This window comes from Rahnella laticis, assembly GCF_015644585.1.
Classification (GTDB): Bacteria; Pseudomonadota; Gammaproteobacteria; order Enterobacterales; family Enterobacteriaceae; genus Rahnella; species Rahnella laticis.
The window spans coordinates 344,278-401,948 of sequence record NZ_JADOBI010000002.1 but is presented as its reverse complement, the minus strand read 5'-3'; the positions used below and the strand labels follow the sequence as shown (position 1 = coordinate 401,948).

At 54.9% G+C, this 57,671-nt stretch carries 39 protein-coding genes and 1 pseudogene (2 of these 40 only partly in view); 6 read left to right on the top strand and 34 right to left on the bottom strand.

Going from position 1 to position 57,671, the window contains the following annotated elements:
- On the top strand, window positions 1–493 hold the 3' portion of the coding sequence (locus IV433_RS05095; RefSeq protein WP_195813292.1) for an SIS domain-containing protein. The gene continues 395 nt to the left of window position 1, outside the view; the window shows 493 of its 888 coding nt (coding positions 396–888); its start codon lies off the left edge, out of view; its stop codon occupies window positions 491–493.
- Between the two features lie 92 nt (window positions 494–585).
- On the opposite strand, the pseudogene IV433_RS05090 reads toward IV433_RS05095, so the two are convergent.
- The 5 genes and pseudogenes from IV433_RS05090 to IV433_RS05070 all read right to left on the bottom strand — a co-directional run.
- Window positions 586–762: pseudogene (locus tag IV433_RS05090) on the bottom strand (VOC family protein); the annotation flags it as partial.
- A 146-nt stretch (window positions 763–908) separates the two neighbouring features.
- Window positions 909–1,220 (bottom strand): AzlD domain-containing protein, encoded by a 312-nt coding sequence (locus IV433_RS05085; RefSeq protein WP_195813291.1) that lies wholly within the window; start codon window positions 1,218–1,220, stop codon window positions 909–911.
- Complete coding sequence (locus IV433_RS05080; RefSeq protein ID WP_229893219.1) at window positions 1,217–1,927, bottom strand: AzlC family ABC transporter permease; 711 nt, start codon at window positions 1,925–1,927, stop codon at window positions 1,217–1,219. Before IV433_RS05080 ends, IV433_RS05085 begins: the two co-directional genes overlap by 4 nt.
- Before the next feature lie 77 nt (window positions 1,928–2,004).
- Window positions 2,005–2,778: an AraC family transcriptional regulator gene (locus tag IV433_RS05075; RefSeq protein ID WP_195813524.1), complete on the bottom strand. Its 774-nt coding sequence runs from the start codon at window positions 2,776–2,778 to the stop codon at window positions 2,005–2,007.
- Window positions 2,779–2,949: 171 nt separating this feature from the next.
- Complete coding sequence (locus tag IV433_RS05070) at window positions 2,950–3,621, bottom strand: Rossmann-fold NAD(P)-binding domain-containing protein (protein WP_195813290.1); 672 nt, start codon at window positions 3,619–3,621, stop codon at window positions 2,950–2,952.
- 426 nt (window positions 3,622–4,047) lie between these two features.
- Between IV433_RS05070 and IV433_RS05065 the strand changes: the two genes are divergently transcribed.
- Both IV433_RS05065 and IV433_RS26275 read left to right on the top strand, forming a co-directional pair.
- Window positions 4,048–4,341, top strand: coding sequence for a hypothetical protein (locus IV433_RS05065; RefSeq protein WP_195813289.1), 294 nt, complete (start codon window positions 4,048–4,050; stop codon window positions 4,339–4,341).
- 22 nt (window positions 4,342–4,363) lie between these two features.
- Window positions 4,364–4,495, top strand: coding sequence for a hypothetical protein (locus IV433_RS26275; protein ID WP_255533964.1), 132 nt, complete (start codon window positions 4,364–4,366; stop codon window positions 4,493–4,495).
- A 110-nt stretch (window positions 4,496–4,605) separates the two neighbouring features.
- Here IV433_RS26275 and IV433_RS05060 read toward each other — a convergent pair whose 3' ends face one another.
- The 7 genes from IV433_RS05060 to IV433_RS05030 form a co-directional block, all read right to left on the bottom strand.
- The gene (locus IV433_RS05060; protein ID WP_195813288.1) at window positions 4,606–6,078 is read right to left on the bottom strand and encodes a pyridoxal phosphate-dependent decarboxylase family protein; all 1,473 of its coding nucleotides are present in this window, start codon (window positions 6,076–6,078) and stop codon (window positions 4,606–4,608) included.
- An 18-nt stretch (window positions 6,079–6,096) separates the two neighbouring features.
- Window positions 6,097–7,482 carry a diaminobutyrate--2-oxoglutarate transaminase gene (locus tag IV433_RS05055; protein ID WP_152323797.1) on the bottom strand — a complete coding sequence of 462 codons (1,386 nt, stop codon included), beginning with the start codon at window positions 7,480–7,482 and terminating at the stop codon, window positions 6,097–6,099.
- Between the two features lie 566 nt (window positions 7,483–8,048).
- Window positions 8,049–8,462, bottom strand: coding sequence for a hypothetical protein (locus tag IV433_RS05050; RefSeq protein WP_229893218.1), 414 nt, complete (start codon window positions 8,460–8,462; stop codon window positions 8,049–8,051).
- Window positions 8,463–8,567: 105 nt separating this feature from the next.
- Window positions 8,568–9,971 (bottom strand): heavy metal sensor histidine kinase, encoded by a 1,404-nt coding sequence (locus tag IV433_RS05045; protein WP_195813287.1) that lies wholly within the window; start codon window positions 9,969–9,971, stop codon window positions 8,568–8,570.
- Window positions 9,968–10,660 carry a heavy metal response regulator transcription factor gene (locus tag IV433_RS05040; protein WP_195813286.1) on the bottom strand — a complete coding sequence of 231 codons (693 nt, stop codon included), beginning with the start codon at window positions 10,658–10,660 and terminating at the stop codon, window positions 9,968–9,970. Before IV433_RS05040 ends, IV433_RS05045 begins: the two co-directional genes overlap by 4 nt.
- Window positions 10,657–13,737, bottom strand: coding sequence for an efflux RND transporter permease subunit (locus tag IV433_RS05035; protein ID WP_195813285.1), 3,081 nt, complete (start codon window positions 13,735–13,737; stop codon window positions 10,657–10,659). The genes IV433_RS05040 and IV433_RS05035 overlap by 4 nt, the downstream gene beginning before the upstream one ends.
- Window positions 13,734–14,864 (bottom strand): efflux RND transporter periplasmic adaptor subunit, encoded by a 1,131-nt coding sequence (locus IV433_RS05030; RefSeq protein WP_195813284.1) that lies wholly within the window; start codon window positions 14,862–14,864, stop codon window positions 13,734–13,736. Before IV433_RS05030 ends, IV433_RS05035 begins: the two co-directional genes overlap by 4 nt.
- A 316-nt stretch (window positions 14,865–15,180) precedes the next feature.
- On the opposite strand from IV433_RS05030, the gene IV433_RS05025 reads away from it, so the two are divergent.
- Window positions 15,181–16,170, top strand: coding sequence for an aldo/keto reductase (locus tag IV433_RS05025; protein WP_195813283.1), 990 nt, complete (start codon window positions 15,181–15,183; stop codon window positions 16,168–16,170).
- A 29-nt stretch (window positions 16,171–16,199) separates the two neighbouring features.
- Here the strand turns inward: IV433_RS05025 and IV433_RS05020 are convergent, their stop codons facing one another.
- The 7 genes from IV433_RS05020 to IV433_RS04990 all read right to left on the bottom strand — a co-directional run bounded on the left by IV433_RS05020 (window position 16,200) and on the right by IV433_RS04990 (window position 24,697).
- Window positions 16,200–16,565: a hypothetical protein gene (locus IV433_RS05020; protein WP_195813282.1), complete on the bottom strand. Its 366-nt coding sequence runs from the start codon at window positions 16,563–16,565 to the stop codon at window positions 16,200–16,202.
- A gap of 169 nt (window positions 16,566–16,734) precedes the next feature.
- On the bottom strand, window positions 16,735–18,399 hold the full coding sequence (locus tag IV433_RS05015) for a methyl-accepting chemotaxis protein (protein WP_195813281.1): 1,665 nt from the start codon (window positions 18,397–18,399) through the stop codon (window positions 16,735–16,737).
- 311 nt (window positions 18,400–18,710) lie between these two features.
- Window positions 18,711–20,303, bottom strand: coding sequence for an ABC transporter ATP-binding protein (locus IV433_RS05010; protein WP_195813280.1), 1,593 nt, complete (start codon window positions 20,301–20,303; stop codon window positions 18,711–18,713).
- Window positions 20,300–21,115: an ABC transporter permease gene (locus tag IV433_RS05005; RefSeq protein ID WP_195813279.1), complete on the bottom strand. Its 816-nt coding sequence runs from the start codon at window positions 21,113–21,115 to the stop codon at window positions 20,300–20,302. Before IV433_RS05005 ends, IV433_RS05010 begins: the two co-directional genes overlap by 4 nt.
- 18 nt (window positions 21,116–21,133) lie before the next feature.
- The gene (locus IV433_RS05000) at window positions 21,134–22,072 is read right to left on the bottom strand and encodes an ABC transporter permease (protein WP_195813522.1); all 939 of its coding nucleotides are present in this window, start codon (window positions 22,070–22,072) and stop codon (window positions 21,134–21,136) included.
- A 106-nt stretch (window positions 22,073–22,178) separates the two neighbouring features.
- Entirely contained in the window at window positions 22,179–23,720 is a 1,542-nt protein-coding gene (locus IV433_RS04995; RefSeq protein ID WP_195813521.1) for an ABC transporter substrate-binding protein, read from the bottom strand.
- 74 nt (window positions 23,721–23,794) lie between these two features.
- Window positions 23,795–24,697, bottom strand: coding sequence for a homocysteine S-methyltransferase family protein (locus IV433_RS04990; RefSeq protein WP_195813278.1), 903 nt, complete (start codon window positions 24,695–24,697; stop codon window positions 23,795–23,797).
- Window positions 24,698–25,026: 329 nt separating this feature from the next.
- On the opposite strand from IV433_RS04990, the gene fhuE reads away from it, so the two are divergent.
- Window positions 25,027–27,243 carry a ferric-rhodotorulic acid/ferric-coprogen receptor FhuE gene (gene fhuE / locus IV433_RS04985; protein ID WP_229893216.1) on the top strand — a complete coding sequence of 739 codons (2,217 nt, stop codon included), beginning with the start codon at window positions 25,027–25,029 and terminating at the stop codon, window positions 27,241–27,243.
- A gap of 984 nt (window positions 27,244–28,227) precedes the next feature.
- Here the strand turns inward: fhuE and IV433_RS04980 are convergent.
- The 13 genes from IV433_RS04980 to fecI form a co-directional block, all read right to left on the bottom strand.
- Window positions 28,228–28,479, bottom strand: a complete 252-nt coding sequence (locus tag IV433_RS04980; RefSeq protein ID WP_195813277.1) for a hypothetical protein — start codon at window positions 28,477–28,479, stop codon at window positions 28,228–28,230.
- A 179-nt stretch (window positions 28,480–28,658) separates the two neighbouring features.
- Window positions 28,659–29,009, bottom strand: a complete 351-nt coding sequence (locus IV433_RS04975; RefSeq protein ID WP_195813276.1) for a hypothetical protein — start codon at window positions 29,007–29,009, stop codon at window positions 28,659–28,661.
- A gap of 8 nt (window positions 29,010–29,017) precedes the next feature.
- Window positions 29,018–41,641 carry a hemagglutinin repeat-containing protein gene (locus IV433_RS04970; RefSeq protein WP_195813275.1) on the bottom strand — a complete coding sequence of 4,208 codons (12,624 nt, stop codon included), beginning with the start codon at window positions 41,639–41,641 and terminating at the stop codon, window positions 29,018–29,020.
- A 20-nt stretch (window positions 41,642–41,661) separates the two neighbouring features.
- Window positions 41,662–43,362 (bottom strand): ShlB/FhaC/HecB family hemolysin secretion/activation protein, encoded by a 1,701-nt coding sequence (locus tag IV433_RS04965; RefSeq protein WP_195813274.1) that lies wholly within the window; start codon window positions 43,360–43,362, stop codon window positions 41,662–41,664.
- Between the two features lie 283 nt (window positions 43,363–43,645).
- Entirely contained in the window at window positions 43,646–44,485 is an 840-nt protein-coding gene (locus tag IV433_RS04960; RefSeq protein ID WP_195813273.1) for a MetQ/NlpA family ABC transporter substrate-binding protein, read from the bottom strand.
- A 223-nt stretch (window positions 44,486–44,708) separates the two neighbouring features.
- On the bottom strand, window positions 44,709–45,857 hold the full coding sequence (lldD, locus tag IV433_RS04955) for an FMN-dependent L-lactate dehydrogenase LldD (RefSeq protein WP_195813272.1): 1,149 nt from the start codon (window positions 45,855–45,857) through the stop codon (window positions 44,709–44,711).
- 109 nt (window positions 45,858–45,966) lie between these two features.
- Window positions 45,967–46,734 carry a Fe(3+) dicitrate ABC transporter ATP-binding protein FecE gene (gene fecE / locus IV433_RS04950; protein WP_195813271.1) on the bottom strand — a complete coding sequence of 256 codons (768 nt, stop codon included), beginning with the start codon at window positions 46,732–46,734 and terminating at the stop codon, window positions 45,967–45,969.
- Between the two features lie 2 nt (window positions 46,735–46,736).
- A complete protein-coding gene (gene fecD / locus IV433_RS04945) occupies window positions 46,737–47,699 on the bottom strand; it encodes a Fe(3+) dicitrate ABC transporter permease subunit FecD (RefSeq protein ID WP_195813270.1) in 963 nt (320 codons plus the stop codon).
- Window positions 47,696–48,700 carry an iron-dicitrate ABC transporter permease FecC gene (gene fecC / locus IV433_RS04940; protein WP_195813269.1) on the bottom strand — a complete coding sequence of 335 codons (1,005 nt, stop codon included), beginning with the start codon at window positions 48,698–48,700 and terminating at the stop codon, window positions 47,696–47,698. Before fecC ends, fecD begins: the two co-directional genes overlap by 4 nt.
- The gene (locus IV433_RS04935) at window positions 48,697–49,602 is read right to left on the bottom strand and encodes a Fe(3+) dicitrate ABC transporter substrate-binding protein FecB (RefSeq protein WP_195813268.1); all 906 of its coding nucleotides are present in this window, start codon (window positions 49,600–49,602) and stop codon (window positions 48,697–48,699) included. Before IV433_RS04935 ends, fecC begins: the two co-directional genes overlap by 4 nt.
- Before the next feature lie 68 nt (window positions 49,603–49,670).
- Window positions 49,671–52,031, bottom strand: coding sequence for a TonB-dependent Fe(3+) dicitrate receptor FecA (fecA, locus tag IV433_RS04930; protein WP_195813267.1), 2,361 nt, complete (start codon window positions 52,029–52,031; stop codon window positions 49,671–49,673).
- A 146-nt stretch (window positions 52,032–52,177) separates the two neighbouring features.
- Entirely contained in the window at window positions 52,178–53,149 is a 972-nt protein-coding gene (gene fecR / locus IV433_RS04925) for a ferric citrate uptake sigma factor regulator FecR (RefSeq protein ID WP_195813266.1), read from the bottom strand.
- Between the two features lie 5 nt (window positions 53,150–53,154).
- On the bottom strand, window positions 53,155–53,673 hold the full coding sequence (gene fecI, locus IV433_RS04920) for a ferric citrate uptake sigma factor FecI (RefSeq protein WP_195813265.1): 519 nt from the start codon (window positions 53,671–53,673) through the stop codon (window positions 53,155–53,157).
- A gap of 173 nt (window positions 53,674–53,846) precedes the next feature.
- Between fecI and IV433_RS04915 the strand changes: the two genes are divergently transcribed.
- On the top strand, window positions 53,847–54,551 hold the full coding sequence (locus IV433_RS04915; protein ID WP_195813264.1) for an SDR family oxidoreductase: 705 nt from the start codon (window positions 53,847–53,849) through the stop codon (window positions 54,549–54,551).
- Window positions 54,552–54,683: 132 nt separating this feature from the next.
- Here the strand turns inward: IV433_RS04915 and IV433_RS04910 are convergent, their stop codons facing one another.
- Together IV433_RS04910 and IV433_RS04905 are read right to left on the bottom strand one after the other, a co-directional pair.
- Window positions 54,684–55,256, bottom strand: a complete 573-nt coding sequence (locus tag IV433_RS04910) for a helix-turn-helix domain-containing protein (protein WP_195813263.1) — start codon at window positions 55,254–55,256, stop codon at window positions 54,684–54,686.
- Between the two features lie 170 nt (window positions 55,257–55,426).
- A protein-coding gene (locus IV433_RS04905) for an autotransporter outer membrane beta-barrel domain-containing protein (protein WP_195813262.1) crosses the window boundary here: on the bottom strand, window positions 55,427–57,671 show its 3' portion. 413 nt of this gene lie beyond the right edge of the window; the window shows 2,245 of its 2,658 coding nt (coding positions 414–2,658); its start codon lies beyond the right edge, outside the window; it ends in the stop codon at window positions 55,427–55,429.

Genomic DNA, 57,671 nt, shown 5'->3' with positions numbered 1-57,671 from the left:
CGGCAAAGCCGCGCGGCTTATTTTTCAGGCGCGACGGGTGATCATTTTTGGTGTCGGCGGTTCGGCCTCCGTTGGCATGGACTTCGAGCATAAATTGCTGCGCATCGGGATCATCAGCCACGCCTACAGTGATTTCCACCTGATGCTGATGGCCGCCAGCCAGCTTGACGAAAAAGATGTGGTCATCGCCATCTCACAGTCCGGCGAAACGCGTGAAATGCTCAATGCCGCGAATACCGCCATCGCGAACAAAGCAAAACTCATCTGTATCACCAATGACAACGGTTCCCCGCTTTCTCAATGTTCTGATTTATCTATTTTCAGCCCGGCAATGAGTGGCCCGCTACTGGGGCAAAATGCGGTGGCGAGGATCGTACAACTGAACCTGCTGGACAGCCTCTTTATCGCCATTCTTCTGGAAGATTATCAGGGCAATAAAGAAAAACTGTCGCGCGGAATCGACGTGGTCAGCCCGTTACATACGGCGAGGTGAATGGGGTTTAACGCGTAAATCGCGGCACGGCAGATTTTTAGATCGGATCACTGTCCGGGAGCAAAACACTCCCGGACAGGTCTCACAGAAGACTAGATAGACTGCCTCAAGATCTGGCCGACATCAATCCGGTTACCATCGGGGTCGGCAAAAACAAACGCCCGGATACCATAATCTTTGTCCTGCAACCCTTTAATAATTTTCGCACCAAGACTTTGACAAATCGTCAATAACGCACTGGCATCATCGACAAGAAGATGTGCGACAGGGAAATGCGTGGCTAAGGTGCTTAGGGGAGAAACCGGACGGTGCCAGAAGAACGGCTAGAATATCTGATAAAAATAGCCGCTCAATGAAAAAGACTCGACGATGTTTTCAGCAAAATATGTCACATCTGCTCGTCATTTTGATCATGCTAAAGCACTGAACCCACCAGATAAAACATCACCATACTCAGTATCACAACGGTGACGGTATTTCGGATGAACAGAGCAAACAGCACGCTGAATACCGTTCCCCAGAAATACGGATTATCGGGAAATACGCGCAGAACACCGTCCTGCGCCACAATAATGGGCCCGCAGATCGCCGTCAGTAAACAAGGCGCGGCGTATTTCAGCGCCTGATGGACAAAAAGCGGCAGGCGCACGGGCAGACGGGGTTCGAGGAATACATAACGGTTAAAAAAAACGATGCCCGCGAGGCTCAGTAACAGTAACCAGCTCATTCTTTTTCTCCGCATAATCTGGCGACCAGCAGCGCGACTGCCATCCCCGAAAGCCCGGCAACAATGATTGCGCCAGAGAAATGCCATGCGGCAAACAACATCGATAATCCTAACGAACAGCAAACGCCCGCCAGCACCGCAGGCCGGTTTATCATCGGGACTACCAGCGAGGCAAACGTCGCAATGATGGAGAAATCCAGATGAAAACGCCCCAGTTCCGGGACTGAAGAGGCCATCAGTATTCCCGCCAGACTGCACAGTACCCAGCATAAATAAAAGGTCAGCCCTGCCCCCAGCATAAACCCTGGCGTCAGCGCATTGCATTCTCTGCGGGCGGTGCTGAGCGCAAAAAGTTCGTCGGTCAGCAAAAAACCTACCGGAATACGCAGGCGTGCGGAAAATACAGAAACCTGCTGCCTCAGCGTCAGGCCATACAGAAAATGTTGCGCCGTCAGAAAGAATACTGAAATCGCGATAACCCACGCATTCGCCCCTGTCAGCAGCATCCCCAGTGTCACCAGTTGAGCGGCTCCGGCATAAATAATCGCTGACATTCCAAGGCTTTGGGAAAACGTCAGACCGGACTGAATCGCCATTGATCCTGCCAGAATGCCCCACGGGATCACGGATAAACACAGGGGCAGCATCGCGACCGCGCCGTGCATAAACCCGTTATGGCGGGCTGAAATTTGCGAAGGAATTGTCATAAAAGTGAGCCTTAATAGAGTGAAAGGTCACTTTAGGTCAGTGCAGGGAACCGGTCTTGAACGCGATTGCTCGCCGGTCAGAGAGTTTTATGGGCTTTAACGAACTGACCGGGCGTGACCCCGATGGCGCGTTTGAAATGGCGGTTAAGATGGCTTTGATCGGCAAATCCGGCCAGCAATGCCGATTCACCAATCGGCACGCCGCCCAACAGGCAGGCTTTGGCTTTTCGCAGACGCGCCTGAATCAGCCAGGAGTGCGGCGACAGTCCAACCACTTTCTTAAACTGGCGCAGGAAATGCCAGGTGCTCAGCCCTGCGGCTTCCGCCAGTTCCGTCAACCCGAAATCCGCTTCAGGACAATCATTAAGCAGGTCTCTAATCCGCAATATCTGCGATTCGGCATTGCTCAGCGGGCGGGGTGTTTTTGGGGAAGAACAATGCCGCATCACCAGCCGGGTCATTGTCGACATCAGCAGGCTTTCTTTAAACAGTTTGTCTCCGGGCTGTAACAGCACATCAAAGGTCAGTTGCAGTTGCTGCGCAAGGCCGGGGTCATAAACCACCGGCAAAGGAAACCAGGGGATCTCGCCATTAATACTCAGCAAATCGCGGGACAGCGATTTCATCAGCGATGGATGCGGATAGATGGCCCGGTACGACCAGCCGAATGCAGATTCAGCCTGTCCGGTATGCACTTCATCCGGATTCACCAGCACAATGTGCCCCTGCGGCGCGCAGTGCTCACCGCCGCTGCGGTAGAACCGTTGCGTACCCTTTTCGATCAGCGAAATACAAAACGTCTCGTGAACGTGGCGTGAAAAACACTGTTCACGGTAAATCGCATTCAGCATCTCCAGCCCGTTAAATTCAGCCAGATGATAAAAGTTTGTCTGTTCCTGAAGAGTTGCCACAGTGTCGTCACGTCATTTTGCGCAAAAGAAATGTATACCAATCCGGTTTCTGAAAATCTTGAACAAAGTTGCTGTAAAGACTTTAACAGCCATCGGATGACTTGCCGCCCGCTACCGCGAAAATTTCGCCATTCTGCCGATATCTTCCGTTTCCAGAATGGCTTTTTGATTGCCATAACGAACCAGATTTAACATTGCTTTCCCGATGTCTTCCGTCGTCAGAATGGCGCGAGGAAACAGACGTTTCAGCAACGGTAAAACCGGCGATAAGATCTGATAAAGAACCCTGTAACTGGTCGTTTTGGAACGCGCGCCGTTCAGCGGCCGGATCATGCCCGGACGGAACATCCACGCCGAAGCAAAGCCTTTTGCCAGAAGGGCATTTTCGGTTTTCCCTTTCACCCGCGCCCACATGCTTTTACCCTGCTCCGAGCTGTCCGTTCCGGCACCGGAAACATAGATAAACGCCATCGCCGGATTCACCCGGTACAACCGGGAAGCCACGTCCAGCGTCAGATCATACGTAAGTTTGCTGTACTGCGCTTCGGTCATGCCCGCCGAACTGACACCGAGACAAAAAAAGCACGCCGCATACTGGCTCATCTCATTCGTCGTGAAAGGGCTGAGGAGATCGGTGGTAACAATCTGCCTGAGCTTCGGGTGACTTTCCGCCAGCGGGGAACGCACAACCACCGTCACCGATTTCACATCATCCGCCCTGAGGCATTCAAGCAAAACGCCCTGCCCGACCATGCCTGTCGCGCCATAAATCAGGATATCCATTGAATGCCTCATCGCTTGAAAATTCGTGCAGTGAATAGATTATAGAGGGGAACGCCCGACTTTCAGGTGGTTTTTCGTGTCGCGGGAGCGGAGTATCAGCAGAAATCACTTCGCTAATATAATTACCTACACGTTTCTCTAAATAATTTAGCCCATCATTACCGCGCATCTCATTAACACATTCGTGTATTTCCCGCACCACTCTTAATTAATTTCAAACAGCAACTAATGATCGTGGCAAATAATTCCGTCCTGAAGTTAAGTTTAACGAATTTATTGGCACGTCATTTGTTTTTTTAAATAGACTCATAGCCATTTTAGCGATATAAATAACTCACTAAAGCTAGTTCATAATTCATCATTAACATCCAAAGACCAGCTTATTTATAATTCCAATACGATACCCGTTATAAAAAGGAATTTGTAATGAATAAAATGCTTTCGATCTTAACCATCTTGATTACGCTTTCATCAGCACCAGCATTTGCTAACATCGAAGACGCCGCTGATGCCGCACAGGCAATGGCTGACGCGCAACAGGAAGCCGCAGATCAGGCACAACAGTCAGCAGATGAAGCTGATTATGATGCGATTAATAACATCGGTAATAATTCATTTTGGAATAAGTCCGAACAAGCAGAGAATCAGCAAGCTATTGCAGACTCATTACAGGAATCAGCGGATGCTGCTCAAAATATGGCTGATGCGCTGTCAGAGTAGTTAAATTCAAAAAGGAGATTACGTGAAAAAAGTTATTACTATAATGCTTATCGCATTGCTGGGATCCATTTCTGTTTCAGCCTTTGCTTGTCCAAAAGGGGAGCATCCGCACGGTGGAACAGGTTCTCATCATAAAGGGGGTTATTGTTCATAAATACCCCCCTAAGTCATGAATTAATATTGAAAGTATAAAGTACACATAAAAAAGCCGGTAACACCTGAAAGTGTTACCGGCTTTTTACTGCGTTCTTTACAGAACCAGACTTACTGGTTCAGCAGTTGCTGTGCGGTTTTCTCAACCAGCGCCAGCAGGACTTTGACATCCTCCAGCGTTACGGTCGGGTTCAGCAACGTCAGTTTCAGGCAGGTCACGCCGTTATGCTCGGTCACGCCCACGTTGGCACGGCCCGATTCCAGCAGCGCATCACCGATTTTCTGGTTCAGCAGCGCGATAGCCGCGTCGCTGGCAGTCGCCAGCTGCTGTGGACGATAACGGAACAGAACGCTCGCCAGCTGAGGCTTCATCACCAGTTCCAGCGCGGCTTCTGACGTCACGAACTGCGCCACGTCCTGTGCCAGCGTCACACCGTGATCGATGATTTCGGCGTACTGTTTCTGACCCAACGCTTCCAGACCCATCCACAGTTTCAGTGCATCGAAACGGCGGGTGGTTTGCAGCGATTTAGACACCAGATTTGGCACGCCAGCCGCTTCGTCGAACTCAGAGTTCAGGTAAGCCGCCTGATAGCGCATCAGCTCGTAGTGACGCTCTTCTTTAAGCAGGAACGCGCCGCAGCTGATGGTCTGGAAGAACTGTTTGTGGAAGTCCAGCGTAATGGAATCCACCAGCTCAATACCGTCCAGGTAATGACGATATTTTTCAGACAGCAGCAAGGCACCGCCCCACGCCGCATCAACGTGCACCCAAATCTGGTGCTCCGCGGCCAGTTCAGCAATTTTACGCAGCGGGTCGATAGCACCGGCGTCGGTGGTACCGGCTGTTGCGACGATCGCCAGGATCTGCTCGCCGTTGGCCTGAGCCTGTGCCACTTTCTCGCGTAAATCGTTGAAATCCATACGGGCGAATTCATCGGTTTTGACGAGTGTTACAGACTGATAGCCGAGGCCCAGCAGTGCCATGTTCTTCTGCACGGAGAAGTGCGCGTTTTCAGAACATAACACTTTAATTTTACGCAGATTACCGGTCAGACCATCCTGCTGGATGGAGTGTCCCTGACGGGCGAAGAACGCGTCACGCGCCAGCATCAGCCCCATCAGATTGCTCTGGGTGCCGCCGCTGGTGAACACGCCCGCATCGCCAGCCTGGTAACCGACCTGAGTACGCAGCCATTCAATCAGCTTCATCTCGATGATGGTCGCTGACGGGCTTTGGTCCCAGGAGTCCATGCTCTGGTTAGTGGCGTTAATCAGCACTTCCGCGGCCTGGCTGATCACCAGACTCGGGCAATGCAGATGCGCCACGCACTGCGGGTGATGCACCGACAGGCTGTCTTTCAGGAAATATTCAATCGCACGTTCAATCGCAACCTGGTTGCCCAGGCCCTGAGGATTGAAATCAAGCCGAATACGCTCACGCAGTTGTGCAACGGTTTTCCCCTGATACATCTCAGGTTGTTGCAGCCACTGCACAACAGCTTCACTGCTCTGTGCAATGGCCTGCTGGTAGGCTTCAGTGCTTTGCGCTGAGCCTGCCAGAATCGGGTTTAACTCGGACATCAGAATCTCTTACTCCGCTCAGACAGGTTTGATGCCAGCCGCCAGCAGCGCCTGCTCAAACTTATCGAGGAAAATACCCAGCTCATCGTTAGTGATCAGCAGGGATGGCAACAGGCGCAGCACGCAGCCATTACGGCCACCGCGTTCCAGGATCAGGCCAGCACCGAAGCATTTTTTCTGCAACAGCGCAGACAAATCGCCATCAGCCGGGTAGCAACCCATGTGATCCTGCGCTTCGTTGGGTTTAACGATCTCGATACCGATCATCAGGCCCAGACCACGCACATTACCGATCACCGGATAACGTTTTTGCAGGTCAGCCAGTTTGCCTTTCAGCCATTCACCCTGCGCGGCGACTTTTTCTGCAATCTTTTCTTCTTTCAAGATTTTCAGCGTCGTCAGGCCGGTGGCCATTGCCAGTTGGTTACCACGGAAAGTACCGGTGTGGTGACCCGGTGCCCAGGCGTCGAACTGTTTTTTGATACCCAGAACTGCCAGTGGCAAGCCGCCGCCGACCGCTTTAGACATCACAATGATGTCCGGCTCGATGCCCGCGTGTTCGAAGGCGAACTGTTTGCCGGTACGGCAGAAGCCAGCCTGAACTTCGTCGAGGATCAGCAGAATGCCGTGTTCCTGAGTCACTTTACGGATGCGCTGCAACCACTCAGCCGGAGCCGGGTTCACGCCGCCTTCGCCCTGAACGGCTTCCAGAATCACGGCCGCAGGTTTGCGAACGCCGCTTTCCACGTCGTTGATCAGGTTTTCGAAGTAATAGGTTAATGCTTTAACGCCTGCTTCACCGCCAATGCCCAGCGGGCAGCGGTACTGGTGCGGGTAAGGCATGAACTGCACTTCCGGCATCATGCCGTTTACCGCTTCTTTCGGAGACAGGTTACCGGTCACCGCCAGCGTGGCGTGTGTCATACCGTGATAACCGCCGGAGAAGCTGATGATGCCAGAGCGACCGGTGACTTTTTTAGCCAGTTTCATGGCCGCTTCTACCGCATCCGCACCGGACGGGCCGGTGAACTGCAGGCAATACTCTTTGCCTTGTTGCGGCAGTAAAGAAAGCAGATATTCTGAGAACTGATCTTTCAACGGGGTTGTCAGATCCAGTGTATGTAACGGCAAGCCGCTGGTAATGACATTTTGGATGCTTTGCAGCACGTCCGGATGATTATGTCCAAGAGCCAGCGTACCGGCACCAGCAAGGCAATCAAGATATTGATTATTCTCAACATCGGTGATCCACACGCCATTGGCCTTCGCAATTGCTAACGGCAACTTGCGCGGGTAGCTCCTGACATTCGATTCAAATTCAGCTTGTCTCGCCAAATAGGTTTCATTGTTTCCGTTTAATGAATTCGCACCTAAACTGTCAATACGGACTTTATCCGTCATCATATCTCTCCTACAACCGCAGGTTATGGAAACGCTGCAATTGAATAAATGTATTTAAAAGGTAAGTACCATGAGAAAAACGCGGCCAATATATGGCTTTTTACTCTGTACCTCAATAATTTATTTTGTATAGAATTGTTTATTCTTTTTTAGCGGAATCAATATGTTGCTGATTTAGTGAACGATCGTGCTGACTTAACTCCGTTACACGGTCATTAATAAAGCACTAAAAAGCACTTCCTGTCAGGTAAACAACGGGTAAACGCGTGATACCACGGGAACAAAATTGCCCTTAAGTGACATCGCATCGCCCCGCGCTGGCCGTGACTACTCACCGGCGCAGAGGCCGGATAGCAGATCCCAAAAAGAACATTGTTATTATAGCCTGCCGGATGTGGGGCGGCCGAAGATAATAACCTTGCGGGCAGTAAATGGCTGAATATTAGCCGAATATAAATTTTGAAATATATTACACCGATATAACGGCGGGTTATTAATGAAGTAATTCGGACTTTTATTATATCGGCGAATAACGGAAACGCGATTTCCTAAACGCATCCGCAATATTGCTAGCTATTCTTCGCCTTATCTTTCCCTTTGCGATAAAGGTCATACAGCGCGGCGTAATCCTGAAAAACCTGTACCAGAAAGGCATCCGCTTCGTGGCCGAGCGTACTGTTGGTCTGCATCTGATAGCGCGCTTTTACCGCATCAATCCACAGTTTCTCCGCCGCCGGGCCGGGTTCCTGCACCAGATGCGCCAGCCAGTAGACGGTGTTACGCCTGACTGTCACCACCGGATCGGGACAACGGCAACACCACCAGACCGGTTCGAGTATTTTAGAGAACATCACCGAACTGATCCCCCGCCAGGCCTGCACGGTATAAGGAAGCGGCGTCCACGCACTTTGCCAGTGAACCGCCTGCCCCGTCAGCAACGACATCATCAGCGCCTGCGCCGAGGGCGATAAAATTTTGGTCATGTGCTCCCTTTATCTTTCTGGCTAATCATCTAAAAACCTTAAGAAAGATAGCCTGTCTCATCGGGAACGCTGAATTTTTTTTATCGGGAGTTCAGCGCAGAATGATTATTTCGGCAGAACCAGTGTAAAACGGCTGCCTTTGCCCGGTTCGCTTTCAACGACAATGCGCCCGCCGTGCAATTCCGCGATGGTTTTCACAATCGCCAGCCCGAGGCCGGTGTTTTCAGTCAGGCTGCGCGAGGCGTCGATCCGGTAGAAACGGTCAAAAATCAGCGGCAGATGTTCCGCAGAGATTCCCTCGCCCGTATCTTCGATACTCAGCCAGACAAACTGCGCGTCATCCCGGGCGCTCAGGGAAATCAGCCCGTTTTCGCCGGTATGGCGGATAGCGTTAGACAAAATATTCGACAGCGCACGCTGGATCAGCAGCGGATCGCCCTGCAACGCGATATCGCCTTCGCTGACCAGCCGGATGTTTTTTTCTTCCGCCAGTACGTCGTAGAAATTGATCAGCTTTTCAAATTCGTGACGGCTGCTCATCCACTCTTTCGCCAGAGATTCGCGGCTGTTGTCTGCCCGGGCGAGAAACAGCATGGAGGAAATCATACGGGACAAACGTTCACCTTCTTCAACAATGGCGGCAAGAGTTTCCTGATATTCCCGGCTGCTGCGGTCTTTCGACTGCGTCACGCTGGCGGCGGAAATCAGGTTATTGATCGGCGCACGTAATTCGTGGGCGATGTCGGAGGAAAAACGGTTGAGCTGCTTAAACGAGGCTTCAAGCCGCATCATCATCCGGTCAAAAGACGCGGCCAGCGCGTTCAGCTCCGTCGGCCAGCGTTGCGTGGAAATACGGGTATGCAGGTCTTCGGCGTGGATTTTCTCGATATCCGCGATGATCAGCCGCAGCGGCGATAATCCCCGGCGCGCCAGCCAGAAACCCAGAGCGGCAAACAGGATGATCGCCAGCGCGGCAATCACCTGCATCATCTGATAATAATTTTCGATGATTTCATTATTTTTGGACACGTTCAGCGCCGCCTGCACCAGCCATTGCTGGTTGTCGCGGAGGGTGAAATGCGTCGAGGTGATCAGGTATTTTTCGCGGTGTTCTTCATCGCCGTAGCGCCACGAGCGGTAACTGAAGTTTTGCGTCGGCGGTGAGAAGTCAGACTGCGGCACGCGCATATTCGCCGACTGGGAATAGATTTTTCCGTCCGGGCTGATGATGCGCAACGAAAGACGCTCCTGCTTTGCCACGAATTCAAACAGTTCCTTTTGCCACTGCGCTTCCGTGCCCTGCCGCTCGCTGATGGCGATCGCCATTTCCTGCTGAAACTGCATTGAGCTGCGCAGTTCCTGTTCATCTTTCTGATTGAGCTGCGAACGCATGGTGGAATACAACAGGCCGGACACGCTGTACAAAACAATCGCCATCGTCAGCGAAAAATAGAGCGTCAACCGGAAGGTAATCGGCATATTTCGCAGTGCGCGAATAAGGGATTTCATGAAGCGCGCAGTTCCAGCACATACCCTGCGCCGCGCAGCGTATGCAGCAGTTTGTCCTCGAAATTGTCATCAATTTTGTTGCGCAGACGACGGTTCGCCACGTCGATGACGTTAGTTTCCGGGTCGAAATTCATGTCCCACACCTGCTCGGCCAGCACCGTGCGGGAAAGCACTTCGCCGGAGCGGCGCATCAGCAAACTCAGCAACAGAAACTCTTTTTGGGTGAGTTCGATGCGCACGCCGCCCCGTGTCACTCTGTGCTTAAGCAAATCGAGGGTCAGATCCGCCACCTGTAACTGATTTTCTTCTGCTGCGGGTGAAAGCTGCGCCGTCTGCCGCCGCAGGATCACCCGCGCGCGGGCGAGCAGTTCGCTGAACGAAAACGGCTTAATCAGATAATCTTCCGCGCCCAATTCCAGCCCGCGCACGCGGTCTTCGACGTCGTCACGCGCGGTCAGAAACATAATCGGTGTTTGTTTACCGGCCTGACGCGCCATTTCAATCACTTTCCAGCCGTCAATGCCCGGCAACATAACGTCCAGAATGGCCAGGTCATATTCATTGGTCAGCAGAAAATGCAGCCCGTCGACGCCGTTTTGTGCGACATCCACGACGAAATTATTCTCCGTCAGCCCCTTGGCGATATATTCAGACGCCATTTTCTGGTCTTCCACCAACAGTAACCTCATGCCAGCTCCTTCACCTCAGGGTTTGCGGCCTTGCTGCCTTTGCCATCAAACAGTAAGAACAATACCGGGGTAATAAACAGGGTAATAAATTGCGAGAACAGCAGCCCGCCGACAATCGCCACGCCCATTGGCTGACGCAGCTCCGCCCCGGCTCCCAGCCCCAGCGCGATGGGCAATGCACCCATGATCGCGCAGAGCGTGGTCATCATGATCGGCCTGAATCGCTGTAAACAGGCTTGAACAATGGCGTTGTGCGGGCTCATGCCGTGCTCGCGTTGTGCGGCTAACGCGAAGTCTATCATCATGATAGCGTTCTTTTTCACAATGCCGATCAGCAGCAGAATGCCGATCATGGCGATAAACGTCAGATCGAGATTAAACAACCGCAGCGCCAGCAAAGCGCCCACCGCCGCCGACGGCAGCCCGAGCAAAATGGTCAGCGGGTGGATCCAGCTTTCGTACAACACGCCGAGAATGACGTAAATCACCGCCAGCGCCAGCAGGATCAGCCAGATCTGGCTGCTCTGCGATTGCTGATAGAGCGCCGCCTGCCCGGCATAGGTGCCGAAAACCGAAGGCGGCATTTTCAGCGTTTGCTGCGCCTGCGAAATGGCCTGTGTGGCGTCCGATAAGGATTTGCCCGGCGCGAGGTCAAACGACAGTGTGATCGCCGGTAACTGCCCCTGATGGTTCACCGCCGTCACACCCGCCGCACGGGAAATATGGGTAAACGTCGTGACCGGCAGCAGGGAATTATCGGAAGCGCGGACATAGATTTTCGACAAGTCACTTTCGTTTTGCCGGAACGGTGCCTGCACTTCAATGATGACTTCGTAGCTGTCTTCCGGCGCGTAAATGGTCGAGACCTGATACGTCCCGAACGCGTCGTAAAGATTTTTACGGATCTGCTGAACGTCCACGCCCATCAGCGATGCCTTATTGCGGTCAATCACCAGCTGCGCCTGCAAACCGTTCAGCTGTGCATCGCTGTTCAGCCCGACAAACACTCCACTCTTTTGCATCTCGCCCATGAGTTTGTTCGCCCAGTCATTCAGGCTGGTGCCGCCACCGCTGCTCACCGATTGCAGCGTGTACTGATAGCTGCTTTTCGAGCTGCGTCCGCCGACTCTCAGGTTCTGCACCGCGCTGTAAAACACATTAATGCCCGGCAGATAGCGTGTTTCTGAACGCATCTGTTTCAGCACGTCGGCCATTGCCGGGCGCAGGCTGGCGTCTTTAAGCGTGAGCGAGAGCTGAGTCGTATCGTGGTCAACTTTGGTCACAACGTCCGCCACGCTCGGATCCTGCAACAGGGTTTTGCCCAGCTGATCGGCCACGCTGAGACGGCCTTCATAAGACATGTCCTGCGGCGCGTCGATATTGGCGGTCACCTGCCCGATATCTTCCTGCGGGAAGAACCCTTTCGGCGAGACCCAGTATAAACCGGCGGTCAGAATCACCGTGCTCAGCGCCACGCTCAGCGTAATCAGCCGGTGACGGATTGCCCATTCCAGCCCGTGCGCATAATGCTGGCGCAGCCCTTCGAACGCCGCCTCGAACGCCCGGCTCCAGCGCGGTGCCGGTTTATCTTCAGCCGTATGCGGCATAATCAGCATCGGCACCAGCAGCGGAATAATCGTCAGGGACGCCGCCGCCGACACCAGAATCGCCAGCGACACCACATAAGCAAATTCATGGAACAGCAGCCCCAGCGTGCCCGGCATAAAGAAGATCGGGATGAAGACTGCAATCAGCGACAGCGAGATCGACACCACGGTAAACCCCACTTCGCGCACGCCTTTCAGCGCGGCCTGGAACGGTTTTTCCCCCTGCTCGATATAACGCATGATGTTTTCGAGCACCACAATGGCGTCATCCACCACCAGCCCGACGGCAATCGTCAGCCCCATCAGGGAAATATTATCGAGGCTCAGGCCAAACGCATACATCAGCGCAAACGTCCCCAGCAGCGAAATAGGTAAACTCAGCGCCGGGATCAGCGTCGCGCGGGCGTGACGCAGGAACAGCAGGATCACCATGATGACCAGACCGATGGTCAGCACCAGCGTCATCGTGACGTCATGAATCGCATTGCGGATGGAAACCGAGCGGTCATTGAGGATTTTGACGTTCACGGACGCGGGCATCTGCGCCTGGATTTTTGGCAGCAGCTGGCGGATGGAGTCGAGCGTCGCCACAATATTCGCACCCGGCTGACGCTGTACGCTGAGCACAATCGCATGATGGCCGTTGACCGCACTGTAGCTCAGCGTGTTTTCGATGCTGTCTTCGACGGACGCCACATCAGAAAGCCGCACCGGCTGGCCGTTGCGGGTGGCAATCACCACATTCGCAAAGTCTGCCGCATTCATCAGGTCACCACGGGTCTGCAACATCACCATCTGGCGTTTGCCGTCCAGCTCACCGATCGGCGAACTGGCGTTGGCGGCGCTCAGCGCGCTGTTCACCTCTTCCAAAGTGAGATCGGTGGCCGCCAGTTTGTCCGGGTTGATTTCCACCCGCACCGCATAGCGTTTCTGGCCGATCACCGACACCTGCGCCACGCCGGTCAGCGTAGAGAGCGCAGGAGAAATCAGGTCATCCGAATACCGGTTGAGATCGGAAAGCGGCATCGACGGCGAATCCAGCCCGATCTGCACAATCGGCGCATCCGCCGGGTTAATTTTGCGAAACGACGGCGGCGTGGTCATTTCCGACGGCAGCTGTTTCATCGCCTGATACAGCGCCGACTGCACGTCTACCGATGCCGAATCGATATTTCGCGACGGATCAAACTCCATCACGATGGTGGTCGCGCCCTGCAAACTGTTGGACGTCAGCGTCACTACGCCCGGAATGGTGGAAAGTTTTTTCTCCAGCGGCGTCGCCACGGAAGACGCCATGGTTTCCGGGCTGGCGCCGGACAGCGACGCATTGACCTGAATCGTGGGCGTATCGTAATTGGGCAAGGCGGCAATCGGCAATTTGAACCAGCACAGCAAACCGGCGGCCATCACGGCCAGCCACAGCAACATCACGGCAATCGGGCGTTTCAGACACAGTTCGGACAAACTCATAACGCCTGCCCCGCATGCTGGGTCGCCACCGTGACCGGCATACCCGGACGCAGCATTCGCGCACCTTCAGACACCACCTGCATGCCTGCCGACACACCTTCCACCACCGCCATTTGTTGCTGAATTCGCAGCAACGTCACCGGCATCGTCGCCGCATGATTTTGCTTATCGATGACATAGACAAAATGCCCGTCCGGCCCATCCTGCACAGCCTGCGGAGGCAGCACCACCGCGCCGGGCGTGGTGCCCGCATCCACGGTGATATTCTGATAAAGCCCCGGCCACAGCAGGTTGCTGGCGTTGGTGAACGTCGCTTTGAAGCTGACCGTCCCGCTGGTGGTGCTCACGCTGTTATCGATAAAATTCAGCGTACCGGCGATACGTTTGCCGTTGGCATCATTCACCCAGACTTTCACCGGCTGATGCTGCTGCGCGACAATCACCGCATTCAGGTTCTGTTCCGGCAGCGTAAATTCTGCGCCAATCGGGTCGAACTGGTTGATGCTGACCAGAGGCAGCGTGCTGGTCGGCTGCGCCAGACTGCCGGGATGCACATTCAGCGCACCGGTTTTACCGCTGACCGGCGCAACAATTCGGGTATACGCCAGCTGCGCCTGCGCGGTGCGGATATCGTCCTGCGCGGAAAGGTACTGCGCGGCATATTGCTGCGAGGCGCTGACCAGCGTGTCCCAGTCGGATGACGAAATGTAGTTCTGTTTCACCAGCGATTTACCGCGATTCAGATCGCTGACGGCTTTATCGCGCTGGGCTTTCATCACCGCCAGCTGCGCTACCGCATGATGCAGCGCGGCCTGCTGTTCGGCGTCATCAAGCACAAATAACAGCTGCCCTTTTTTGACGAAATCGCCTTCGTGGAACGCCACCTGCGCCACGGAACTGGTGATTTGCGCGCGGACATCCACCTGATTAAGCGAAACCAGATGCCCCTGCGTGCTGAGCGTCAGAGGCAAATCTTTGGTTTGCGCCGCCACCAGCGTGACCAGTGGCGCAGAGGCCGCCGGTTTTTCAGCCGCTGGCGAACTGCGCAACGAATAGCCCCAGAAAGAGGCTCCGCAAACCAGCACTAACGTGATTACAGCAAGGCGCTTTGGCCTGGAAATGTTCATACAACGGGTCTTCCCGGCAATAAGATATTGCGCCGAGTCTACGCTGCGCGCCCCTACAGAAAGCCGCCAGAAAAATGACAACTTTGTCATGTTCCCGCAGGCTCTCTCCGATTAATGAACTCAGCTCATAAAGGTATGCGGATTGCCCCCTCTAATCCGATGAACCTTCAGCGACTATGATTCAGTCCACGTTAAGCTTTCGTTGTTATTCATCCTGAAATCACAGGATTCCGGGATTACAGGATAAATCTCCTCGCAACGGATCGCAGATCCCACGGACACTGAACGTATCACGTCAATACTGAGGAAAAATCACATGCAAAAACGCTTACTGGGCAAGTCTGGCCTCGAAGTTTCGTCTCTCGGTTTAGGCTGCATGGGGCTGAGCTTTGGTTACGGCGCCGCAACGGAACCCCGTCAGGCCATTGAACTTATCCGCGCCGCGGTAGAACGCGGCGTAACCTTCTTTGACACCGCCGAAGTTTACGGCCCGTACCTCAACGAAGAAGTGGTCGGCGAAGCGCTGGCACCGGTGCGCGATAAAGTGGTGATCGCCACGAAATTTGGTTTCACCTTTGGCGACGATAACAAACAGCAAAACCTCAACAGCCGCCCTGAACACATTCGCGTCGCGGTGGAAGGCTCGCTGAAACGCCTGAAAACCGACGTCATCGACCTGCTTTATCAGCACCGCGTAGACCCGGAAGTACCGATTGAAGACGTCGCCGGCGCAGTAAAAGATCTGATTGCCGAGGGTAAAGTGAAGCACTTCGGGCTGTCCGAAGCGGGCGCACAAACTATCCGCCGCGCGCACGCCGTACAACCGGTTACCGCGCTGCAAAGCGAATATTCCATGTGGTGGCGCGAGCCGGAGCAGGAAATCATTCCGACGCTGGAAGAGCTGGGTATTGGTTTTGTGCCCTTCAGCCCGCTGGGGAAAGGCTTCCTGACCGGCGCATTTGATGCGAATGCCACCTTTGGAAGCGACGATTTCCGCAGCAAAGTGCCGCGTTTCTCGCCGGAAGCGCTGGCGGCAAACCAGAGCCTGCTGGCGGTGATTCATAACATCGCGCAGGAAAAACGCGTTACACCGGCACAGATTGCGCTGGCCTGGTTACTGGCACAAAAACCGTGGATTGTACCGATTCCGGGCACCACCAAACTGCACCGTCTGGAAGAAAACTTAGGCGCAACGGACGTCACGCTGAGCGACAGCGAATTACGCAATCTCGCCAGCGCGCTGGCCGCCGTCGAAGTTCACGGCGACCGCTATCCGGCCGCATTGCAGGCACGCGTCGGGCGCTGAAACTCAAAAGCGACGAAACCGGAGCGGGCTCAGTTCCGCTCCGGATCTCCGGCTTCATCACGCATTTTTTGCGCCCGCGCCAGTCTGTCCATTTCATCCTGTTTATTGCGCTCGACCGCTTCCTTATGGATGCGGTCAGTCTCGGCATTCTGCTGTTTAACACGTTCCTCAACCTGCCTGGCATAGTCGCGGGAACTCTTCTCAAACTCTTCCTGTTGTTTTCGTTGCTGTTGCAGAACCTGTTCATACTGCTGACGGTTCTTCTCGGCGGCCTGATCAAGAAACTGCTGACGCGATTGCACATCTGCGTTCGACACAAAACTGAAAAGCAAAGCCGCTGTACCCGCGACAATCCCCGGAAGTGCATTATTTTTAGCTGTCAGAAAACCGGCCATATGAAAACTCCCTTTCAAAAAATGAGTGTGTTTTACAGGAAAACAATAACAAAGAGGGGAAGTACGGCAGTTAGGGGAAGTGTCTTAAAAGTCTGAAAACGGCGGAAAAGTAAAAAACCCGATACTCAGTACCGGGTTTGGAGAATTAACGCAGAAAATAATCAGAAAATCAGAAGGTTTCCCACGAGCCTTCATCGGCGGCAGGCACCGCGCGACGGTTTGGCAATAGCGCCGGGGATTTAGCCTGCGTCGCTTTGCGCACGGCGGAGGTTGCCGTCGCCGCGCTGACTTTAAAGATGCTGATGGCCTGCGACAGGCGCTCCGCCTGCTCATTCAGGGAATACGCCGCCGAAGAGGCTTCCTGAACCAGCGCGGCGTTCTGCTGCGTGACTTCATCCATCTGGTTGATGGCTTTGTTGATCTCTTCGATGCCGGTGCTTTGCTCGTTGCTGGCAATCGCAATTTCGCCCACGATATCGGTCACGTTCTTCACGCTGGACACCACTTCGGCCATGGTTGCGCCCGCTTTGGCGACCAGCTGCGTTCCGTTATCGACTTTCAGAACAGAATCGTCGATCAGCGATTTAATCTCTTTCGCCGCCGAAGCAGAACGCTGCGCCAGATTGCGCACTTCCGAGGCCACCACGGCAAAACCGCGACCCTGTTCACCGGCACGCGCGGCTTCCACGGCGGCGTTCAGCGCCAGAATGTTGGTCTGGAACGCAATGCCGTCGATGACCGCGATGATATCGACAATTTTACGGGAAGACGCGTTGATGCCTTCCATCGTATTAACGACCTCGCCCACCACTTCGCCGCCCTGCACTGCCACGCGGGAAGCCTGCGCCGCCAGCTGATTAGCCTGACGCGCATTATCAGCATTCTGTTTCACCGTGGCGGTCATCTGTTCCATCGCCGAGGCAGTTTCTTCCAGAGAGCTGGCCTGCTGTTCGGTACGGGAAGATAAATCCAGGTTCCCGGCGGCAATTTCGCTAGACGCGCTGTTAATCGCATTGGTTCCGGCGCGGACTTCAGTCACGATCTTGAGCAGATTTTCGTTCATGTTTTTCAGGCCCTGCATCAGCTGGCCCGTTTCGTCGTGGGAATTCACCTGAATTTGCGTGGTCAGGTCGCCTGCCGCCACGTTTTCTGCCACTTTCACCGCGTTAAGCAGCGGACGGGTGATAGAACGGGTCAGGAAATAGCCCATTGCCGCTGCGACAAGGATCGCCAGCGCGGAGAAAATCAGCGTCAGTTCAATGGCGGTATGCCCGTCTGCCACGGCTTTTTTGCCTTCGGCCTGCAACTGCTGATCCTGCGAATTGGCAAAAGCGGTCGCCAGATCCAGATACGCGTTCTGCGACGTGGTCAGTTTACGCAGAACATATTCGGTTGCGCCGTCCATATCACCGGAGCGGGCCAGTGCGATCAGCGCTTCTTTGCCGCTTTCAAACGCATCGCTGGCATCCTGCAAGGCTTTGATTTTTTGCTTGCCGGTCACCGTTGTCTGGATGGCCGCAATTTTGCTCATCGCCAGATTGGTTTGTTTAATGGTGTCATCCAGCTGTAAATAACGTTTTTGGTTTTGCTCAGGATTTTTGGTATCGATAACAATTCCGCGCAAAAATTTAATCTGGTCATTTACGCCGTCGCGGACATCAAATGCCAGACGAACTTTCACATAACGATCGTTGACTATTTGCTCAATACTGGCGTTGATTCCGCTTATTTTGGTTACTGCCGTCACGCTGACGATGATTAATAGCAGAATTACCAGGCTGAATGCGGCCCCCAAACGGGCACCCACCCGCATATTGTTGATCATCTTAAACATTCTCACTCCCTTATTTCCTGGCCAATAAAATGAATACAACGCGAAACAATTCAAATTGCTGATGATTGCATAGCGAAATCACTGTTTATTTTCTTTTAAATAATCCGGAAACCCTTATCTCAAATTAATTTTTTGACGCGGGAATAAAACCCTTAGAAATATTTAACGTTCAGGAAGGTTATCGGTACAAATAAAGAGATCTTTAGTGAATGAATTATTAGGGAAGTGTAAAGAGAAATGAATCAGAAAGGTTTGTTACTGTACAACAATGGAATTGCGATTTACGCCTCCCCTTTTCAGGGGAGGCCGCTTTACTCGCAGACGAACATTTCTGCCAGCCAGCCGGTGCGCATTTCCGGTACGGAATGCAGCAACTCGCGGGTGTAATCGTCCAGCGGTTCGCTCAGTGCGGATTCCACCGGCCCCTGCCGTACAATCACGCCTTGTCTGAGCACCGCCACTTCATCAGCAATCTCGCGCACCACCTGCAAATCATGCGTGATAAACAGGTACGCGATGCCGGTGTCGTGCTGAATTTTACGCAGCAGCGCCAGCACGTCGCGCGCCACCAGCGGATCTAACGCGGACGTCGGTTCGTCGCACACAATCAGTTTCGGCTCCGCCGCCAGCGCCCGTGCAATGCATACGCGCTGTTTCTGACCGCCGGAAAGTGCCGCAGGGTAACGCTCCGCGAGTTCCGCATGCAGCCCGACCTGTGCCAGCAGTTCGCTGACTTTGGCCTGCCGTTCGCTGCGGTTAAGCGAAGTAAAACATTCCAGCACGCGGGAAATCTGCCCGCCAATGCGCTCTTTCGGGTTCAGCGCGGTATCGGGGATCTGATGAATCAGCTGCACATCGCGCAACTGCGGGCGGCTGCGCTGACGCAAACCCGCTGGCAGCGTTTGCTGTTCCAGTGTCACTTCCCCCGTTTCCGGGCTGAGCAACCCGCAAATCACTTTGCCGAGCGTTGATTTACCCGAACCGGATTCGCCGATCACCGCCAGCGTCCGGCCACGCGGCAAATTCAGGGAAATATCCTGCAAGACCGGCTGCGCCTGATAACGCGCGCTGATATTGCGCAGACTCAGCGCCACGGGTGCCTCGCCGGTTTGCGGCGTTTTAGTTTCGCCCTGCGCATTCAGCAGACGCCGGGTGTATTCCTGTTGCGGCTGCGCCAGCAGTTGCGCGGCCGGTGCCTGTTCCACCGTTTTGCCGTGCTGCAACACCATAATCTTGTCGCTGATTTGCGCGACAACGGCCAGATCGTGGCTGATGTAAATCGCCGCCACGCCGGAAATGCGGATCACATCGGCTATGGCTTTCAGCACGCCAAGCTGCGTAGTGACATCCAGCGCCGTCGTCGGCTCATCGAAAATCAGCAGTTCGGGACTGGCACACAGCGCCATCGCAATCATCGCCCGCTGCAACTGACCGCCGGAAACCTGATGCGGATAACGCTGATAAAACGCCTGTGGCTGCGGCAAACCGAGCTGTTCAAACAGTTCAATGGCGCGCGCCTGTGCCTGCTGGCGGTCAAAGATTTTGTGTTTCAGTACCGCTTCAATCACCTGTTCACCCAGGGTCATCGCCGGGTTAAACGCCGCACCGGCGGACTGCGCCACATACGCAATATGGCGGCCACGGATCTGGCGTAAACGCCGGTCAGACAACGCCGTGAGATCCTGCCCGTTAAAGACAATGCTGCCGGAATGAATACGCATTCCCTGACGACAATGGCCGAGAATTGCCAGCCCAATGGTGGATTTCCCCGCGCCGGATTCGCCAATCAGCCCCAGCACTTCGCCGCGTTTGACGGTAAAAGACACGTCATCCACCAGCGTCCGCGGATTTTTACCGGCGGTCACCACGCGCAAATTTTCTGTCTTGAGTAAAACGTCGTTCATGCTTTTTTCCCCCAGACGCGGGTCGAACCGCTCATCAGCCAGTCGGCGACGGCATTGACCGCCAGCGCCAGCACCGCAATCGCCCCGCCGGGGATCAGCGCCGCCCAGACGCCAAACAGAATGCCGTCTTTATTATCCCGCGCCAGCCCGCCCCAGTCGGCGGTGGGTGGCTGAACGCCAAGACCAAGGAACGACAGCGCCGAGAGGAACAGTAAAATGAAAATAAAGCGCAGGCCAAATTCGGCAATCAGCGTCTGTAAGGCGTTAGGCAAAATCACCCGCCGGAGGATCCAGCCGAGGCTTTCTCCGCGCAGGCGCGCCACATCGACAAACTCCATCACGCCGATATCCGTCGCCAGAGAACGCGCCACACGCAGCACGCGGGTGGATTCGAGCAGCCCGAGAACCAGCGTCAGGGTCAGCAAGGTTTTCGGCAAGACGGCCAGCACGATCAGCGCCAGAATCAGCGTCGGGATCGCCATCACGATGTCGTTGCAGCGGGAAATCACCTGATCCACCCAGCCGCCGCGTAATCCGGCGATAAAGCCCAGCGTGCAGCCGACCGAAAAGGCCACCAGCGCCGCCAGCGCGGTAACGCCCAGCGAAACCCGGGTACCCCAGATGAGGCGCGAAAGCAGGTCACGCCCGAGATTGTCGGTGCCGAGCAGCGCATTGGGCCCCGGCAGATCCCACGACATGCCCAGTGTCTGATCCGGTGCGTGCGGCGCCAGCCACGGCGCAAAAATCGCGATAAGAACAAAGAGACTCAGCACCAGCAGGCCAAGAATCGAGGCAGGTTTTAAGGCAGGCATTGCAGCAATTCCTAAAATTTAGCGGTTATGGCGTAAACGCGGATTGGCGACCAGCGCCATCACGTCTGCCAGCAAATTCAGCAGGATATAAATCCCGGCCAGCAACAGCGCGCAATCCTGCATCACCGGAATGTCGCGTTTGCTGATGCTGTCGACCATGTATTGCCCCAGCCCCGGATACACAAAGACGTTCTCGACAATCACCACACCGACCATCAGATACGCCAGATTGATCGCCACGACGTTGATAATCGGGCCGATGGCGTTGGGCAGAACGTGACGCCACAAAATGCGCGACGGCGACAGCCCTTTCAGCAGCGCGGTATCCACATAGGCGGAGCTTTGCGCGGCAATCAGCGCGGCGCGGGTCATGTTGCTCATGTGCCCGAGGATCGCCAGCACCAGCGTGGCGCACGGCAGTGAGATTGCAGAAAGTTTGGCGCCCAGCGGCATGTCCGGCGAAATACTGCTGTTGCTCGGTGCCCATGCCAGCGTGATGGCGAAAATCAGGATCAGCAGATAACCGGAGAAAAATTCCGGCAGCGCAACGGTGGCGCGGGTGATGGCATTGAGGAAAGTATCAATAACGCTGCCATGATAACGCACGGAAATAAACCCGATGATTAGCGCCAGCGGAACCGCGATGGCGGCGGTGCATCCCGCCAGAAACAGCGTATTACCAAGCCGCGTAAACAGCGGGCCGCTGATGGCTTCTCGGGTGGAAAAACTGGTACCGAAATCGCCGTGCAGTACGCCGAACAGCCAGCTCAGATAGCGGCTCGCCGCCGGTTTATCCAGCCCGAGTTGCAAGTTAAGCTCGCGGATGGCGTCCGGCGTCGTGCTCTGGCCGAGAATGGCGGTGGCCGCGTTGCCCGGCAGCAATTGCACACCGGCAAAAATCAGCACGGAAACCGCCAGCACCACCAGCACGCCATAAAACAAACGCACCAGCACCATGCGCAAAAGCGAGCCGTTTTGTGAAACACGGTTCAGCGAAAAACGGCCCGCAGGCCGTTGTGTTGTTTTTACAGAAGGAAGCTCTGACATTATTCTTTTACCCGGCTCAGCTTTCGATCCAGATTTTCTCTGCCGCGCGGTTACCGCTCAGCGGCATTCCCGGCACGGAGGTGAATCCTTTGATTTTGGATGAGCAGCCATCAAGCGCGTCGGCGTAAAGCGGAATGACTTCGCTACCCTGATCGACCAGCATCACCTGAATATCGTGGTAAATCTGCTTACGGCGCGCTTCATCCGGCTCACCGCGCGCGGCTTTCACCATCGCATCGAAGGCCGGAACGTGCCAGGCCGATTCATTCCACGACGACTGGCTGGTAAACACCAGAGATAGCAGCGCATCGGCGGTCGGACGGTTCGCCCAGTTAGACGACACAAACGCTTTTTTCTGCCAGATATCATTCCAGAACGCGTCATCCGGCACACGCACCACGTTGAGGTTGATCCCGGCTTTCGCCGCAGACTGCTGATAAAGCTGACCGGCATCGACCGCGCCCGGGAAACCGGCGTCGGCCACGTTAAGCGTCAGCGGGCCGCTGAACCCGGATTTCTTCCAGTGGAACTGCGCTTTTTCCGGGTCATACGGACGCTGCGGAATGTCTTTCGCAAAGTAACGGTTCGACGGGAAAATGGGATTATCGTTGGCAACGGTGCCGTATCCGCCCAAAACGGTGTCGATAATCTGCTGACGGTCGATGGCGTATTTCAGCGCCAGACGGCCATCGACGTTATCAAACGGCGCCAGATTCGACAGCCCCGGGAAGGTGTAAATCATGCTGTCTTTCGCACGCACCAGTTTCAGGTTCGGCATACGCTCGATACGGCTGACAATGCGCGGATTCACGCGGTTAATCAGGTGCGCAGAGCCGCTGACCAGCGCCGCCACGCGCGCCGTGGAATCGTTCATCGCCAGCGTTTCGACGGAGTCAACATGCCCGCGTTCGCTGTTCCAGTAATTCGGATTGCGTTTGGTCAGCGTGGTAACGCCCGGCTGGAATTTCTCCAGAATGAACGCGCCTGTGCCGATGCCTTTGTCGAAGTTTTCATTTTCGGCGGTGATAGCAAAATGCACCGCGCTCAGCAGCCAGACAAATTCCACATCGGCGGCGGTCAGTTTGATCGTCACTTCGTGTTCACCGGTCGCTTCAATGGAACTGACGGTGTCCAGATAACCTTTTACCGGCGACGTGGATTTCTCGCCGCGGTGGTGATTGAGGGAATACACCACGTCTTTCGCGCCCAGCGAACGGCCATCGTGGAACTGCACGCCCTGACGGATTTTCAGCACCCAGGTTTTACTGCCATCGGCAGATGACCAGGATTCCGCCAGCGAGGGCGCAAGTCCGGCGCTTTCGTCGATTTCCACCAGGTTATTGAAGACCTGAGAGCCGACGAAATACATGTAGGTTTCGAACCAGAATGCCGGATCCAGACGGTCGGTGCTGGACGCGTTATCCACGCCCACCACCAGATGCCCGCCTTTTTTCGGCTTCTCCGCATCGGCGGCAAATGCCTTGCCCAGCCACAATGAATGCGTGGCGGCTGCGATGGAAAGTGCCCCCGCACTTTTAATAAACGAACGACGATCAATCATGTTTTTCCCCTGTCACTGAGGCGATCACGCCCCAAAATTCAGTCCGCCGTGCGGCTGAAATGTTTTTGATTTTATTGGCTGAATGCGTTTTTCAATGCCGCGATATGTTCCGGCCCGATACCGCAGCAGCCGCCAACCATCGTTGCGCCCTGCGCTACCCAGTCTTCGGCAAATTGCAGATATCCGGCAGGATCGGTGTCCTGACGCATTTTGCTTAACCCTTCGTTCGCGCCGCGTTTGTTATCCGCCGGCTCAAAAGCGTTGGCATAAACGCCGATATCAAGAGAGGTGCTTGCGGCGCGTGCCGCACGAACGGCGGCGGCCATCACTTCCGGACGGCTACAGTTGAACAAAATCGCGCTGGCGGATAAACGCTGCGCGGCGTCAACCGCCTGTTCAATGGATTCACCGGAGCGCAACAGCGCGTGGCCGTCATCGTTGAGCTGATCCTGCAAGGTGAACGAGAACCACAGCGGACGCGGGTCATCGCCCAGCACGTCTGTCAGCACTTCGCGCACCGCTTCGACCTCGGCGACTGAACTTTGCGTTTCGGCCAGCCAGTAATCCACGGTGTCTTTGAGATTTTCCACCAGCACTGTCAGCAGTTTTTTCGCCGCAACCGGTTCGAAGAGATCCGGGCGATAAGAGCCCAGAACCGGCGGCAGGGAACCCGCCACTTTCACCGGCGTTTTTGCCGCATCAGCGGCTTCGCGCGCCAGTTTTCCGGACAGCGCAATCAGCGCCGCGCCCTGCTCCGCAAAGACGGTTTCGCCCACATGGAAAGGGACGACGGCGTAGCTGTTGGTGGTGATCACGTCGGAACCGGCTGCAATAAAAGCGTCATGCGCTTTACGCACAAACTCCGGTGCCTGGATCAGCGCCAGCGCCGACCATTCCGGCTGACGGAACGGCGCGCCCATCCGGGCCAGTTCACGGCCCATTCCGCCATCGAGAATTTTAATGTTACTGATCATTGTGTCGTCGCCTCGAAATTTTCTAACTGAATCAAGCAGTAATTCAGCAGGTGAATGACACTCTACAAAACGAACGTTTAGATGTCTAGATTTCTTAATGGCTAAAAAAGAGAAAAGAAAACTCACTATTACAGAATGGTAATATTTATTTACACCGCCAAACCCAATGCGTATTATTCTCATTCGCTTTATTAACTGAGTTAGCACTCCACCATTCCGGCCCTCTTTTTCGGGGGATCCCGGCGGGTCTTGTTCACCCTTTTAAAGCGTTATAAATATCTAAAAGTTGTGGCTAATAAAATATAAAATAATATTTCGGAGATTAATAAATGGTATCCGTTTCAGGGAAAAAGTCAGTTAAATCAATCCGTGGCAGGAATAATAATTTAGGACAGAAACTTTCACTTTCTGTTATTGCTGTTTTTATTTCGTCTTCTATACATTCTGCTAATGCTGCCGAAACTGCGGCGAATAAAACCGACGATACGGTCGTCGTGACCGGCCAGAATAACGTCGCGGCTACCGACACTGCCGCCACCGATTACAGCGTACCGGTCACCACCGCGGGTACCAAAATGGCGCTGACCACGCGCGACATTCCGCAGTCCGTCAGCATCATCAGCAAACAACGTATGCAGGATCAGCAGCTGCAAACGCTGGGTGATGTCCTGAAAAACACCACCGGCATTCAGGAAAGCGTCTCGGATCTTGACCGTCGCACCTATTACGCACGTGGCTTTTTAATCGATAACTACATGGTCGATGGCATTCCGACCACCTTCGACCCGCGCTGGGATCTGGGCGATTCCCAATCCGACACCGCACTGTTCGAACGCATCGAAGTGGTGCGCGGCGCAACCGGCCTGATGACCGGTCCGGGCAACCCGTCCGCCTCCGTCAATCAGGTACGTAAACACGCCGACAGCAAAGAATTCACCGGCAATGTTTCCGCAACTTACGGCAGCTGGAACAAACAGCGTTACGTGGCAGATTTATCCACCCCGCTGAACGAATCCGGCAGCGTACGTGGCCGCCTGATCACCGGATATCAGGATCAGAACAGCTACGTTGAGCGTTACGGCGCGACCAAAAAATTCGTCTACGCCACGGTAGATGCCGACCTGACCGATTCCACCCTGCTTTCCGCGGGCTACGAATTCCAGCAAACCAACACCGACAGCCCGACCTGGGGCGGCATGCCGCGCTGGTATCTCGACGGCAGCAAAACCGATTACCGCCGTGGCTTTAACTCCGCGCCGGACTGGGCTTACAGCAATAAAGAGACCACCAAACTTTTCACCACCCTGAAACAGTCCTTCGATAACGGCTGGCAGGCGACGCTGAATGGCACGCATACCGAATCCCTTATCGACAGCAAAATGATGTACATCGACGGAACATTCGATAAAACCACCGGCGTGGGCGAATCCGCTTATGCCGGTTATCCGGTCGTCGCGGGAACCGGCTACAACACCGGTAAACGTAAAGTCGATGGCGTGGACGCTTTTGCCAGCGGCCCGTACGAACTATTTGGCCGTCAGCATGAACTGATGACCGGCGTGAGTTATTCGAAGCAACAAAATACCTATTACAGCGCATTCGCCAATATTTCGACCGAAGAGCTGGGCAACTTTAACGATTACAACAGCCAGTTCCCGGAAACTGACTGGGGCCCGCGCTCTCTGGCTGAGCGGGACGTTATCCGCCAGAAATCAGCGTACGTCGCCACGCGTATTTCGCTGGCCGATCCGCTGCATCTGATTGTCGGCGCGCGTTACACCAACTGGAATTCTGACACCCTGACGGCTCAGATTGAGAAGAACAACATCACGCCGTACGCCGGTCTGGTGTTCGACATCAACGATACCTGGTCAACCTACGCCAGCTACACGTCGGTATTCCAGCCGCAGACTTACCGCGATATCAACGGCGCGTATCTGTCGCCGGTTATCGGTAAAAACTACGAAGCGGGCGTGAAATCCGACTGGTTCAACAGCCGCCTGACCGCTTCCGTTGCTGTGTTCCGCGCGGAGCTGGATAACGTCGCGCAAAGTATCGGCCGCACCATCGAAGGCTCGACCGATACGGCGTACGAAGGCAAAAACGGCACGGTGAGCCGCGGGATTGAATTTGAACTGAATGGCGCGCTGACCGACAACTGGCAGATGACGTTCGGTGGCACCCGTTACATTGCCGAAGACGAAAACAGCGATGCGGTTAACCCGCAACTGCCGCGCACGCAGCTGAAACTGTTCACCAGCTATCGCCTGCCGATGTTGCAGGATCTGACCGTCGGCGGCGGCGCGAACTGGCAGACCCACGTCTGGCAGGATGAGCCAGGCCCAAGCGGCAACGGCACGCGTTACGCCGAGCAAGGCAGCTATACCGTGGTTAATCTCTTCAGCCGTTATCAGGTCACGAAGCAACTGGCGGTTCAGGCCAACGTGAACAACCTGTTCGACAAAGAATACGACACGAGTGTCAGCCAGTACGTGGTGTACGGCGAACCGAGGAATGTGTCGGTGACAGCGAGTTATAGCTTCTGATTTTGGCTCATAGAGACTCGCCGTATCGGGTATAACCGGGACGGTGAGCTCTTAACTCAAGTCAAGACCTTGGGTTGCAACCAAACAACTTTGGAACGGCAGCCTGGCGTAAATTTCGGTTTTTTAATTGCGGTGATCGCTCAGCGGCTCGCGCCGAAACCGACCAAAAGGGGAAAAGCGTTTCCCCTTTTGGATTTCCCCACGCTTTTTCAACACGCGCTGCCGCTCGCTGGTTATGTTTCAGCACCCCTTGCTATTGCCGCGAAAACTTGCCGCTGCGCGGTACCTTCATTTCGGTCTTCGAGCCTTTCGGTCTCGAAACACTCATTCAGCAAGCTTTCTGAAAGCGGCTGACGGCTTTTTCAATTCAAAAGCAGCCTGCATAAATCTTTCGAATTACATAAGGATTGGCCGCTTTCAAAAATACATCTTCTGCAAGCAAATGGAACGTAAGATTCTCTGACAAATACAGAATACTAAAATCCGTCAAGATAGATATGACTGAGTTTATGCTAAGAAGCAACGCCTCTGAGAGCACCTGGTTTTACGATTAGAAGGTCATCCTTTTCTCGTCTTTTGCATTGTTTAGCAAAATCTATTGCCATGGCAGGAATAATGAGTCGTTTTTATAGCATGAGTACACATCGACCAAATTTGAAAAAGCACATATTTTTTATAATCAACTGAGTCGCATGAATTTAATAGCCATAAGTTCCAACTTCATTATCGGAAATATTTATCGGAACGTTTTCAAAATACTTGTATGGGTATATTTCCATCCAAAACAAATAATCCTTGAGATATCATCAGTCTTATTTTCACTATTGCATTTAATCATATCACTCACCAATCAATCACAGTCTTGTAATGATTCCACCATTTACTGAAACTGAAGTTAATGGAAATCCTGATCCTGCTCCAGCAATACCGCCATCTGTGGGGGATACATAAAATCTATTGATCTAAAATCAGTGATTGGTACTATTAGTATGTTCCAAACTCCTCATCAGCCAGAGTCTTCTTTAAAAACAAATCAGACTTGCATTTTATTTCAATCCATTGCTCACTACTCAGAACAATGTTATCTGTCGCTAAAAATAATGTGAATAGTATATTTTTCTCATGCGAAATAGATATTTCCATAAAAGGATCGCTGCACCCATAGATGTAGACATTTAAATATGGGTACTCAGTATTAATATCACCCACTTTTTCAAATACAAGACAGTCATTCATTTGTTTTTCATGCCCCTAAATTCGATAAAGTTGCCGCTAATACTCCAACTTGCTGCTCGTCCATCTGGTAAATTATAGGCCACCCGTCTTTATGAAAAAATAACTTACTGAATAAATATAAAGCCCATGACTTAAAACGCTTGCTTACAAAACTTTTAATAATTATTAACCATTAAAAATTAGATAAACTCAAGAATTTTCAGATCATGCAAAAAAAGTTTTCGTTCATCAGATGGAACATTTATCAACATATCCTCAAGACTGTTTGTAGAAAGAATATTTATTATTTCAGCCCGCATAACTTTGTTTCTCTCAGGGTACCACCCTCCGGAAATCACTAAAAGGATAACTTGCCACATAAGATTTTCAATAAGCCGTTCAAAACCATCTTCAAACGTGTAAGAGACATAGCCAATAATTTCTTCATGCGTCGTTCCACGCTTGAGTGCCAAGTCTCTGCTATAATCGAAGTAGGACTCCAAAGCCCAATCTTTCAGTGTGTTATATGTTACTCTTTCTTCATTAAGCATATTATAACCTATTTTTTAGCAGGATTAATAACACCGCCACCATCCAAAATATTTACTTTAATATTAGGATATTTAAGTTGAAATTGTTCAATAACATTAGAACAACTTGCACAAGGTGCCCTCTCTGTCAGAAGATTTATGGTACCACTCACTGTTGTATTATCCCCAAGCATATTCGCAAGATTATTTAAGATTTTCGCTTCAGAATCGACATTTCTTAGCAACGGATACGGATTCTTTCCTGATGTAGGGACTGTGGAACTCTCAAATGTCTCGGGTATAAGACCGACAAAACCCAAAGTTTGTTGTTCTGGCGTTGGTTCATTGATTCGGCTAGATGCAGCCATGATATTTGGCATGCCAGGGATATTAATCTCAGCAACCCCCATATTTCCACCATTTTTAGCGTTTCCGGGTAGAGTAGCCCGTAAATCTGCAATTTGAGCTGTCAGTGATGCCTGAATATCTTGTAATGACATATCAGGTACATTGCGAGAAGATAGTGTTTCAAGAACCTGCTGCTCAGCAGCCAAGTACTTGCTAAAGTTTGAAGAAGCCCTTGCCGCCTGACTGTCTGCAATATTCTTATTTATGATATCAGCGTAACTACTGCCTGATACATTGGACTTCAAACCTTCATTAACCCCGCCGCTGCCTATCAGCCCCCCCACAACACTGCCGACCGACTGCAACGCCATTGCGATATCATAGCTATTGGCAACCTGCCCCCAATTCTTCTGATTAGTTGGATGTGCCGCGTTATACGTATTCATAGAAGCCGTGATCGCGCTATCGCGCATGACACTTGCAGGATCCAGACCCTGCAGAATATTCGCCATATTCTGTGCGTCATTTGGGAAAATACTATTGTAAGTGCCCATCCAGTTTGGTCCGCTATTCCAGCCAGTCATGGCATCCCAGGCCGGTTGCAGTAGCGAAGAACACGCCGAACTGTTCTTATTCCCTTGGGAACACGCATCTAAAATCGCCAAATCTCGGGAAATATCTAACTCATTGATATCCGACAACTGTTGTTCAAGGTCCGCCCTTTCGTCTGCACTCAGTGTGGTACTGGACAGTTGGGTTTGAATCAAATTCCGGCGTGCAACTTCATCATGCGTAAGATAGTTATAAGTTACTGAACTGTAAGAAACGTTCGCCCCATCCGACGCGCCATTGGTTCCTCCGACAACCCCCCCGATGGCTGTACCACTGATTAATGCCGCCCATTGCGTTATTGCTCCCCTCTCTGAGGTCGTCAGCGTTGTGTGATTTTTGAGGTAATTATCTACACCCGTAGCAACTGCCTCACTGCTCAATCCTGTCAATCCGCCAGCTAACGCACTCCCACTTCCCAGACTTGACTGCATTGCACCAATGGCCGCATGGATTGCCATTTTCTCCGGACTACCTTCGGCCCACCCCATAGCATTACCTAAGTCACCAGCGGCCTGATTCGCGACCCGGCCAAACACTGCCTCAAGTTCTTGTTGTCGTGCAAAGGTCTGAGGGTCAAAAATTTTATCAATATGATTATTTGCATCATCAGTATTGCGGTTCAGGGTGCTTACATCCTGCGTCTGATGGATGCTGTCCCTAACAGTAATTGTTCCTGTAGCGACAGCTGACTGCGTCGTGCCAGAGCTACTTCCAGATGTGATAGCCGGTAATGCAACAGGGGGCGTTATACCGTATATCTGCTTAGTCGAACCGTCACTATTCGTAATTTTATTCGTTGCAGCGCTGGCCGTTAGACCCACACTGCTGGCTTTGTAGTCCGCTTTGTTCTGAATATCCTCCCAGCCCAGCGTGCCGGTATTGAGGCTGTTACTCACCGCATCCGCCGTCGAGGCAATCACCGCGCCGTTCAGCTGCGTATGGTCACCGACGTAGATGTCATACCCCTGATTACCCGCAAACAGCCCGCTCTGATCACCCACGCTGGCATATTCGCTTTGAGTTTTAGACTTACTCATGCTCAGGGAGGCCGAACCATTCATGGTGCCGAAGGTAAAGCTGAAACCTCCGCTGACGCTCTGTTGTTTGCTGGAGTAGTCATCAATATCCTGCAGGCTGCTAATGGTCAGATTTCGCCCGACATCGGCGGTGATTTTGTCGCCCATCACCTGCGCACCACTCACCGTCGTGTCGTTGCCGCTGCTGAGGGTGACTGCCTCCTGCCCGTTGATACGCGTATTGACATAATCTGTGGTATTGCCTTTTTCCGAGCCTTTCGCCATATAACCGCTGGCCTGCACACCGATACCGGTTTCCTGACCGAATGAAATATGTGCACCGGCACTCCAGCCACTGGCGCTGTTGCTGCCGGTTTGCTTGCTGTTATTGCTGGCAGCCTGGAGCAGTAAATCATTCTGCGCGGCCAGCGTGACCTTATTCCCCGTCACGCCACTGCCGGTGATACTGACATCCCCGGCCTGCCCGTTGGCACCGGTTGCGACAATCGCCACGTTACGTCCGCCGCTGACGGTGCTACCGCTGACCTGGTTACTCACCTGCTCGGACGTGTTCTTGCTTTTACTGGCCCCGATATTTACCTGGAGAGTCACACTGGCACTGACATCCCCATTTTTTAACGCGGTGAGCTGACTGGCGACCTTGTCATCCTGTGCGGCAGCCCACCCGTCTTGTACGGCAGCCATTCCATACAACGCTTTTAACCGGTTATCGCCGGAGTCACCCGACTGGCTGATATCTTTACCAATAGTTAGCAAAGCATCCGTCACCGGGCTCGATAACGACAACGTCACGCCGCTTTGCTTCTGTTCATATATTTGTTTGCGGGTCAGCATGTCGTTGCCCGGGTCAATCGTGACCGAGCCGCCGACGATGTTGACGTCATTTTTAGCGATAACGTCCGAGCCACCGATATGTGCTTTCTCACCGGCGATCATGTTCACGTTGCCGCCGGTGCTGCCGACCGCACTGCTGCTTTGACTTTGCGTCGTGCCGTCCTGATTGATTTGCTGGCGGGACGATTTACTGCCGAACGTCACACCAAAGCCCCCGCCGCTGAACATCCCGCTGGTTTTGCTCTCACTCAGGCGATAACTGGATTGCTCCTCTGTAGCGGCTGCGATATTCAGGTCTTTCCCCGCCTTCAGCGTCACATCCCCGTCACCGACCACCGATGAGCCTTTAACCGTCAGGTCCTGCCCGGCAACAATGGATACCTTGTCGCCACTGAGCTGCGAGGCTTTTTCCGTGGTGGAATAGTCCTCTTTGACGGTGTGCGTGGTGGTGCTGGAGAAGAGATGTTTCTTGGTTTTGGTCTTTTCGTCGTAGCTGTATTCACTTTCCTGTGCGGTGGTGATATTGACGTCACGCCCGGCGTTCAGGGCCAGGTCACCGGTGGCCTGGACTTGCGCAGCTTGTGTCGTAATGTCACGTCCGGCGGAAATGGTCGTACTCCCGCCGCTGGAAACCGCCGTCCCTTCCTGCCCGACATTTTCACGGATACTCACGCTTTTATTGCCGTGGGTTTCGCTGTAGGTGCTGGTCTGCTGGGCGTTCAGGTTGACGTCGCGACCCGCGCTGAGTGAGGCGTTAAGGTCGGCGGTCAGTTGCGCCGCCTGCGAGTTCAGATCCCGGCCTGCGCTGAGCGTCAGGTCACCGCCGCTGCTCACGACCGTGCGTGTGGCGTTGTTATCATCGGTCCGGTTTTTACCGCTGGTCTGATGGCTGCTTTTGTCCATCGCGTCGAGATTGATGTCATTCACCGCCGCCAGCGTGGCGTCGCCTTTGGCTGTTACGGCACTGCCTGCAACCGTCAGGTTGTTACCGGCGCTGGCCTGCAGATTACCGCCCGCGCTGACTTCACTGGCCTGGCTGCCAGTGGTCTGCGCGCTCGTTTTCGCCGTCGATTTGCTGGTGCTCAGCGCATTGCCGGTGATGTTGATATCGTTGAGCGCGACCAGCTGCAACTCGCTGCCCGCGCTAAGTTTTGCTCCGGTGTTGTTGATGCTGTTACCGGCCGTCAGCGCAAGCCCGCCGGTGGCCGAAATGCCGGCGACATCACCGGTCTGGGTATCACTGAACGTCAGCTGCGACGTTTTGCTTTTGCTGGCGGTCGGCGCAGCATTCCACTGCTGTGCCTGCGTGACGTTATTGATGTCGCCGCTGACCGAAGCCAGTGCGACAGTTTGTCCGGCAATCGAGGAACCGATGTTATTGATATCCCCCAGCGCGCTCAGCTGCAGGCTGCCGTTGGATGTAATCAGCCCCGCGTTCAGGTTATCCAGTGAGCTGTTGCTTTTCGCCGCCAGCTGCGTTTGCGCCTGCAGCGTACTGCCGGCGTTGACGATATGACCCGCGTCGAGATTGACGGTATTCCCGGAAATCACGCTGCCGGTGACGGCATTCGTGTCATTTGCTGAGAGATACAGTTTTGGGGCAAGAACGGTCTGGCCGTTGACGGTGGTTTTCTCCCACCAGACGATACTTTTGGTCAGCGCCGCGACCTGTTCCGGCGACAAACTGACGCCCAGTTGCAGGCCCAGCCCGGCCTGCTGCTCAGCCGCGTTGTCGATCAGATACTGCATCTGCGCCAGGTCAGAACCGGTACCGCCGACGTAACGGTTACCGGTCTGGCTGAGAACCGCATTGCTGACGTAGCGGGTATCAAATGCCGCATCGCCGAGGAATTTGTAGTCGTAATCCGGCGTCAGGTTCAGCCGATTCATAAAGTAGGCCGAGCCGATGAATTTGCTTTCGTCGGTATAGACCGGCGCGGTTTCAATGCGCGGACTGGAGGGCGTGCCCGGCTGAACGACGCGAGTCACCACCGTGCCCTGCGCTGGGACGGAACCTGCGGCAGTGACAAATGTGGCCCCGGTCGCTGAGGTCTGCGCGAACCCCAGTGTGGATGAAGAAGACAAGGCTGGCAGTGAACCTGGTGAGCCCGCAGAAACAAAACTCAACCCACCGCTGCTTTGAACGCTCTGCTGATTAACCACTGAAACCGGGGATGTCGGGCGTGAAAGATAGTCATTCAGGCCGTTAAACAGCGAGGGATCTGTTTTGCCAATGCTGCCAAGTTGCGGATTTGTGGTGATCAGGTACGGGCTGGACGGATCCTGACTCGCCACAAACAGGCCATTATTGCCGGTCGGCAACGGGTAATCGGCCAGCGCTGCGCCCCGGTTGCCGATTTGCTGCAAAGCATTGCTGACGGAATCAGTCCATTGCACAGATCCGACAGTCAGGTTTTTACCCGCCGCCAGTTGCTGACTTTGCACGCCACCGACCTGTTGCAGGCCTGATGTGCCGCTTATTCCCGGTGCGCTGATGGCGTGTGATAAACCACCCGTATTGGCGGTCATGGTGGTGTTGCTGATGTTGTTGCTGAAACTGGCGTTGACCGCGCCACCCGCCTGAATGACAGAGCGGAGGCCTTCGCCGGTGCTGAGAGTTTCGTAAGTCGGGCCATTAGCTAAGTTATAGGTAACTTCAGTATTTGTATCAGCATCCACGTAATAACAGTTGCCACAGTCAGGATCAAAATAATCCAGACCATGGTTTTTACTAAAACTTTGAGTAGCTGTATTCCCAGTATATTTATAAGTCAGATACTCATTTTGAACACCATTTTCATAAGACTGGTTATTTAGAGAACTTCCTGACAGGGAGATATTTCCCCCAGCTAAAACATTACTGGAAATATTATCCAGCTTATTTGCAGAAACATTTAAATTGCCGTTTGAAGCAATACGTCCCGCCCCACCGTTTGAGCTTGCAGTCACCGTTGTGGAAGCCACCAAATATCTCTTCTCAACAGCTGTCGCTTTTGGTGCAAGGTAATAATGGTCGTCAACTGACCCGTTCCCCTGGCCCATACTTCCGCCAGTTCTGACTGATTTGGTGTAATAACCGAGATCGCTTACGTCTAGATCACCTAATTTAAGAGTTACGGAGCTTTGTCCTAACCATTTAGGGCCGTCTACTGGTGTCTGAGAGGATGTGGAAACACTCAGCCCATCACGCTGGTTCAGCAGGTGCCCGGTATTGATGGTGATATCGCCGTTGGTGGTTTCAATATCCCCCGAGGTATTGACCACTTCACTGTTGGCATTACCCGCTGCATCCCGCTGCATCCACAGGCTGTTGCCCGCCAGAATATCGCCATAGTTGTTATGGATACTGTCGGCCAGCAACTGCATGTTGTTACCGGCATACAGCAGCGCACTGTTGGCCAGCTGACCCGCTGCGGACATCACGACGTTGCCTGCGCCACCGACAAAACCGCTGTTGTTCAGCACGCCGCGGCTGGCGAGGCGGATATCACCGCCGGACTGCACGCTGCCGCTGCCATTGAGCGTGATGTTGTTCGCATCCACGCCCACCGTACCGCTGCCTCCGCGCAGCTGGCCGTTGTTGACGAAGTTACCCGCAGAGCTGAGCTGAATACCGTTTCCCTGCAAGGTGCCGAGTACGCTCAGATCGCCCTGCGTGCTCAGATTCAGGTTTTGCCCCGCCGCCAGCGTTCCGGTCTGGGTGAATCCCGACCCGAGTTGCAGCGTCATATCACCCAGTGCCAGCAGGCTGCCGGACTGGTTAAGTGACGGTGTCACCAGCGTCAGATTGCCGGCGCTGTAAAGTTTACCGCCCGCCTGATTGTCGGCGTTCTGTACGTTAAGCCCCAGCGTCTGGCTGCCCAGAACGGTGCCGGTGTTGTGCAAGGCGTTCCCGGTCAGTTGCAAACGGTCACCCTGAAGTTGCCCCTGATTGGTCACCTGCGACACGTTTACCGTACTGTCGCCCTGCCCGGTCAGCGTGCCGCTGTTGTTCAGCGTTCCGCCGGTCATCGTCAGCCCCTGCGCCTGCAAAAGACCCGTATTCGTCAGCGTGGGGGCAGACACCGTCAGGCGGCCGCCGGTCAGCAAGGTGCCCTGATTATTCAGGTTATCGGAAAGCGTGAGATGGCTGGCGCCATCGCCCTGCAACTGCCCCTGATTGAGCAGCGACTGCGCGCCTAAATCCAACGTCCCCTGGCTGCGCAGCGTGCCGCCGCTGAGGTTAGTGATGCCGTTTTGTACCGTGCCCTGCAGGCTTTGCTGGCCCTGTAGCTGTCCGCCGTTCGAAATGCTGCCGGTCGTCAGCGCCAGATTCCCGGCCTGAATATTACCGCTGTTAGTGATGTTCCCTGCGTTCAGCGTACTTGTGCCGCCGCTGAGTAATGTTCCGCCCTGCTGAATCTGTAGCTGACCGCTGAGCGTGGTCGCCAGTGCGCTGACGCCGCTGATCCCGCCGTTGCTGGTGAGCGATCCGCCTGTCAGGCTGAGATTATCCGCCGACCAGTTCCCCTGATTATTGAGGCTGGCGGCCTGCAAGACAGCGAGCCCGGTGGAGACAATTTTCCCCTGCGCCTGCGTATTCAGCGCGCCGGTCAGAATGAGACTGGCTTTTGTTGCGGTCTGGATGGCACCGTTGAGATCTAACTGGCTGGCGTGTAAATCCGCGCTACCGGCCTGCCAGCTGCCGTTATTGGTGACGTGTCCGGCCGTGACAGTGAGCGCGCCCTGCGTCAGCATTTTGCCGGACGTGGCATTGGTGAGATCTTGCTGAAGTTGTGCCGTCAGGCTTTTCAGGCCAATCAGGTTGCCGCTGTTATCGGCCGAACCGGCGGTCACGGCGAGCGTATCGCCCTGAATTTGTCCCTGATTGGTGATATGAGAAGCGGTAACTGTCGCGTTTTTATCGCTGAGCAGCTGACCGTTGTTTTCCAGCGTCGCGGCGTTCACCGTGGCATCGCCGGAGGAAAGCAGGCTACCTGTATTCGTCAGATCGCCCTGCATCTGCGCTTTCAGGCCATTCGTGCCCAGCGCCGTCCCGCCGTTGTTCAGAGTATTACCGGTCAGGTTCAGCTGGCTGCCTTGCAACCGGCCCTGATTTTGTGTCCCGGCAGCATTCACAGTGAGCGTGCCGCCTGAAATCACCTGTCCCTGCGCGCCGTTATTGAGCGTGCTGGCCGTCAGCGTGGTACCCCCGTTTCCCTGCACCAGACCGGTGTTGCTGATACCGCTGGCATTCACGCCAACGGTTTTCGCCGCCAGCGTACCGTTGTTAATGAATGTCGGTGCATCTACGGTCAGGCCATTGCCCGCCGAGATCACCCCGTTGCTCTGGTTGGTCAGGCTGGTTTTGGCATGAATACCCAGATCGCCCGCGGAAATACTGCCCTGATTGTCCAGCGTATTGCCTTCGAGGTTCATCAGGTTCTGCGCGCTCAGGCTGCCCTGCTGATGCAGGGTTCCGGCATTAAGATGCAGGCTGTCGTCCGCCGTGATCGCGCCGCTGTTCGTCAGCGTCGTCGCGCTGACATCGACATGATCAGCGCCGAGTGTGGCGGTATTGGATAAGGTTCCGGCCCGGATCGTCAGCGCGCCCGGGGTCACCAGTTTGCCGCCCAACTCAGCGCCTTCAGACGCACTGATCCCCAGTGCGTTTTTGCCCTGCGTTTGCGAGCCGTTCCCCGTGGTCAGGTGTTGCGTGTTCAGCGCCATGCTGCCGTCGGCAGAAAGGAAACCGTTCAGGCTGGCGGTGCCCGCACTGAGATTGACATTGCCCTGACTGGTTTGCACCGAACCCGCATGGCTGGTCAGTGTATCCGCCGTGAGATCTGCGCCCTGCGTACCGGTGAGCGTGCCACCCAGATCCGCCTGTGCAGCTTTTAACGTCAGTTTGCCGTCGGCCAGCAATGTGCCGGAGTCCCCGTTCACGACACCGTCACGGACATTCAGCGTCAGATCGCCATTTGTCCCGGTCAGCCCCTGATTATTGAGCTGATTCAGGGTAAAGGTCTGGTCACCGCCGGACTGCGCCGTGCCGTTGTTGTTGAAGGTGTCGCCGTTAAGCTGCTGCGTGCCCAGTGACTGTAAAAGGCCGTTGTTGGTCAGCGTGCCGAAGCTGAACTGCCCGTTACGGTTGGCGGCGAGTGTGCCTGCGTTGCTGAAATCCCCCGAGGTGAAGTTCAGGTCACGGCCGGCAATCAGGCTGCCCGACCACTGACCGCCATGTGCTATATTCGAAATGATGTCGTTCTGCGCGGACGTTTTACCGCCCTGCGCGGCGTTGAGCTGGTCAGCGGTTATTGAGAGATTGTTGCCCGCACTGGTGACGCCGTCGAGCTGTTGCTGCTGCGCGGATAACTGCATATCACTGACCGACACCAGCGAACCGCTGCCGGTAACCTGCAATGCGCCGCCGCTGGCCTCCAGCGTGTTCCCGTCCAGCGCACCGGCGATCGTGGAAGCGTGGCCTGCCGTCAGAGATACATCTTTGTCGCTGTGGATACTGCCCGATGCGCCGACGGAAAGATCCGTGGCGTTAAGATCTACATTGCCTGCCGTTGAAATCTGGCCGTTAAGCGACTGCTGCCCGGCGGCGAGCTGAATATCACCCAGGCTGGTGATCAGCGCATTTTGTCCGGCGCTCAGGGAATCTGCACCGACGGAAAGACCGCTTTTACCGGTCAGCGCGCCGTTCACGGTCATCTGACCGCCGCCAAGAGTCAACTGGTCACCGGCAAACAAAGAACCCTGTTCACCGACCGTCAGCTGGTCTGCAACCTGCAATGCCAGTGCTTTTTGCGACCCGATGAGCCCCTGGCTGTCGAGAGAATTAGCCGTGATATTTTGCGTACCGCCGGACTGAATTTTACCCGTATTGCTCAGGTCGGTGGCATTCAGGGTCTGACTGCCCAGAGCCTGCATCAGGCCGTTATTGTTAAGTTTTTGCGTGGCGAAGTTCGTGTTGCCTGACGCCGCCAACGTCCCGTTATTGGTCAGTCCGGCGGCATTCAGTGCCAGATCGCCCCCGGCTGTCAGGCCACCGTTCCATATTCCGTTATCGCCAGCGCTGATCTGTACATTTCCGGTGGCATAAACCTGCGCACCGCTGGCGGAGTTCAGTGAACCACTGCCCAGTTGCAGGTTTTGTCCGGCACGAATATTACCGTCCAGCATGGCGTAATCGCTGGCCTGAATATCCGCGTCAGAACCGGACTGAATTTGCGAACCGGCGGCGGTGATCAGTTGACCAAAATGTCCGGTCAGCTGGTTATCTCCTGAGATCACGCCGCCGAGTTGCGCGCTGCCCGCATTCAGGGACAGACTGCCCTGGCCTGAGATCGTGGAATTGGCGGCGGTCGTCAGTGACCCAAAGTCCAGCTGACTGTCCTCATGACCGGTGACATGACCCGCCATCTGCGCCTGTGCAGCGTTAATCGCCAGTGCGCCGGTGGCATCGATTGTACCGTCAGCCCCCTGACTCAGGATCTGTTTAGCCTGCAGTTGTAATGTCTTACCCGCACCGATAGCGCCGTTGTTGCTCAACAGGTCCGCCGTGATGTAATGCGTGCCTTTCGTCTGAATCGTTCCGTTGTTATCAAGCGAAACGCTTTGCAAAGTCTGATCGCCCTGCGCCTGCAATGTCCCGGTATTGCTCAGATCTTGCGTGGTCAGCGTTGTATTGCCGCCCGCGTTAATAAGTCCGGCATTTTCAACGCTATGGCTGGTTAAACCGATATCGCCCTGGCTGGTGATCACCGCTGCGCTGCCTGTTTTTAAGGCGCCCGTCGTCAATGTCAGCCCGTGAGTACCGGTCAGGATGCCGTCAGCGGTGAGCTGTCCGCTGTCAATATTCAGCTGGTCACCTGCCAGTAAACTTCCCGTTTTACCCACAGTCATCGGACCGGCGATCTGGAAATTCAGCCCCTGCAGTGAGCCAATCATTCCCTGATTATTAAGGGTGCTGGCGTCGATTTGCTGTGTCCCGCCGGACTGCAATTTACCGTTATTGGTGAGCGCGGTCGCAATCAGGGTTTGTTTACCCTGCGCCTGAATCAGCCCGCGGTTGGTCAGTTTTTGTGTGGTGATCGCCGTGTCAGCACCCGCCGCCAGCGTACCGTTATTGGTCATGTCGGCAGCATTCATACCAAGATTACCGCCCGCCGTCAGGCTGCCGCCCCACACGCCGTTGTTGCCAGCAGTAGCCTGAACATTGCCCACGGCATAAACCTGCGCTCCGCTGACGGAGTTCAGGCTGCTGCTGCTCAGCAGCAGATCCCGTCCGGCACGCAGATTACCGCCCAGCGTGGTCACGCCGCTGGCCTGAACATCCGCATCCGTGCCCGATTGGATTTGCGAACCGGCCAGCGTGGCTAACTGTCCAAAGCGTCCGGTGAGCTGGTTGTCACTCGAAACCAGACCGGCGATCGTTGCACTGTCAGCATCCAGCGATAAATTGCCAGCACTGGAGATTGTCGAACCGCCAGTCGTACTCAGGGAACTGGCGTGAATCTGTTGTACCCCTTTCGCCTGTATCACACCGCTGTTGTCCAGCGTCGTCGCCTGAACCGACTGCGTCTGTGCCTGTAGTGTTCCGCTGTTGATCAGGTGCTGTGTTGTCAGATTCGCGTTATCGCTGGCGGCAATCAGCCCGTTATTGGTCAGGTCACCGGCGCTGAGACTGAGATCTTTGCCCGCCATCAGGCTGCCCTGCCATTGCCCTGCGTTTCCTGCTGCTGCGCTGACGTTACCGGCGGCGGAGACCTTCGCCGCGCTGCCTGACGTCAGTTGCCCTGCGGCCAGCGTCATATTCCCGCCACTGGTCACCTGACTGCCCTGCACCGCCATCTGCCCCTTGCTGTTGAGCGCCATATCGCCGCCCGACTGCTGTGCGCCGTTCAGCGCAATCTCCTGCGCATTCGCCGTCAGTTTGCCGGTGGCTGTCGCATTGTTCAGCGTCAGTTTCCCGCTGGTATCAATCTGCATGTCGCCGGTGGACGCGTTCAGGTTACCCAGATTGACCCCGACGCCTTTGTCGCTGGAGACCAGATGGATACGGTTAGCATACATGCCGCCCAGCGCACCGGTGTCGATGGCCACCGACGGCACGCCTGCGCCAGAGAGCGGCGCAGCGTTACCCTGCGCATCCACACGATTCGCCCCCAAAGTGACGTTCAGGTCTTTGGCATACAAACCGGCATTAATCTGTGCGGCGCGGGAAATCAGCGAAAACGAGTCGCTCTGGCGGGCGTCCAGACCCTGACCTTCGACCGTGATCGCGCCCTGCGTAACATCGAGGGATTGAAGCGAACCGTCTGCCCCCAGCACCGGTTTGCCCGTGGTTAACGAGGCGTTGGGGGTATTGAGGAATCCGCAGCCGTTACAGGTGATCCCGTACGGGTTAGCCACCATGACGTTCGCGGCTTTACCGGCGACTTCCATGTAGCCATTAAGCTGCGAAGGGTTCGATGACACCACTTCGTTAATGATGCCCTTTGCTTCCTGACCTGCGGCAAGATTGGGGTTATTTTGGATCAGACCGCCGAGCTGAGTTTGCGTGAGTTTGCCGGTGGCATTGTTGAGGATGAGGCCCTGCTGGCCGACGTTAAATTCGGTGTATTTATTGTGCGAAATCCCGGCCTGATTGGGGGTGGCAATGTTCACCACCGGCACGCCGTTCCCGGCCTGATCGGTGCGGGTGTTACCTTCGGCCACCGTTACGCCCGCCGCGAATGCGGGCACCACCGGCTGCCAGACCAGCCAGCCCATCAGTCCGTACGCCAGCGCCTTACGCCATAACGCAACAGGTTGTTCTTTCACCGCTTTCATCCCCGAATTCCTTCTCATCTTTACAGTGCAAAGCCGATACGGTAGTAGACCGTGACGCGGTCCGGCGACAATGAATCCGGATAGCGCAGCGGCCAGCCAACGGTAAACTGGCTGGAGAAATGTGCATTAGTACTGGCAAGTCCGACCGCTGCGCCCCATAAGGTGCCGGCCGCGGCCGAATCGTGATTGCTGTGTTGCAGGTATCCGCCGTCGAGCGCCGTGATACTGCTGATTTGCCCCAGCCCCGGTAACGTGAACAGCTGAGCGTCGAGTTCATTTCGCCAGTAGCCGCCGTTATCGCCGGAGAGATACTGTTCTTTGAAACCGCGAACCGAGCTTTCGCCGCCAATCGTCAGACGTTCGCTGCCATAGAGACGGTCGTCGCCCCACTGCCCGTAGGCGCTGGTCAGCCAGGTGATACGTTGCGTCACCGGGCGGTAGTAACTGGAAGAGAGCGTCCATTTTGAAAATTCAGCACGCGGCGCATCAGGCGATTTTCCCTCGTCACTTTCTCCCCCAAACCACGGTACACCGCGGCTGAAGGCAGGGTTAAGCGTCGCGTATCCGCCCCAGAGTTTCTGGCTGTGATTGATGCCGGCGGTCCAGCTGGTCAGGCTGCGCGTGCTGCTTTCAAGCGGCGCATCGTTGAGGTAATTACGGTTCAGGCGGTGGGTAAGTCCGAAGCTGGCGGCGGTTTTCATGTTGCCATTTCGGAACAGGACACGTGAGAGCGTAAACCGGTGTGACTGGCTGTCGCCGCTGGATCGCCAGAGATAACCCTGTGATTCAATCGTGCTGAGATAATCGCTGTAGCTGTAGTTGTAATCGAATAACCAGTATCCGTAAGGCAGATTCACTCCGGCCTGCACGCTTTTGGCGTCATGATCACTCGCCCCGTCCGAGCTGCGGGCGGTGCTGACAAACCACTGGTCAGCCAGACCGAGCAGATTATTGCCGGTCACCGAGCCGTTAAGCTGCCCGGTACCGGTACTTTTTTGCCCCGAGTTATCAAAGCCGATGCTGGCCTGAAGCGGAAACTCCGACGTGGACGTCAGGTTGACGATGGAATAACCCGGCTGACTGCCCGGCTGGATTTCAATCTGCACCGGCGTTTTGCGCAGCCGGTTTATCTGCTCCATCCCCTGCTCGATATCGCGCAGGTTAAGAATTTTTCCGGTAAGACCCGGAAACGCCATCGCCAGCATCGCACCGCGCTGATTCTCCATTTTGATGGCTTCGAGTTTCCCCTCCATCACCGTCAGGCTGAGTGTGCCTGACGACAAATCTTGTTCGGTAAGAAACGCACGGCTGGTAATAAAACCTTGCCCGATGTACCAGTCAGAAACCTGTTTCACCAGCGCATTAATCTGGCCGATACCGAGGCATTTTTGCAGATAAGGTTGAATCAGTTTTTGCTGCGCCCGGGCGGGCAGATGGTCTGCGCCGGGAAGCGTGATGGAATGGATTTCAAAACAGGGGCCGCCGGGCTGCGGTGATACTGGCGGCGCGGGCGTGACTGGCGTGCTGCGCTCCAGTTCCTGACGCTGCTGCTGGTTCTGCTGAAGAAGTTGCCGTTGCTGCTGTTCTATACTGTCGCGGTCGGCGGGGCTGAGTGATGCCGCGTTTGTCGCAAAAGCAACCAGTAACGTCAGCGCCGCATAAAGGCTGACTTTCCGGCGTCCGAAACGTCGAAAAAGAGAAATAAGGCTTATGATTTCCATATCCGGGCGTTTTTTCCTGACCAGCACAGCTTCCCTGCCCGCCTCAAAAACCCGGCGTCAAAAAAGACTATGGCTTTGAATTATGATTCAACATTCAGCTCCTATCGGCATGCATGGCGTATTCCTTTAACTGTTTTTTTGGCGAAAATGTTTCGGAATGTATATTCGGGATTAACAGGAAGAGATTAATAAATATGGTGAGTAAGGTTATTAGAAGGGAATAACAAACAAACTGATTCAGAGTCCAGCCTCAGGATCTGCACTGAGGCTGGATCACGGTTTACTAACTTTTCGCAGCTGCCACCGGTAACACCGATCCTTTAAACTTCTCTTTAATAAACTCTGCGACCTGCGGCGATTCGAGATCTTTCGCCAGTTGCTTAATCCGCGGGTCGTTTTTAAGTTTTTCGGTCGTCACCAGAATATTCGCGTAAGGATTTCCCTTCGCTTTCTCCAGCCCGAGCGCGTCTTTTGCCGGGCTCAGCCCCGCTTCCAGCGCGAAGTTGCCGTTAATGACCGCCAGATCGACATCCGGTAAAGAACGCGGAATTTGCGGGGATTCGACTTCCAGAATTTTCAGGTTTTTCGGGTTGGTGGCGATATCACGCGGCGTGGCCTGATTTTTCGCCGGATCGGTGAAGCCCGGTTTCAGCGTAATCAGCCCCTGACTTTGCAGTAAATACAGCGCGCGGCTGAGATTGGTTTCGTTATTTGGTACGGCGACGGTGCCATTTTGCGGCACTTCCGCATAACTTTTGTGACGGCTGGAATATACGCCGAGCGGCTCGATATGCACCGTCGCGGCGACTTCAAATTTCTCTTTCAGCGCCTTTTCCTGCGACAGCAAATACGGTACGTGCTGGAAATAGTTGGCATCCACGTCACCGTGCGCCAGCAATTCATTCGGATTCACCCCGCTCGGAATTTCGATCACTTTGAGATTCAGACTCGGGTCGATTTTCTGCACGTACGCCAGAATTTCCGCGTGGGGCACCGGATCCGCCTGCACGCGCAACGGCTCTGCCGCCCAGGCGGACAAGGAGGAAAGCAATGCTGCAGCAGCCGTCAGACGACCGGCAATAGAAAGCGATTTAGAAACCGGCAAAGCAATATTTTTCAGCATAGACATTCCCTAAAATTAACTTTTTTAATTGAGGTGATGGTTTTAATTGAGGTGATAGTGCCCTGCGGATTAACCCGGACAAATCTATGCTGACATATTTACAGGCCGTTACTTATACGCATTTCTCCCATGGATATCTGGAAAATTGAGATATTCAAAAAGCAGATAAATAATAAAGACAGCGACACCTCACAAACATTATCGCTGCCTTTCCGGCATCAAATCACCGCACGCTTCGCCCGTAGACCAGCGATTCGGCGCTGATTTCTGAAATAGATTTCGCGCCGGTCAGCGTCATGGCGACGCGCATTTCTTTTTCGATCAGAGTCAGCAGGTTGATGACGCCCGCCTCGCCTGCCGCGGCCAGTGCGTAGACGAAGGCGCGGCCGAGCAGCACGCTGTCGGCGCCGAGCGCGATCATGCGGACCACGTCCAGACCGGTGCGGATGCCGGAATCGGCGAGAATGGTGATGTCGCCTTTTACGGCGTCGGCGATTGCGGGCAGCGCGTGCGCAGTGGAAAGCACGCCGTCGAGCTGGCGGCCGCCGTGGTTTGAGACCACGATGCCGTCTGCGCCAAACCGCACGGCGTCCCTGGCGTCTTCCGGGTCAAGAATGCCTTTGATGATCATCGGGCCTTTCCAGAATTCACGGATCCACTCCAGATCTTTCCACGATATCGACGGGTCAAAATTGGTGCCCAGCCAGCCGATGTAATCTTCCAGCCCGGTCGGTTTGCCGAGATAGGCAGAAACGTTGCCGAGGTCATGCGGTTTACCGTTTACGCCGACGTCCCACGCCCATTGCGGATGCAAAACGGCCTGCAACATGCGGCGCGCAGCGGCGTTCGGGCCGCTCATGCCGGAATGGGCGTCACGATATCGTGCGCCGGGCACCGGCATATCGACGGTAAAGACCAGCGTTTTCACGCCTGCCGCCTGCGCGCGTTCCAGCGCATTGCGCATAAATCCGCGATCTTTTAAGACGTAAAGCTGGAACCACATCGGGCGGTCGATGGCCGGTGCGACTTCTTCAATCGGACAAACGGAAACGGTGGAAAGCGTGAACGGAATGCCTTTTTTGGCTGCCGCGCGCGCCGCCTGAACTTCACCACGGCGGGCGTACATGCCGGTCAGGCCGACGGGTGCCAGCACCACCGGCATCGACAGTTTTTCGCCAAACAGTTGCGTCTCGAGGCTGAGATCGGACATGTTTTTCAGGATGCGCTGGCGCAGGGCGATGTCGGCCAGATCAGAAGTGTTGCGGCGCAGGGTGTGTTCGTTGTACGCGCCGCCGTCGATATAGTGAAACAGAAATGGCGGCAATTTACTTTTTGCCGCCGCGCGGTAGTCCGTTGATGCAGAAATAATCATCTGGTTTTCTCGTTATCGTTGTCTTGCGCTCTCTGGCGCGTAGGGGTGCAAAAAGTGTAGTTCAAAACAGACAAGTCGATAGAAAACAATGACAACGAAAAATGAAAAACTATTTCACAATACACATCGGCATGCCGGAAACCGGCTCGGGGTGGATTTGCGCATCAATATCAAAGACCTGTGCCAGCAGCGCAGGTGTCATTACGGCTTCCGGCGTGCCTTGTGCAACGATTTTTCCGGCCGCCATCATCACCAGATAATCGCAATAACGGCTGGCCTGATTGAGGTCATGCAGCACGGCGACCACCGTTTTGCCCTGCTGATTCTGGCGGCGCAGTAAATTCATCAGCTCAACCTGATGGCTGATATCGAGATACGTTGTCGGCTCGTCGAGCAGAACCAGCGGCGTATCCTGCGCCAGCACCATCGCCAGAAACACGCGCTGACGCTGCCCGCCGGAAAGCTCGCTGACTAATTTTTCGGCCAGATCATCAATATTGGTTTCCTGCATCGCACGCGCGACCCTCGCGTGATCCTGCTCCCCCAGCCTGCCCCATAAATTCAGCCACGGGCTCCGGCCATAGCCGACCAGTTCCCGCACGCGGATCCCTTCCGGCGCGATGTGCTGTTGCGGCAACAGCGCCAGTTTGCGGGCAAGCGCGCGGCCATGTAGCCGGGAAATATCGTCTCCTTCCAGCCGCAACGTGCCGGACTCCGGCGTCAGCAGGCGGGAAAAACATTTCAGCAGCGTCGATTTTCCGCAGCCGTTCGGGCCGATCAGCGCGGTGATTTTTCCGGCCGGCAGGGTTACCGACAGTCCGTTCAGAATGGATTTATTGCCGTATCCGGCGTACAGATTTTCTGCACTCAGTTGCATAGTCAGCGGGTTCTCATCAGAAGCCAGAAGAAATACGGTGCGCCAATCACCGCCGTTAAAACGCCCGCAGGCAGCTCCAGCGGCGGATGCAGGGTGCGCGCCAGCACGTCGGCCAGCAGTAAAATCAGCGCCCCGACCAGCACTGACGCGGGGATCAAAACGCGGTGCCTTCCGCCGACCAGTTTGCGGGTCAGATGCGGTGCGACCAGCCCGATAAACCCGACCGGGCCGCAGGCGGCAACGCTGATGGCAGCCAGCGCGACGGCCAGCAATAACACCAGACGCTGTACGCGGGAAACGCGGATCCCCAGCGTCGAGGCACTTTCATCGCCAAGCGCCAGAACGTCCAGATCGCGGCAGAACCACAGGCTGAGCGGCAGCAATATCAGCAACCACGGCGCGACGATTTCGACGAAATTCCAGCCGCGCCCCCACAGACTTCCGGTCAGCCACAGCAATGCGCTGTTGATTTCCATCGGGCGCGAGAGCATCAGGTAATCCGTCAGGCTGGCGTAAAAAGCGGTCAGCGCGACGCCGGTCAGCGCCAGTTTCAAAGGCGCGGAACGGCCGGACATCAGGCGCAGCAACACAAATGCGGCGATCCCACCCAGAAAGGCCAGCGGCGGCAGCCACAGCACGGAAAGCGCGGGAAACAGCATCAGTGCGCCGACCGACATCAGCCCGGCAGCGTGGTTTACGCCCAGTATGTCCGGCGACGCCAGCGGATTGCGGATAATGCCCTGCACCAGTACGCCGGAAAGCGCCAGCGCCGCACCGACCAGCACCGCCAGCAGCGCGCGCGGCAGGCGATATTCGATCAGCGGAAAATGGTTTTCATCGGAAGTTACGAACGCCAGACGCATTTGTTCAAACGTCAGCGTGTGCGTGCCGTAACGCAGCGAAATCACGAAGGTCAGCAGCAACAGGCTGGTCAGAACGGTGAATACCGTGAACTGTCGGGTCATGTGCGCGTCCTCACCAGCCAGACAAAGAACGGCGCGCCAATCAGCGCCAGCACCACGCCTGCCGGTAATTCACCTGGCCACGCCAGAAAACGCGCCAGCAAATCCGCCAGCAGCATCAGCGTTGCGCCAAAAATCATGCTCACCGGCAACATGCGGCGTAAATCATAACCTATCCAGTAACGGGAAATGTGCGGGACCAGCAGCCCGATAAATGCCAGAGGCCCGGCGACGCTGACGCAGGCACCCACCAGCAATAACACCATAAGATTGATAATCAGCCGCAGGCGCGGCAGGTTTACGCCGAGCGTCTGCGCGCTTTCATCACTCACCTGTAACAGGTTCAGGCGGCTGGCAAGCAGCAAAACCCAGGGCGCGATAATGAGAGTGAAAGGGAACAGGTGCCAGAATTCCGGCCAGCGGGCGTGCGCGACGCCTCCGGCCAGCCAGTTGAGAATGCCGTATGCGTGATCTTCTGAGAGGATCAGCGTCGCTTTTGCCAGCGCAGCGCACAGCGCCGACACGGCCACTCCGGCGAGGATCAACCGGCTGCGGTCACCCGCCTGTTGCCATCCGCCGCCAGTCAGCATCACCATGCTCCAGCTGATGCCGCCGCCAGCGGCTGCCACCAGCGCAATGCTGAACCCGGAAAACAGCTGCGGGCTGAGTGCGCTGACCACCACCATCGCCAGCGATGCACCGGCGTTAATGCCAAACAGCGAGGGAGACGCCAGCGGATTGCGGGTCAGGGTTTGCAGCAGGCTGCCCGCCAGTGCCAGGCTGGCACCGAGCAACATCGCCACCAGGCTGCGCGGTAACCGCAGGTTGAGCACCAGCGCCTGCGCCAGTGATGCGGGCGGGCCTGGAAGCAGCGCACGCAGAGATTCCAGCGCGCCAATCGGCACCGCAGAACGGCAAAAAAGCGTCAGCCAGAAGGTGACGCTCAATATGAGCAGAGGCAGCGTCCAGCGCCACCCCGTCGCGATCGCTTTCACCGCTATCATGGTGCGGTGGCAGGCGCCTGATGATGCAGAATCTGCACCACGTCATGCCCGATATGCTCAGCGGCAAACACCCCGCGCATTCTCGCCCAGACGTTAGCATCGACTGCCGCGATCTGATTTTTCTGCGCGGCTTTCATCATTTGCCAGAGCGGATCCTTCTGCCACGCACGCACGATACTTTCCTGACGGTAGTGCGCGACAATCAGCCAGTCCGGGTTGATCGCCAGCAACTGCTCGAAACTGATGTTGGCCAGCGCCTGCTGATTCACCGGTTTCGGTACAATCAGCCCGAGCGAGGTCAGCACGCTGCCGGTGTAGGAATCGCGCGTATGCAGGTTAAATTGCTGTTCGCGCGAGGTGCCGAACACCACCTGCGTGCCTTTCGGCAACTGGCGGGCAAACGCCTGCATCCGCTGATGATGTTCCGCCAGACGCTGCTGCATCAGCGCGTTTTTCCCCAACACTTTGCCGATGATCGCCGCCGATTCCAGATTCTCACTGTAGGTTTCGTTGCGGGATTTCAGCATCAGCGTCGGCGCTATCCCTTTCAGCGCGGCGTAAATGCCGCCATGACGGCTGCTGTCGGCAATAATCAGATCCGGTTTCAGCGCGGCAATCGCCTCGAGGCTCGGCTGCGATCGCGTGCCGACGGATTTCCACGCGCTGATACGCTGGCGCACTTCCGGCAAAATACGTTCCGCGTCGTTATCATCGGCCACACCCACCGGGCTGACATCCACCACGGCCAGCGCATCCACAAAAGACAGTTCCAGAACGACGACGCGTTCAGGCGCCGTATCGAGCGTAAAAGTACCCTGCTGGTCAGTCACCGTCACGGCCTGCGCGGTGCCCAGCGAAAAACATAAACCGATAAAAAGCGCAAAGCGGGAGAAGAAAGACATAAAACCTCTGTGCGGGTGAAAAGGGAAAAACCGGGCGTCGTCACGCTAAGCCCGGCGATTTTAAACCATCAGAATTTCAGGGAACCCTGCATATACAACGTGCGTGGCTGTCCGGCATAAATCCCTTTGTTGTTATCGTCATACGCACGTGTGAAGTATTCGTGGTCGAAGATATTCTTCACGCCGAAGGCCAGATTCAGGTTCGCCATGTCCGGGCCAAACTGGTAACCGGCACGGGCGCCCCACAGCATGAAGCCGGGAATGCGGCCGGTGCTGCCGTCAGCACTTTCTTCGACGGTATTGGCGTTATCCGCAAACTGGCCGGACTGGTATTCACTGTTGACGTTGAAGAACCAGTTGCCCGGCGTGTAATCCAGCCCCAGCGTGCCTTTGTTTTTCGGGGAAAACGGCACCTGATTGCCCTGCGTATCGCCGGATTCACGAATGACGGCGTTCACATACGCATAACTGGCGTAAGCGGAGAAGTTTTCAAGTTTTGGCGACAAATCAGCGAGGTCGTAACGAATCTGGCTTTCCAGACCGGTATGACGGGTTTTTCCGCGCGCGGTGACGCTGTCCGTGGTCTGGTTGGAGTCATACTGGTTGTTGAAGTTGATCAGGAACAGCCCGACTTCCGCTTTCACAACGCTGTTATCAAAGCGCGTTCCCAGCTCCCAGGTGCGGGCTTTTTCCGGTTCGATGCTGCCGCTGTCCACCGCTTTACCAATCTGGCTGTACTGCACCGTGCCGAAAGAACCTTCGGTATTGGCGTAAATATTCCACGCCTCGTTCATGTGATAAACGACGTTCAGCGCAGGCAGCGGCGCGTTGTAGCTGATTTCCTGCTTGGTGCCTTTGATGTAGTTGTTCTGATACGAGTGAATGTGCTCGTAGCGCATGCCCGGCGTGATGGTCCAGTCACCGACGTCAATGCGGTCATCAACATAAAACGCATTCGCCTGCGTGCCGGATTGCGTATCGCGATCATACGGGCTGTCGCCGGTCGGCAGAACGCCGGATTTGGCCGGGCTGTAATAGCGCAATTCGTGGGTGGATTCGCTGACATAACGGTAACCGACGCCCACTTCATGCGCGGTCTGGCCGAGGTTGAAGCTCTGGCTGTAGCGCGGTTCAACCCCGCGCACCCAATACTGGCGCGGGGAAAGCGTCAGGTTTTTACCCTGATCGAGATAACCGCTGCGCAGCGTGTAGGTGTAGAACGTCTGCACGTTGAATTTATGCTGCTGGTCGGGCTGATACTGATAGCCAAAACTCGCCAGCTGGCGGCGGCCCCAGAATTCGTCATAAGGGCGCGTGGACTGAAAACGGTCGGCGTTATACGCGGCGCGGGATAAGCCGCCCGGCATTTCCGCGCGGCCTTCGTAATATTGCAGCAGGCTGTTGAACGTGTGGACCTCGTTCGGCGCATAACGGGTTTTGAGCATCACATCGTCAATTTTGGTGGCACTGTGTTCGCGCCAGTCGCTGCCGCGCGTGCCGGAGTAAAGCAGTGCGCCGCCGAGACCGTTATCCGCCGTGCCGCCTACCATCAGATTGCCGGTGCCTTTCGGATCATTCTGGCTGGACGTCGGGCTGAGCAGCCCTTCCATGCCGGCTTCGATACCGAAATCTTTCGGGATGGCGCGGGTGACAAAGTTGACCACGCCGCCGACGCTTTGCGGTCCGTAACGCACCGCACCGCCGCCACGCACCACGTCCACCGCATCCATGTTGCCCAGTGAAACCGGCGCGAGGGAAAGTTGCGGCTGGCCGTAAGGCGCAAACGGTACCGGAATGCCATCCATCAGCACGGTTGAACGGCTGGCGAGACGCGGGTTCAGGCCACGGATGCCGAAGTTCATCGCCATATCATGGCTGCCGGTACCGTTGTTTTCCGGCGCATTGACACCCGGAATGCGGTTCATCACTTCACGAACGGTTGTCGCGCCGGTCTTCACAAAATCTTCACGGCGGATCACATCACGCGCCCCGCCGTGCTCAAAAACGTCGTTTTCACGCGCGTCCGCCAGCCAGTCTCCGACCACCGTCAGGGATTCCGGTGCCTGCACCGGCGCAGGCATAACCGCCAGCGTGAACGCATTATTGCCCAGCGGTCTGGCTTCCAGCCCGCTGTTTGCCAGCAACGTCGCCAGACCATCGGTGACAGTGTAACTCCCCTGCAAGCCGCTGCTGTGTTTTCCACGCGTCAGCGAGGCATCCACAGAAAGCGTAATCCCGGCTTTGGCCGCGAACTGATTCAGCGCGGTATCCAGATCCCCGGCCGCAATCTGATAAGACGCAGACTGCACCGCGGCGGCTACCGGCAGTGAAGTCAGCAGTGCGGCAGGAATAATGGCGCAGTGAATGGCAATCGCCAGTGGTGTTGTTTTGCGAAAAGAACGAATAACGCGTGAGCGTGAAATGGACATACCGTCTCCGATTTTATGTTTTTTGCTGTGTGATTTTTCAGGCAGTTTTTTAGGTGCTACTCAGGAGTCGGATGAGAATGGAAAAGGGACAATCGCGAATGCGATTATTTATCATTTTTATTTGCGGGAAGCATTTTACCGGGACATTACGCAGGCACCACTTTCACCCAGTAACGCGTAGCCGTCTGAATTTTCACGGGAAGTGTTCGTGAAAGAATCTCCAGCACGCTGTCGGTATCTTTTAGCGGGAACGTGCCGCTGATGCGTAAATCAGTCACTGACGGGTCGCAGCTCAGATGACCGTGGCGGTAACGGGCCAGCTCGGCAATCACATCCGCCAGACGCCAGTCGCTGACGCTCAGCACGCCGTGGGTCCAGCTCCCTGCACCGCCGGTTATTGCGGTGATATCGCCGAAAGCACTGCCGGTAAAGCGCACCTCGTGGCCTTCGCTGATTTGCAAAACGCGCGCAGGCCGGTCGTGCAGCGTGATTTCCACGGCGTGTTTCAGCACCGTCAGCGTTGTGGCGTCATCCTGCTGGCGCACGATAAATTCCGTGCCCAGAGCGCGTAACATGCCCTGTGGCGTTTCGACCAGAAATGGCCGCGGAAGCGGCTGATTATCACGCGCGGTGGTAATGCTGATTTCGCCATGATGCAGGCGGATAAGACGCTGTGTGTCAGTAAAACGGATATCGGCGGCGCTGGCGGTGTTGAGCGAAAGCTGTGAGTTATCCGGGAGACGCAGGGTTTTGATTTCGCCGGTAGACGTGCGCGCATCGGCCAGCAAACCCTGCCCGGCGGGCGACTGCCAGGCTTTCCAGGTACCGCCCAGACCGAGCAACACCAGCAGGCTTTTCAGCACACGACGGCGGGTGACGTCCGACTGCTGGCGCGCATGGTTAAGCGTCTGATAACTGAATTTACCCGGCATATTGTGCAGCTGCCCCTGCAACGATTCCACGCGCTGCCACGCCCAGCGATGATCTTCATCCTGCGCCAGCCAGTGCTGCCACTTCTGGTTTTGCTGCGGCGTGACGTCGCCCGCGCACAAGGTGGCGAACCACTGCGCGGCCATTTTCAGCGACAGGCGCTGGTTGTCGGTCAGGGACGTATTCATCGGAATCAGCCGTGTTCCAGGCTAAACAGCAGACAGTGTTCGGTGGCTTTCGCCATGTATTTTTTGACCGAGCTGACCGACACGTTCAGACGTCCGGCGATCACCGGATACGTCAGCCCTTCAAGCTGTGAGAGTAAAAATGCCTGACGCACTTTCTCGCCCAACCCGTCGAGCATCGTATCGATTTGTTGCAAGGTTTCGAGCAGACATTGCCGCTGTTCGGGAGAGGGCATCTGTTCTTCCGGCAGCAGCGCCAGCATGTCGAGATACGCACGTTCCAGCGCGTTGCGGCGGAAAAAATCCACCATCACGCGGCGGGCAACGGTACATAAAAAGGATTTGGGTTCGCGAATTTCCTGTGCGGTATTGCCGGTGAGAACGCGCATAAAGGTGTCCTGCGCCAGATCGTCTGCGTCACTGGCGGACCCCAGTTTGAACTGGAGCCAGTTTTTCAGCCAGCGGTGATGCGAGCTGTAAAGTGCTTCAAAAGCACGAACCGGGGAAACGGCAACGTTTGCGGACATAGGAAGTTACATAACCAGACCAGAAATTCACAATTGGATGATAATTGATAATAGTTATCATTACAATCGAGAATCATTCGCTTTCCCATCTGCCATAAAAGCTAAGCCAATTAAGTGCGTCGATCGCATCTCTGCCAAGTGTTAGCCTGAATAAAAACCACAAGGAAAACATCATGAGTTCACTCCCTGTCGCTGTTGTTACCGGCGGAACCAGCGGTATCGGGCTGGCCATTGTTCATAATCTGGCACGCGATCATCAGGTTTATGCGCTCGGGCGTAATAAAGACACCCTGATTGCGCTGCGGCTGGTCGAAAACGTGGAAGCGGTTGAAATCGATCTGCTGGATTTCAGTGCCGTTGAGCAGTTTGTTCGTGAGTTACCGGTGATTGATGTGCTGGTGCATTCGGCGGCGATTTCCAAACCGCTGCGCCTTGAACAGGCGACGCCGGAGGAGTGGCAAAAGCAGTTTTCTATCAACGTTTTCGCACCGGCGGAGTTCACCCGCCTGGCATTACCGGCGCTGAGAAAACAGGAAGGTCAGGTGGTATTTATCGGCTCGGGATCGGGGACAAAAGCAGAAGGCGGGAATACGGTCTATTGCGCCTCCAAGTTCGCGCTGAGCGCCCTCGCCCATGCCTTACGGCAGGAAGAAACGGAGCACGGCGTACGTGTTTCCACCGTCGCGCCGGGGCCAACGGATACGCCGATGAACCGTAAAACCCGTGAAAGTCAGGGCAACTTTGACGCCATTGATCCACGCGAATACAGCACGCCGGAATCGGTGGCTGCGGCGGTGCGTCTGGTGGTCAATGCCAGCGACGATACGCAGATTACGGATATCGCGGTGAGGCCGCGCCGGGATAAAGCGAAGCGATAGACCCGTAAAAAAATGCCCCGGAATGCGCAAAAACTCCGGGGCAAAAAGGCTTTTTTATTATCGGGTTTGGGTACCCGTTCTGCGATTAATTTTAATTCACCGGTGTTGACGCAAATAACATTTAGTCAGAAATTAGTAATTCGCCGGGAGACGGTTTATCTGTATTAATTTCCCCTTATCCATCTCGATATAATTACCCTTGCGTAATTCACAGAGTATTTCTGCAATCACGGTTCGCGATATTTTGGAGCGCTGCTGGATAAACTCCAGAACGCCTAATTTTTGCCGAACTTCAGGCCGGATCCGTTGCATCCGGATTAACATCGAACGGACAATGCAATAGTTGTTAGAACCTAACAGGTCACATTCACGTTGTTTCAGATAGAAGGCCAGATAACTCAGCCAGATGCTCAGTTCATACCAGAGACTGCCCTGATTCAGCAGCGCTTTTGCCCGACTGGCGGGAAGCCAGAAACCCTGACAGGCGTTGACGGCAACGGCGCAGGAACCTTCGTATTCTTTGAAAACGATGCCCGATGCGCCCAGTAACATAGCGGAATCGACGACATCCAGAAGCCATTCTTTCTTTTCGTTATAAATAAACACACAACCCGACTCAAGGAAATAGACAATATTCTCCTTTTCTTCCTGCTCAATCTGAATCTTTTCTCCTTTATTAAAAGTAAAAGAGACACCTTCTGCCATTAAACAATCATGAAGCTGCTGAAGTATTTCCAGTGGTTTTTCTGACATAGTATAAAACCGACAAAATTGAGTAAGGTTATTGGCGAACAGGCATACTCACAGCCTTGTGAAGTATGCCCGGAGTCGTATTTCAGGCAATCAGGTTAAACGTTTCTGACATTTACCCGATATTACCAGCGGTATTTCACACCGACGTTTGCAGACCAGTCCTGGTCAACATCCCCGCCTTTCAGCAGAGCAGTATCGGCATAGGTTGCGAAGTTTTTGCTGAAGTTGAACTGACCGCCCACCCCTGCGCGAACCGCAGAACCGTTCATGCTGTTGTCGATACGGTCACCGTTAATGCGCGCATCGTTATCGCCCGCATCATCGTAAACGTATGCCAGTTTCACGAACGGCGTCAGGGACTGTTCGCTGCCGTAATTGAAGGTGTAACCCGCATCAACACCGGCTTCGTAGCGCAGGCTGTTGTAAGACTGGCTACCCACGTTCAACCCGTTGCTCACTTTATAGCTGTCGTTGTTCTGGAACAGACCGCTGATGGCGGCATACGGCGTGACATAACCGCTTTCGTTGAACGCCCAGTCGTAACCCAGTTTCAGACCAAAGCCCCAGCCGTCGGTAGAGTTATCCGCCGTAACATGCTGCCCGTCGCTCATGCCGCTGGTCAGGTCGTTGCTAAAGCGGCTGTAGCTCAGTGAACTGTCTAAGAAGACATGGTTGTCGAATTGGGCAGAGGCGTACACACGTGCGGATTGAGTATCCTGATCCAGGCTGCCGCTCTTATGAGAAACATCACCCTTCGCGAAGCCTGCGGCCATACCCAGCATCCACTTAGCATCGCCCTCAATCATTTTATCCACACCGATCATGATGCCGTTGACGTCCTGATCGTAGGAAACGGTGCGGCCATCGGCGCTGAAATTACCGCCCGTGTAGGACGCCCACACGCCGCCTGCATCACCGGAATGACGGCCTGCGCTCAGCAGCGTATCCTGCTCAAGATTCCAGATGTTGGTGTTCGCGGACGGAATGCTCAGGGCGATATTGGCGGCATCGGTCAGGCCACGTTGTTTGAGAACAACGGTGTCACCAACCTGTTTCGCTTCATAACGGTAGGCACCCAGATCGGCCTTATTGTTGGCAGTGAACGTTGCCGCAGTGGCCGGGTTGTTGTCGTACACACGAATCACTTCTTTGTTTTTATAATCAGCAACGCTGCCTTTACCGGTGGCGTCGTTGATATTAACGCGGAAGTTACCGTTCACATCGCCATTCACAGACAGATGACCATCAGAATTCAGGGCAACAATACCCTGCTCCTGACGAACCTGGCTTGCGGTCGAATTCAGATCTGAATTCAGGATATAAGCACGGCTTCCCACGTTGAATGTGCCGCCGTTAGCCAGCGTCATATTGCGGCTTTCCACCTGACCCAGACCTAAATTCAGCTGAGACTGACGGTCAACGGTGATCTGGTTTGCGTAAAGTTCTGCGCCTTCATTTAACAGCGAAACCTGGCTCTGGTTATCGAGGGACAGCGTATCGGTTGCGACAAAACCGTCATTGGTGATGTTCAGTCCGGACAGATTGTTGAGCGAAACAGAATCCGCCAGCAGGGAAGAAGCGTTGGTAATATTCACCAGCGAACCGTTATTCACGGTCAGCGTGTCGATATTGGAATTACCGCGCGTATCCCACTGGGAGCCGGTATTGAGTGCGACATTAAACAGGCCGCTCTGGAAAACCTGATTGCCGGCCACGTGACCGCTGGTGTCGTAAACAGATTCAGGAAGAATACTGTTCGGTGCCACATCATATAAAGTGGCCGTCGATTCAACCGAGGACATGGCCGCGCCGACCCATTTGCTGCCGTTTTGCAGCGTCAGGTTTAATTCATCCTGATTCAGGGAATCCTGCGCGTAGCCGCCATTGGTATCCAGCGTGCCATCCGCATTTGAGTCATGTCCTGCCGGATAGAAATTCGCATTGAAGGTACTGGCAAATGCGACATCGCCGGTCAGGGTGGAATGGTCTAATACCACATTGGTTTTCATCGAATGAACGGCATCAGCAGAATCGCTGACATCCAGCGCCACATCATCCCAACCCGCTGAACCATTATGGTAATCAGAAGGTTTGCCGGACTGACCGTAGAAACCTGAGTTATCCAGCTCAGACCAGGCACCTGACGTCAGCGCGGAATCACTGATTGTCACGTTATTATTAAACGATGTGCCGTTATTTGCTGAATCCGCTGCCCAGTCATAACCCTGCGTTAATGTAATACCCGCCACACGGGAGTTATTACGCAAAACGATATTACTTTGCTGATCCAGCGTGATGGCCGTGCCCAGATCGTAGGTATCAATGCTGCCTGCCTCGTTGGCATTGTTGACATAATTGTAATGCTCG

What these genes read in the sequence shown, in the direction of transcription:
- IV433_RS04915 (WP_195813264.1), top strand. Translation starts at nt 53,847, where the DNA reads ATGAGTTCACTCCCTGTCGCTGTTGTTACCGGCGGAACCAGCGGTATC.
- IV433_RS05035 (WP_195813285.1), bottom strand. Translation starts at nt 13,737, where the DNA reads ATGAGTTTGTCCGAACTGTGTCTGAAACGCCCGATTGCCGTGATGTTG.
- IV433_RS04910 (WP_195813263.1), bottom strand. Translation starts at nt 55,256, where the DNA reads ATGGCAGAAGGTGTCTCTTTTACTTTTAATAAAGGAGAAAAGATTCAG.
- IV433_RS04975 (WP_195813276.1), bottom strand. Translation starts at nt 29,009, where the DNA reads ATGCTTAATGAAGAAAGAGTAACATATAACACACTGAAAGATTGGGCT.
- fhuE (WP_229893216.1), top strand. Translation starts at nt 25,027, where the DNA reads ATGGTATCCGTTTCAGGGAAAAAGTCAGTTAAATCAATCCGTGGCAGG.
- IV433_RS04990 (WP_195813278.1), bottom strand. Translation starts at nt 24,697, where the DNA reads ATGATCAGTAACATTAAAATTCTCGATGGCGGAATGGGCCGTGAACTG.
- IV433_RS05045 (WP_195813287.1), bottom strand. Translation starts at nt 9,971, where the DNA reads ATGAAATCCCTTATTCGCGCACTGCGAAATATGCCGATTACCTTCCGG.
- IV433_RS04980 (WP_195813277.1), bottom strand. Translation starts at nt 28,479, where the DNA reads ATGAATGACTGTCTTGTATTTGAAAAAGTGGGTGATATTAATACTGAG.
- IV433_RS05040 (WP_195813286.1), bottom strand. Translation starts at nt 10,660, where the DNA reads ATGAGGTTACTGTTGGTGGAAGACCAGAAAATGGCGTCTGAATATATC.
- fecC (WP_195813269.1), bottom strand. Translation starts at nt 48,700, where the DNA reads ATGATAGCGGTGAAAGCGATCGCGACGGGGTGGCGCTGGACGCTGCCT.
- IV433_RS05055 (WP_152323797.1), bottom strand. Translation starts at nt 7,482, where the DNA reads ATGATGACGGATAAAGTCCGTATTGACAGTTTAGGTGCGAATTCATTA.
- IV433_RS05080 (WP_229893219.1), bottom strand. Translation starts at nt 1,927, where the DNA reads ATGACAATTCCTTCGCAAATTTCAGCCCGCCATAACGGGTTTATGCAC.
- IV433_RS05015 (WP_195813281.1), bottom strand. Translation starts at nt 18,399, where the DNA reads ATGTTTAAGATGATCAACAATATGCGGGTGGGTGCCCGTTTGGGGGCC.
- IV433_RS05070 (WP_195813290.1), bottom strand. Translation starts at nt 3,621, where the DNA reads ATGGATATCCTGATTTATGGCGCGACAGGCATGGTCGGGCAGGGCGTT.
- IV433_RS05030 (WP_195813284.1), bottom strand. Translation starts at nt 14,864, where the DNA reads ATGAACATTTCCAGGCCAAAGCGCCTTGCTGTAATCACGTTAGTGCTG.
- IV433_RS05000 (WP_195813522.1), bottom strand. Translation starts at nt 22,072, where the DNA reads ATGGTGCTGGTGCGTTTGTTTTATGGCGTGCTGGTGGTGCTGGCGGTT.
- IV433_RS04965 (WP_195813274.1), bottom strand. Translation starts at nt 43,362, where the DNA reads ATGGAAATCATAAGCCTTATTTCTCTTTTTCGACGTTTCGGACGCCGG.
- fecR (WP_195813266.1), bottom strand. Translation starts at nt 53,149, where the DNA reads ATGAATACGTCCCTGACCGACAACCAGCGCCTGTCGCTGAAAATGGCC.
- IV433_RS05010 (WP_195813280.1), bottom strand. Translation starts at nt 20,303, where the DNA reads ATGAACGACGTTTTACTCAAGACAGAAAATTTGCGCGTGGTGACCGCC.
- IV433_RS05025 (WP_195813283.1), top strand. Translation starts at nt 15,181, where the DNA reads ATGCAAAAACGCTTACTGGGCAAGTCTGGCCTCGAAGTTTCGTCTCTC.
- fecA (WP_195813267.1), bottom strand. Translation starts at nt 52,031, where the DNA reads ATGTCCATTTCACGCTCACGCGTTATTCGTTCTTTTCGCAAAACAACA.
- IV433_RS05020 (WP_195813282.1), bottom strand. Translation starts at nt 16,565, where the DNA reads ATGGCCGGTTTTCTGACAGCTAAAAATAATGCACTTCCGGGGATTGTC.
- IV433_RS05005 (WP_195813279.1), bottom strand. Translation starts at nt 21,115, where the DNA reads ATGCCTGCCTTAAAACCTGCCTCGATTCTTGGCCTGCTGGTGCTGAGT.
- IV433_RS04960 (WP_195813273.1), bottom strand. Translation starts at nt 44,485, where the DNA reads ATGCTGAAAAATATTGCTTTGCCGGTTTCTAAATCGCTTTCTATTGCC.
- IV433_RS05050 (WP_229893218.1), bottom strand. Translation starts at nt 8,462, where the DNA reads ATGACCAAAATTTTATCGCCCTCGGCGCAGGCGCTGATGATGTCGTTG.
- IV433_RS04970 (WP_195813275.1), bottom strand. Translation starts at nt 41,641, where the DNA reads ATGAAAGCGGTGAAAGAACAACCTGTTGCGTTATGGCGTAAGGCGCTG.
- fecD (WP_195813270.1), bottom strand. Translation starts at nt 47,699, where the DNA reads ATGACCCGACAGTTCACGGTATTCACCGTTCTGACCAGCCTGTTGCTG.
- IV433_RS05060 (WP_195813288.1), bottom strand. Translation starts at nt 6,078, where the DNA reads ATGTCCGAGTTAAACCCGATTCTGGCAGGCTCAGCGCAAAGCACTGAA.
- lldD (WP_195813272.1), bottom strand. Translation starts at nt 45,857, where the DNA reads ATGATTATTTCTGCATCAACGGACTACCGCGCGGCGGCAAAAAGTAAA.
- IV433_RS05085 (WP_195813291.1), bottom strand. Translation starts at nt 1,220, where the DNA reads ATGAGCTGGTTACTGTTACTGAGCCTCGCGGGCATCGTTTTTTTTAAC.
- IV433_RS05075 (WP_195813524.1), bottom strand. Translation starts at nt 2,778, where the DNA reads ATGCTGAATGCGATTTACCGTGAACAGTGTTTTTCACGCCACGTTCAC.
- IV433_RS04935 (WP_195813268.1), bottom strand. Translation starts at nt 49,602, where the DNA reads ATGTCTTTCTTCTCCCGCTTTGCGCTTTTTATCGGTTTATGTTTTTCG.
- fecE (WP_195813271.1), bottom strand. Translation starts at nt 46,734, where the DNA reads ATGCAACTGAGTGCAGAAAATCTGTACGCCGGATACGGCAATAAATCC.
- fecI (WP_195813265.1), bottom strand. Translation starts at nt 53,673, where the DNA reads ATGTCCGCAAACGTTGCCGTTTCCCCGGTTCGTGCTTTTGAAGCACTT.
- IV433_RS05065 (WP_195813289.1), top strand. Translation starts at nt 4,048, where the DNA reads ATGAATAAAATGCTTTCGATCTTAACCATCTTGATTACGCTTTCATCA.